The following is a 57,671-nucleotide window of genomic DNA, read 5'->3' as shown; positions in this document are numbered from 1 at the left end:
TTCAATTTCTAAAATTACGATTTCACTGCCTAAAGCGATTTTCTGCTTATCTAAATATTGTAAAAATTCTGCAGAGGAATCTTTGACTCCTACACAAATTACCGTTTGTTGAACTTTTATCTCTGCCAACAATTTTTTCTTCACTTGTTTAATCTCTCCTTTTGCATTGGGAATTGGATCTCCATGAGGATCTTCCGTAGGGTAACCTAAGTAAGCTTCTAGTTTATTAATCAGTTTTTCTGATTTAATGTGCTCCAATTCTTCTGCCACAGCATGTACTTCATCCCAGCTAAATCCTAATTTATCAACTAAAAAAACTTCCCATAAACGGTGTTTTCGCACAATCATCTTTGCCGCCAAAAGTCCTTCAGGAGTTAGTCTAACTCCTTGATATTTTTGATAGGTAACCAGTTTTTTTTCATTCAGTTTTTTGATCATATCCGTTACAGAAGAAGCCTTCGTTTCTATTCTTGCTGCAATAGCATTGGTAGAAATTCCGCTTTCTTCTCCTAAAGACAAGTGAAAAATGGTTTTCAAATAGTTTTCTTCTGAATATGTGAGCATGGAGTGATTTTTTATAAAATACAAATTTACATCTTTTTTTATTCAAATAATATTTTTAGATTTGTCTAAATTTTAATTTCAACAAAAAGTAAATATTTTTTTATGCGTGTACTAATAGGTTTTTTGTGTTTCTTTGTTTTTTGTGACTTTGCAAATGCTCAAACTATCCAAGGAAAAATCACCTCTACAGGTGAAACTTTATCGTATGCTAGTGTTTTTATAGCAAATACATCGAAAGGAACAACCGCCGACGAGAAAGGAAATTATAAAATTGAAGGAATGAAGCCAGGAATCTATTCTGTACAGGCAGAATTTGTTGGATTTAAAAGAATGTCAAAAAAAGTAACAGTAAAAGAAAATCAAACGGTTACGCTAAATTTTGACTTATTAGAAGATTCAAGTTTAGAAGAGATTGTCATTTCAGGTTCTTTAAAACCCGTTTTAAAATCGGATGCTGTAACTGCGGTTGAGATTTATACGCCTGCTTTTTTTGAAAAGAATCCAACGGCGAATCTATTTGATGCGGTTCAGATGATTAATGGTGTACAACCCCAGTTAAACTGTAATGTTTGTAATACTGGGGATATTCATATTAACGGAATGGAAGGACCTTATACGATGATCTTAATTGATGGAATGCCTATTGTATCCTCACTTTCAACGGTGTATGGATTATTTGGTATTCCAACTAGTTTGATTGAACGAGTAGAAGTAGTTAAAGGTCCCGCGTCATCCCTGTATGGAACGGAAGCTATGGGAGGAATTATCAATGTGATTACTAAAGATCCTGAAAACGCAGCTAAACTAAGTATAGATGCCTTTTCAACGACCTGGCTCGAAAACAATTTAGATTTGGGTGCAGGGTATAAATTGGGAAAAAAAGTAAATGGATTATTTGGGGGGAACTATTTTAAATTTGGGGAACGAAAAGACAAAAATGGCGATGGATTTACGGATGTAACTCAACAAGAACGCGTTTCATTATTTAATAAGTTTAGTTTAAAACGCCCAGCTAATAAAGTGGCGAGCTTAGCATTGCGTTATGTATATGAAGATCGTTGGGGAGGTCAGACGAATTGGCAACGCAAAAAACACAGAGGTAGTGAAGACGTATATGCTGAGAGCATTTTTACCAATCGCTTTGAGGCAATCGGAATGTATCAATTGCCAACTTCGGAAAATATTTATACACAATTTTCGTATATCTATCACAATCAAAACTCAATGTACGGGGTCGAATCCTACGATGCCAAGCAACAAGTCACTTTTGCTCAAGCGTATTGGGATAAGAATATCGGAAACCACAGTTTATTAGTGGGAGCTTCATTAAAATATACCTATTATGATGATAATACCCGGGCTACAGGCGTTTATGATGAAAATGGATTAGTCAAAAATCAACCCCAAAAAATACAAATCCCTGGACTTTTTGTGCAAGACGAGTGGACCTTAAACAAACAAAACAAACTGTTGTTGGGGTATCGTTTTGATTATGATAAATCCCATGGAGGTATTCACTCTCCTCGCATAGGATATAAATTTGCGCCAAATTCCAATCATGCTTTGCGCGCAAGTTTTGGTACAGGATTTAGAGTGGTTAATGTGTTTACCGAAGATCACCGCGCTTTAACAGGAGCAAGAGAAGTTGTTTTTGCAGAAGATCTTAATCCTGAGAAATCATATAATGTCAATTTGAATTATACGGTTAAAGTACCAACAAGTTTTGGGGCTTTTAATTTTGATATCAATGGATTCTATACCTATTTCACCAATAAAATTGATGCAGATACAGATACCAATCAACATAAAATTATCTATGCCAATCTAGATGGACATGCCGTATCTAAAGGAATTTCTCTGAATGTTGAGGCCGTTTTTGATTTTCCTTTAAAACTGATGACTGGTGCAACCTATATGGATGTATATCGCAAGGAAGAGGGCATTCGCGAACAAATTTACCATTCGCCAAAATGGTCTGGAAATGTGTTAGCAAGTTATAATTTTGGCCGTGGATTTACCGCAGATTTAACCGCAGATTGGAAAGGACCGATGCGATTACCACGAGTTGAAAATGATTACCGCCCCGAATATTCACCTTGGACGGTAATCGCTAATATTCAAGTCACCAAAAAATTTGGCAATAATTTCCAAGTGTATGGTGGGGTGAAAAATATTTTCAATACGCTACCTAAAGAAGATACCATTGCAAGATGGTGGGATCCATTCGGAGAACCAGGGAATGGGGTAACGCCTCCTCCAGGAAGAACGGATGTAATCTTTGAACCCAATGATTATAGTTATACAGCTCTACAGGGAATTAGAGGTTTTATAGGTGTTCGCTATTCCATTTTTTAATTAGGTAGTCCATGAGAGGAATAAGCATAAAGTTTCGATTTATTTTAGGCGTAGCGATCATTTTTTGGGGCTTAATGAATGAAGTTCAAGCCCAGGAAGTCACCTTTTCTAATTTGGAACAACAGATGGAAGCCAATGCAAAGCCTATTGTTGTTTTCTTGCATACCAATTGGTGTACGTACTGTGCCTTAATGGCAAAGAAAACGTTTGCGAATGAAGCAGTACTAAAAGCAATAGAAGAAAAAGCCTATTTTATCTCTTTTGATGCCGAAACCAAAAAGTCTATTCAATTTAAAGGACAAGAATTCATTTATAAGAAAAAGGGTATTCAGGCTGGCGTGCATCAATTAGCTGAAGTACTAACCTCCCAACAGGCTTATCCCGCTTTAGTTATTTTAAATAAAAACTATGAAATTATATACCAACAGTATGCCTATGTTGGACCAAAAGAAATGCTTCAACTTCTGGAAGCATTGTAGGAGACTACGTGTTATTTTTTTTTTAAGGCCCTGTAAATCAATTGAATTTACAGGGCTTTTTTATAGATTTAAAATAAAAAGACATTGATAACTAATTTTTTAGTTTGATAACTAAAAAATTAGTTATATGTTTGTTTCAATCAAAATAAGAAGCAATGGAAAAGTTGACCAATAAAGAAGAAGAGATAATGCACATCCTTTGGCGATTAGAAAAAGGATTTGTCAATGATATTTTGGCAGAAATACCTGAACCCAAGCCCCATTATAATACATTGTCAACTTTAGTTCGCATTTTAGAAGAAAAAGGGGTCGTTGCATACAAAGCCTATGGGAAATCACATCAATATTACCCATTGGTTACGCTGGAAGAGTATCGAACTCGGTTTATGGAAGAGACGATGACAAAGTATTTTGATAATTCATTTAGTAATTTGGTCAACTTTTTTGTGAAGGATAAACAGGTTTCCCAAAATGAATTGGATGAAATTATTTCAATAATAGAAAATAATAGAAAGTAATAGCAGTAATTAACCTTAAAAAACAACGTGCTTATGACACCTTTTTTTGAGTATATACTTAAAGTAAATGGCTTGCTACTCCTTGTTTTAGGTTTCTATCTTCTGCTTTTGAAGAAAGAAACTTTTTTTACCACCATTCGTTATTTTTTTATAGCTGGAATTGTATGTAGCCTAATTTTTCCATTGTTAACCTTTACTAAAATAGTTTATGTTGAACAATCAATTGATTGGGCTATGCTGATGAATCAAGATACAGTTGGCGGAAGTAAGGGGATACATCAGACTCTGATAGACCAATTGGGAGTTTCAGGTATAGTAACTTTTGCCTTTGTTTTAATCACGGGAGCGATTGGTATATTTTTCATGTTTAAAATAAGGCGATTAATGCGTTATATCAAGCACTTGCAGGGTTTTTCAGATTCTGATGTAACCATAAAAGTGGATCGTAATAGTGAGGAAGCCTACTCCTTTTGGAAATGGATTGTTTTACCAGTCAATTATCGAAAAATTGAAGCATTGGATATGATTATTCAGCATGAAAAGGTACATGTTCAAGAGAAACACACCCTAGACTTAGTATTGATTCATTTTTTGCGATGCATATTTTGGTTTAACCCATTTCTCGTTCTATTAGAAAAATACATTCGCTTAAATTTAGAATATATCGTAGATCAAAAAGTCATTGAATTACAGAATAGTTACGAATATCAAATAACTCTGGTGCAGTTTGAACAATTGAAAGCATCTAATATTTCTTTAGTTAACTCTTTTAAATCATCGGATTTGAAAAAGAGAATCGTTATGTTAAACCAACCTAAATCGAATTATATGAAAAAATCAAAATTTGTTTTATGCTTGCCTATAGCTATAGGTTTCATTTTACTGTTTCAAGTGAAAACGAAAGCAGAAGTTCGCTTTCTTGACCAAGAAACAACAACCCATTCTAATACAGTGCAAGAGCCTAAGAATAATAAGAAAAATTCAGGTTTTTTAAGTAGCAATGAGGGGCAAGAGGATTCAAAGAAAGTTGCAGAGGATTCAAAGAGAGTTATAGAAGATTCAAAGAGAGTTACAGAGGATTCAAAGAAAGTTATAGAAGATTCAAAGAAAATTAGAGAGGATTCAGAGAGAGTTATAGAAGATTCCAATAAAGCTAAGGAGCATTCCAAGAAAGCGATGGAAGATTCCAAGAAAGCGATGGAGGATTCCAAGAAAGCTAAGGAGGATTCCAAGAAAGCGATGGAAGATTCCAAGAAAGCTTTAGATGCCGCTGCTAAAGCACGTAAACAAGCAAAAATCGCTGAGGAAAAAGCTAGGGCTAATCAGACAAGTGATAAAAATTTAAATTATAGATCTTCCTCTGTTTCTCAAATGTCTGCCTCCAATCCGATTTATGTTGTTGATGGAAAAAAAGTCAAAGATCCAGCTACAATTAGCGCTATTATATCTGAGAATATAGAGCGAGTTGATGTTTTAAAAGGAGAGCAAGCCATAAAGGAATATGGCAAAGAAGGAGAAAATGGGGTAATTGAGATTACCAAAAAGAAATAGATTATTACTTTTAAATTGGATACGTTAGTTAGATAAGGCTTTCAACTTTAGTTGAAGGCCTTATCTATTTAGAAGGCAAAGCGAATCGAGACTAAGAGTTGTCTCGGTCTTATTGGCGTTTGCATTACATTTGTCATCATATCATTGACAATGACCTGACTGTATTCTTTATAATTAAAAATATTTGTCCAAGCGAGTTCCAAATCAATTTTGCGTTTGGAAAAAGTATAGCGATAGGTTAAATCTACAAAGGTGTTGCTGAACGATTGTTGTTGGATATGATTTTCTTGATACGCAAGCGTAGTAAGTAAAGTATGTTGTTCAAAAGGAAGTAAACTCAAGGTCGCATCATGGGTTGTTTTAGCGCTACTGGAAGAAGAAAAATCTTCGTTTTTGATTTGTTGATAAGTAAAGGAATAATCAATATTCAACCAAGTAAAAGATGTATTGGACAAACTGAATCGATAGCTGTTTTGATGGGTTCTTACTGTATTATGCGCTTGATTAATGAACATCGGATTTTTATTCCTACTATGTGAGAAACTTCCTTTTAAGGTTGTGCTAATTGGTTCAATTAACTTGTTGATATTTAGTTCTAAGCGTTGTGTTGTTTGGGTGTTGTTTTGTTCAATAGCCTGAATGACTTGTTGCCCATTTTTGCCAATTTCCTGAGAAAATAAAATAGGATTTTGTTGTTCAATATACTCCAGATTAAAATAAGCAAACCACCCAGTAAAAGGATCTTTATAGTTGGTTTCAATTTTGCTCGTAAACCGATGATTAGATAAAATACGATTGGTGTAAGCGCTAAAATTTAATTCGTTGAGTACAGTAGAAGAATACAGTTGATTTAGTGGTGTGAAAACACTGGTGTAGGCTATATTTCCTTTAAATGTCCAGTATAAAGAGGCAATATATTGCACATAAAGAGTGGGAGAAAGAAATAATTTGCGATTGCTATCACGTTTGTTGTTTTTTTTGTCTATCAATGAAGCTGTGGTCCAATCTAAGGGAAGATTAAGGTTAAAGGACCAACGCTTGGCTTTGAAATTGATTTTGGAATGTAATGCATTACTGCTCGTTTGAGAACGCAGTTGATTGTGGTAATCTCCAGGGATAGGAATCCAAAAATCAGTTTCATTTCCATACAAATCCGTGTTGACATGCGTTTGTTGGAAGGTAAAGTTATATTCTTCAGAAAAAGTCCAAGCACGCTTTCTCCAAACATAGGCTACGGCATTTTTTGTATAGAAAGATTGATTATCATAGTGTTGGGATAAGGATGGGTAAGGAGCTAAATCTGGATTATCTAAATTAAAAAGTGCAGTTGGAGAAGCGGAATACGCTTCTTTGCTGTTTGAAAAATCGATGAGAGAACGAAAATTAATCCAATGCTTTTCTGTTAAAGGAATAAGGGTACTCAACGTATTTTGCAATTGAAAAATAGGAGCGTTTACTTTTTGCTGAATCAAATTTTCTGGCGTATTGACCATCAAATTCCCTCTTGTTTTATCTTTTGATACGCGGATTGTCGTTTTGTTTTTGGTATAGTTTTGTTTTTTATTTTGCGTTAAGGTAAATTCAGTATTGAAGATTTCTTTTGCGGTATGACTAGCCGTTGTTCTTTGATATGTTATGGGCTCAGAGTCACCAGGTGTTGGATTTAGATAATGTATGGTCGTGGTTTGTACTCTATCGTCGGCATCATTATTTTCATTTAAATAGTATAGGGTTCCAGTAAGTTCCCAATTGTTTTTGAGTTTTTGCAGTACATTTAGATTCCCTAAATGACTTTTATTAAACCAATAACGGTTTTGATTGAGGGAAGGATCAGCATTCGTTGCTAGTTGTAGAAATGGAGAGCTAGTGGTGGAATATAAAAAAGTATCATACTCTTGAAACGAATACAACTGCTGCATTTTAGTAGTTAAAGTTTGTCCTGTATTATTAGTCGCATAACTAGCTAATGTTTGAAAATTTTGACTAAAAAACATAGGTGAAAGAGCAATATCCCAAAGAAAAGGAGTGAAGTCTCCACCAATTTTAGCTGTACCTGCACGACTTATTTTGTTTTTTAAATGAATATTTAAAGCAGGTTTACTGGTTGCAACCTTGCCATCCAACATTTTGATGGGTTGATGATCTTCATAAACCTCTACCCGACTAATATCGTCTGGCGAAATTGCTTTCGTAACCGCGGTATAACGCCCTTGCATTAAATCTAAACCTTCTACGTAAAATCGATTGATATTTTCTCCTTGATATTTGATTTGACCCGAATCACTAACCTCTATGCCGGGCAGTCGTTTTAAGACATCTTCTAAGACGCGATCGGTTTTGGTAGCAAAAGACTCAACCCTATAGCTTAGTGTGTCATTGCGTTGAGTAATTGGAGAAGGTTTAATGAAGATTTCTTCTAGTACGGTTTCCTGTTCTTTTAAGGTGAGTGTGAGATAAGAAACAGGAAACACTAAAGCATGATGATATAGCGCATAATCAAGATGTTGAATGCGTAGGTTGAGGTTTGGACTAGGTGTAAGTAACGACATTTCAAAAACACCTGCTGTATTGGATTGTGTATATTGAATCACTTCTTCAGTTTCTGCTTTTACAAGGGAAATGATGGCTCCTTCAATTGGAATGTTTGCTTGATCTACCACTTTTCCTTGAATGCGTTCTTGTCCAACAGCAACTAGGTTTGCCAGAAGAAAAGTACATAAAACAAGTGAGTTGTGAATAAAATGGGGCATAAGATACAAGAGGATGAAAAGAAGTGTTTCGATTGAAAAGGAAAGAAACGGTGAATGGAGTACTATTGAACTTTATAAATTGGATTCGAACGAAGGCCTATTTTTTCCGCAAATTCGGCAGGAGCTGTTTCTGCGTTTTTTGGATTCATTTCAATTAAGAGATCTCTATAGGTTTTTCCATGATATATCTTTAATACTTTTTCATATTGTGCGGGAGTAATGGAAGTTACTATCTCTTTCGGATTACTCAAGTCCCAATTGTCGATAGTAACTTTCTCACTGTTGATAAATTCAAATTCATATTGGTTTTCATCATCCCAGGCTTTAACCACAAAACCAGGTAGGTTTTTAAATTTATAAGGCCCTTCGATTAAAGGAATTTCAGAAGTGAAGAGAACATTCCATTGACGACCTTCAAAAAAAGTAGTGGCTCTTTGTACTGTATAACTGTTCCACTGCTGAGAATTTGGTTCAATTTTCCATATTATGGTGTTTTGGGGTTGGGTGTAACTGTAGTTTACTCTTCCTATACTAGTCAGGGTTTCCAAAGTAGTATTTTCTGCAAAGACCATAAAGTCTGTTTTAGGACGATATGTATGAAGCACTTGTATAAGTTCATCTTGGTTTTTTATCGTAGCTGTACCTCGCTTTCTTTCTAATAGCGCTAATTCAAGAAAACGCGAGGATTGGGTAGAATCAATATCTAATACAAATACGCTTTCGTCTATCTTTTGGGGCTGTGTCTTGTCTAATACTAGTTTTCCTACGTAATTATAACGCATAACGATTTGTTCTTGAGCATGCGTTTGTATGGCTAATAGGAGTAATAGAAATATATAGTATATTTTTTTCATGGTCTAATTTTATGATTGATTGAAAAAACAGCGTGTTATATGAACACGCTGTGGATTTTTATCCGCATACAAAGTTGTCGATGTCTACGGCATCTTGTAAAATTTGCTCCATAGTATCGCCTTCTTGAGAACAGTAATAGGTACCACCACCAAAGGAGTGGTTGATTGTAAAACAACCTGCAAAACTTGTTGTAGATAGCGAAAAAAGCGACAAGATTAGTATAAATTTTTTCATTTTTTAGTTGTTCAGTATTTTCTCCCTGTTCCCGGTTTAAGTTGGTTTTAGGGTGAATTTAAATCGAAAAAAGGAGAAGAAAAAAGGACTAATTGAATGTTTAATGCATTAGTTGAGCGTTGTTTGAATTGGATATGTTCTAAAAAATAAAAAGGCTTTCAATGTAGTTTGAAAGCCTTTTTAAGTTGATTGGAGAATGCCCTGGAGAAGCTGTACTTTTCGCGTTCGAATTTCATCTAAGAGATGGGGAATGTGATTGACAAGGAGAATTCCTTTAGTCTTGCCTTTTTGTTGTAAAACAGCAATAAGCTGTTCTTGAAGGATGGGGGATAGTCCCGCAAAAGGTTCATCTAGTAAAATAAAAGGTTGAGGTAGTTCAAGAACAAATAGCGTTTGTATAAGCTGTTGAATGCCCGTTGAAAAATGAGAGATGGGATGGTTCATATGAGCCTCAAATTCAGCCCAATTCCAATATAATTTAGGTAACACATCTTTGAGACGCAATTGTTTTGGGAAAAAATTAAACTGAGGTTTTAACGCAAAATGGCGTTGTAAGTGGTTGGAACTTCGAATGAGCTTTTGATCGATTTTGAGATGCATATGTTGCGGTTTTTTAGTGCCAAATAGCACCTCGAGGAAGGCTGATTTTCCCGCTCCATTGGAACCGGTTAACTCAATGAGCTCTCCCGTTTGCATTTGAAAGTAGATGTTGTTGAGTATCGTTTTGTGATTGATCTGATACACAAGACTATCTATATACAAGGTTGGCATGGTTAGCGTAATTTAAATGTGGAAATCAGAAAAGCGAGTAGTAAGTTGCTCCCCAATAAGGTAAAGACAAGATGGCGCGGTTGCCATCCTTTGTTTTTGAAAAAGTACAGCTCGTATTGGCGAAACGTCCAAAAATAAAGGAGCGCAAGAAAAGTGCCTAGCATGGCTGGAATGCACCACCAAATAACGGTCGTCCATGCAAGGGGTACTGTCACTATAAAGGACAGTAGGTAGTAGGGATAGAGTATTTGAATCGTTTTTACCATAGAGAACAAATTGTAACCTAAGGTATTCGTTTTTATCGGGATAAATTCGTTTTGATTGCAAATTTTAACTAAAGAAAAGGAACGTATATGCGCTTTCTATTTGCATATTTACCTTTAGATTAACGGTTTATGCTGAGGTTTTCACACCGAAAAAAGCAATCGAAAAGGCAGAATGTAAATCCAGAAGCAAAGTGTTTAGTTTCAATTGTTTTATTTATATTTGTGAGTAAACTAATAACAACAATATGTATAAAATGTTACAACCAGCGCACTCAGGCGTTGCATATTTAGCCTTGATTTTCTTGGTAATCGCAATAATTAATGCGTTTGTAGGACTAAGCTCTAAAAAAGAGTTTACAGAAAAAGATCGTAAATTAGGTTTGATGGGGTTAATCTTCTGTCACATTCAATTAGTATTAGGTCTTATCCTATATTTTGTTTCGCCGATGGTTCAGAGTTTCAGTGTAGCAATGAAAGACTCAACCTTGAGATTATATGCTTTAGAGCATCCACTAATCAATATCATCGCAATTGCTTTGATTACAATTGGATGGTCAAAACACAAGAGAACAACGGATAGCAATAAGAAATTCAAGATGTTTGCTATTTTCTACACACTAGGATTAATTTTAATCTTGTCTAGAATTCCTTGGAGCGTTTGGTTTGCATAAACCGAAGATAAAAGATACAGAAGAGAGCTTTACGGCTCTCTTTTTTATTTTGGTACATTTCTTGTTTCGGATAAGTATCTATTTTTGATTTGAATCCCATGAAATATTTTCAATATATCGTTTTTGCCTTAGCTATCTTTACTTTATCAAGTTTTGAAGATGCGGGTAAATTGAAAGAAAAACCAAAGCTTGTAAACCTTGTCCTTGGACAAGCTATTGATACCGTTGCAGTATTAGATTTACCTAGTATAGAGGATGCAGATTCTATTGTTATGGCTGAGGTAGATGAGGAGGCTTTTGAGGTAGTTACTGATGAAACGAAGGCTTCTTATTACCACGATAAATTCTCAGGTAAAAAAACGGCAAGTGGTGAAGTTTTTGATAACTCAAAATACACTGCGGCCCATAAAACACTGCCTTTCGGAACAAAAATTAAGGTTACGAATTTAAAAAATAAACGCTCGGTGGTATTAACTGTAACTGACCGAGGTCCTTTCACAAAAGGACGAACCGTTGATATGTCTAAACGCGCTTTTATGGACTTAACCGATAACTTAGGACGTGGCATTTTGAATGTAAAAATTGAGCGCATGGTTGAGGATATTCAATAAGAAAATGGTTTCCTTTTAACTCGCTATAGATTAGTCTTTTTTCGCAGGTTGAAAAGGATTCTGGTTCTCAGAAAAAAATAGATACAAAAACGGAAGTACTACAGGGTTTACTAACTTGTTATCTTTCAATTGATAAGAAAGTGTGTACTAATGTGGGGAAAAATTACACACTTCGAGGAGGGGAACCTCACAATATATTTTGCTTGGCACACTTAAAAACAGTGAGCCATTTTTTTTTAATTTATTTTACACGCAATTAGCCCCTTGTATTTTGAATACAATACATGCTTTCGTTATTCTCATTTCTTAAGACAAGAATAACTTTTGGAATGGCTAAAGTAGTATTCCATTAAATCTTCTTTTCGAATCATAGATAGTTTTTTTTTACGGATAGCTACAGATTCGTTAGCTAGTATCTACACCCTTTTTCTTTTTTGAATTTCCTGTTCTTGTGAAGGTTGTGCACAGTTTGTGAGTATATAACCCCTCCTTTTATCTTATAAAATCTCTTTTCGCGACTATAAGGCATTTTTCAAGAGTTTGTACGCCTTCAATTCTGTTGTTTTTTAAGATAAAAACTATGATTTTATAGAACTCATGACTTTTTGTTTTGGTTTTACATAAAAGTAAAAAGTTAACATATTTATATTTAATGCGGAAAAAGACAGCATATATACGCAATGTCTAAAGAACTCTCCCTGTTTAGCACACTTTTATTTTTATAATTAAAATATTTGAGCACACTGCTAAGAGTGGTTGCATAAATGACAATTTGTAATGTTTTAATTGCTATTTATATTTGGTCTAAATTAAAGTTTAGAAGATATGAACAGTTTAAAGGTCAAATACGTCTTTTTAATCACGTTACCGTTTCTTGTTTTTTTTCATTGTGCACTAGGTGCAAATGAAAATAAGAATATCTCTTGTTTGACTCAATTAACCGCTAATTTAACCACAACGGGCGAACCTGTGGTTTTACCCTATTTCGAAGACTTTGAATCAAACCCTTTGTTTGGATTTACTTCAGGGTTAACCAATAGCTGGGTTATTGGTAATGCTGCACAGGCCTCTGGAGATAAAGGCTTATACGTTAGTGAGAATGCAGGGGAGCATAATACATATTCGATCTATTATGATCAAGTGGTACATGCATATAAAGATTTTAATATTCCAACTCACGCCCAAGAATTAGCGATTAGTTTTGATTGGCGTTGCATGGGAGAAGGCGAGGATGATTTTTTTAGGGTTTGGTTAGTACCGACGACTTATACGCCGATAGCAGGGACTCGAATATCCACTGACTTGGCAGGAGCGATTCCTATAGGACCGACTGTGATGAATCAAAATACAACGTTTAAAACCGCACAATTTATAGCCCAAGTTGGAGTGGTACAAGGTCAAACCTATCGCATCATTTTCGAATGGATACAAGACAGTAGTGGAGGGTATCAACCCGCCGCGGCTATTGATAATTTAAACATTCAAGTTGTAAGTTGTAGTCCTCCAAGCGATTTTGTTGTGAGTGGCGTTACAAGTAACACTATTTCTACCACTTGGAATGCACAGGATATTCGCTTTTTTGAGTTATACTTAACTACTTCTGGGGAGAGACCGAATCAAGATACAAGAGCGAATCATCGCGCAATGACAACAAATTACGTGTTTTCAGAATTAAATGAAGGGACTCTTTATTACCTGTGGGTTCGTTCTGTTTGCGGAAGAGATAAAAGTTTTTGGATTGGACCAATTCAGATACAAACCCAATTAAGTCCTACGGCATTACCCTATTATGAGGATTTTGAGAACCACCCTAGTTATGGTTATCAAAATGATTCCCATACTAAGTGGATAATAGGCAACGCAATTAATCACGGCGGAACACAGGCTTTATATATTTCCAATGATAATGGACGAAGCAATGCGTATTTACCTACTGTGCCCGGACGAAATCAAGTTTCTCATGTGTATAAAGATTTTCAACTCCCAGCTAGAGCCATTGAATTTTTTTTCAATTTTGATTGGCGAAATGTTGGAGAGGGAAGTTTCGATAATTTTAAAGTTTGGTTGACACCTACTACCTATAATCCACAACCTGGTATTTCTATACAAGAAGCAAACCCTCAAGCTGTACAAATTGGTCAGGAGTACTATGCGGGGAGTAGAACATTTACGGCCGAGAGTATACAAATACCTGCACAAGCCTATTTGGGACGTCAGATGCGTGTTATTTTTGAATGGACGCAAGATGCAAGTGGTGGAGAAAATCCTGCGGCAGCAATTGACAATATTGCCTTTTTTGCAACCAATTGTTTACCTCCAACCCAGCTCGCAGTAAATGCAATTAGAGGGGATGCTTTTGATTTGAATTGGATAGGAGAAAGCACACAAAGTAGCTATGATTTGTTTCTTACAACGGATGCAAATAGTACCTTAGATGAGTCAACAGTACCCACATTGATCACAACTTTAACTCATCATACGTTTGCAAACCTCGAAGAAGGAACGATGTATTATGTGTGGATTAGGTCTACCTGTTCCAATCAAGACAAAAGTCTATGGTCCATACCCATTTCGGTTACGACTCCATTGATTCATGTTGATACACTACCGTACTATGAAGATTTCGAGGATACCCTTAAAATAGGGGTTACTTATTCTTTGCCAAACAAGTGGGTGGTGGGTAATGCGGTTAGTCAGGAAGGAAATAATGCACTTTATATTTCAAATGACAATGGACTTACAAATAAATATACGTTTAATAAAGCTCAGATTGTACAGGCTTATAAGAATTTTGCTATTCCAAGTGAAGTCGATGAATTAGAAATTAGTTTTGATTGGCGTGCTGTAGGAGAATTTATTTACGATAGAACGCTAGAACGCAATGTGGGTGTCGATTACTTGAAGGTGTGGATTGTTCCGATGACTTATTTACCACAAGCCAATACAAGTGTTTCTACAGCCGAGGGAGCCCTCTCTTTACAGCTTGAAGGCTTCTTTAATGCAAGTGAATTTCGAAGATTTCAAACGAGATTTAATATAAGTCAGTTTGCAGGTCAGAATGTAAGAATTGTATTTGAATGGCACCAAGACACTAGAAATGGAAATCAACCCCCAGCAGCTATCGATAATCTATTGATAAAGCCATTTAATTGTCAGGATATACATGAAGTACAAGTGAGTAGAGAGTCCAATTCCTCTCAAGTGGAAATAACATGGACACCTCTTGGGCAAGAACAAAGTTGGGAAGTGTATATTAGCGAAAGCAATCAGCCTCACCCTACGCCTTTAGATGCCGGAATTCTTGTTGAAAATACACCTAAATATACTTTTACAGCGGGCGTGGAGGGAACTTTTTATCAGGTATTTATACGCGCACGCTGTTCAGATACGGATTTGGGAACTTGGAGTCCAACAACTTTATTTAGCTTGTTTAACCCACCGGGATGCGCCAACATAGAAATAGAACCTATTGATGTTCCACAAACAGAAGATGGAAAATACATCCTATGTGGGGATGAAACAATACAAGTAGAACTAAGGGCAAATTATTACGATATCAAAGATACATCGGACTATACCGTAGAAGCAATCGAATATAAGCCACCTTTTCCTTTTACAGGAGGCGATATGATTCCTCTGACAAGAGATGATTATTGGTCAGACGTAATTGATTTAGGTTTTGATTTTTGTTTTTATGGAAATACCTATAGTAAAGTATTAATTGGAACTAATGGAATGATTACTTTCAGCGTGAAAGGACATACGGAAAATGGACATTATACGCCTAATACATCGTCGGGCTATTCCATGAATGCAACAACACAACTTCCTACCAATAGTTCAAATCCTAGTACAATACCCTATATGAATAGTATTTTTGGTGTGATGCAAGATTTATTTCCAGGTAATTCCCCCGCTGATTATTCGGTGAATTATCAAATTTTGGGAACGTACCCTTGTCGAGCCTTAGTATTTAATATGTATCATTTAGGTTTATACGATGCAAGTAGATGTCCTTACGATGTCAATGATATTGATGGAACTACGCAAACGTCACAAATTGTATTGTATGAAGGGACGAATAGTATAGAGGTATATATTAAAAATAGACCCTCTTGCAGCGCATTTAACAATGGATTAGGTGTTGTAGGCATTCAAAATGCAACAGCTACAGCAGCTGTAACTCCTCCAGGTAGAAATGTTGGAACCTGGACGGCAACAAATGAAGCTTGGCGTTTTACTCCAAATGGGACATCGATAGCCGAATTTAGTTGGTTGAAAGATGGAGAGCTGTACTCAAAGGATTTGGATATTTCTGTGGCAATCGATCAATCGGTAACCTATACGGGACGTATTGCGTATACAAAATGTGATGGCACAGAACAGCAGATAACAAAAGATTTTCAGTTTACAAAAAGTAACAACCAAATGGGAACTCTTTTAGATCTTTATACGTGCAGTAGAGAACCCGGATTTATCTATACGTTTGATTTAACCCAAAATACACCCGTTGCTTTAGGAGAATTAACAGACAAAGAGGCTAAAATTAGTTACTATGAAACAGAAGAAGATGTACTAGCGGATCAAAATCAATTGCCCTTGATTTATTCATCCACTTCTATGGCGTCTAAAAGAATTTATGTTAAAGTAGAGGATCGTTATACCCACTGTTTTACTTACAGTAGCTTTAGCTTGCAAGTGAACCAGATGCCACTTGCTACACAGGTAAATAACGTGCTGGCTTGTCAAAGTTACCTACTTCCAGCGTTACCAGAAGGGGAAGCTTACTATACAGAGCCTTATGGACGTGGTCAATGTTATGAAGGCGGGGATGTGTATACTACTGTGGGACAGCATTCAATTTATGTTTATGCAGTCAAAGATGAATGCGCCTATCAAAGTAAATTCTCAATCGAAATACTCGAGTTTATTCCCGCTTATCAAATAGAGGATCAATATGTATACTGTGAAGTTTACCGTTTGCCTAATTTACCACACGGGAATAAGTATTTTACCGAATCTGATGGAGAAGGAAGACAATTACAGGCAGGAGAAAAGATTTTAGAAAATCAAATGATTTACATATACGCCAAGAATAACAAAGGAACTATCGCTTGTATCGATCAATCAAGTTTTGAGGTTGTGTATGAAGAATGCCCTTTACCTAAAGGATTCTCACCAAATGGCGATGGAATTAATGATACACTAGATTTAACTAATTATGGGGTGACTCGTTTGAAAATTTACAACCGAAATGGGGTAGAAATATTTAATTTCAATGGATTTTATACCAATGAATTTACAGGTAAAGATAAAAGAGGGAATCAAGTGCCATCAGGAACCTACTATTATCTGTTAACTTCCAATGGCAAAACGCGTACAGGATGGATTGAAATAAGTAAATAAAGACGATTCGAAGCGCTTGCGCTATTTTTTTAAATTGTTGATTTCTATATTGAAGAAGCCTCTAGCAATGATTCATTACTAGGGGCTTTCTTCTGTATTATTTCCACGTAGAAAACGGGTGTTGGGATAAATAAGAATTGTAATATTCAATTTTACCAGTAACCTCTTCTCCTAACCAATCTGGTTTTTCAAAAGGTTCATTTTCATCTTGGAGTTCTATTTCTGCAAGAATAAGGCCTTCATTTGTACCGTGAAATACATCTACTTCAAATAGATGATTTCCACAAGGAACAAGATATCTCGTTTTTGCAAGCACATGTTCTTCACAAAGTGCGAGTAAAGTTTCTGCTTCTTTCCAATCAATTTCCTTTTCCCACTCAAAACGAGAAGTTCCGGAGGCATTGCTTTTGCCTTTAATCGTAAGGTATCCACAGTCATTTTTTAAGCGTACTCGAACGGTCCGACTCGCATTACTGTTGAGGTAACCTTGAGTAATTGCGTTTTTTGAAAGCGCTAAAGTTTCAAAATTTGTATTTTTGATAAGAAATTTTCTTTCGATTTCAATCATAGGATATAAAATAAAGACGTAAATTTATGCCAAGTTATAGTTATTTCTATTCAAACGTTAAGAAAAAAATATATTTTTAAATGAAATTAAGATATATATTACAATCACCTCAAGGAATTGAGGAGCTTTTTAATAAATATGTAGTTGACGGTAAAATATATACAAGTGAGGATATCTCATTTTTAGTTGATCTTGTACATATTTTTCGACCTCGAAATATAAAAAAAACAAACCGAGTTTCCATCGATTCTTTTACTTCTTATTTAAAAACGCATGAAGTAGAGCGCTTAGCGCTTATCGAATATTTAAATGAAATTCTGTCAAATAGACGCTTTAGTCGAATGATTTCTGATGCGGGAATTTTACAGGATTCTGATTTTTTATATGAAGTTAAAAAGCGTTTATGGGCTAAGGTTTTACCTTATCAACCCGAGAAAAACACTTATGAATATGTTTTAAATCAAGTGTTCTATAAACACACGGATTCAGCATGGGTGGATTTAATTCCGGAAGAGCAGCTAATAGAATTATTTGATCAGCTAAATTTTTACGCTATTTTCACCCCTAGGACGGATGAATCTGTTATGGGGGAATTATTGAATTCAATCGGCTTGATTACCCAACGGATGAGTGGTCGCGCAATGGAAAGTTCAATTATCAGTATGGTTCCAGAATATTCACATTTTGAAAGTCCTTTCTTGGCTTTAGAAAAAGAATTTATGGAAGTCGCCTTAAGTATTCGAAATGGGAATACAAGATATTTGACCCCCGATGATATCAATTGTAAGCAAATCAAAATAATACATAAACAATGTATTGATTTTGTGAACCAGGCTTTTAAGAATAGCTCAAAATACGGTATTTCAATCAAGGTAAATCAAAGTTTACTGCGTTTAAGGCAACAGCTTCAACGAGTAGATGTTTTATTGTCACTCATTATCATTGAAGGCGAAGATAGTGCTGTAGAAGAAAAATCCAAGACGATTCAACTGGCGCGAAAGCTAATTGGGTACAACTGTTATAAATACAATGTTTCGGGCTTAATTAAAGAGAGTACACAACTTATCTCATATGAAATTACCCAGCATACAGCAAAAACCGGTGAACACTATATAACCAAAACTGCAGGAGAGTATTGGCATATGTTTAGAGGCTCAATGGGTGCGGGTATTGTGGTGGGATTTATGTGTATCTTGAAGTTATTAGCACATAAATTGGATGCTAGTATTTTTGGCCACGCGATGTTGTATAGTTTGAATTATGCCTTGGGATTCTGTTTGATTTATCTTTTGGGCTTTACGCTGGCAACCAAGCAACCAGCTATGACTGCTGCAGCCATTATCAAAGCGATTGAAGATGGTAGAAAACAACACGTGGATAGTGCAGATAAGCATATTGGTTTTGCAAAGCTCTTTGCTCGATTGGTACGCTCTCAGTTTATTGCCTTTATTGGAAACGTAATTTTAGCTTTCCCTATTGCACTCTTGTTGATGTGGGGATTCGATTCAGCCTTTGATGTTAACCTCGCTCAAAAGGAATGGAAAGGCATGCTAATTGATGCAGATCCGATTGAATCTAAAGCTTTATTCCATGCGAGTATTGCTGGGGTTTTCTTGTTTCTATCCGGTATCATTTCAGGTAACGTATCCAATAGAAACAAATACAATCGCGTATTTTACCGCATTCAAGAACATCCCTGGTTGAAACATAATTTTGGTATTCAGCGATCAACTAAAATTGCCAATTGGGTAGATACAAAATGGCCCGGTATAGCTTCAAATATTTGTTTTGGTCTATTTATGGGAACCTGTGGTGCTATTGGTACATTTATAGGGCTTGATATTGATATTCGACACATCACCTTTGTAAGTGGAAATATTGCGATTGGATTTTATGGGTCTGGATTTGAAGCGCCTACGTCTCTATTAGTATGGGCTTTTATTGGTATGTGGTTGATTGGATTTATGAACTTTATTGTTAGTTTCGGATTATCGCTTTTATTAGCTTTTCGATCTAGAAATATACCCTTTACAGAAACCAAAGATTTAGCATGGGCTGTTCTAAAATATTTCAAGAGCTTTCCAATGGAATTCTTTATTCCTACAGGAGGTGTAATTGTAGATGCCTCAACGGAAAAAGAAAAAACACAAACAAAAAAATAAGAAAAGGGAGGTCTAAATGATCTCCCTTTTTTATGCTTAATCGGTAAACTCCGTTTTGTCTTGCGTTTCTCTTTTATTGCGTAAGCTGTCTTTTAATAGATTGGATTGCTGTTCAAATTCAAGGCGAGATACGGTAATATAGTCTTCTAAATTGTGAATGTTTTTCGCTAATTTTCTCAACGAAGCCCGATCGCTTCGGATGAATAGCTCACTTTGCGTTCTAGCTTCTTCATGACTTAAGCCCAATTTCTCTAACATTACTGATCCAACGTATACAGCGGTAAAAAAGTTTTCTCTATACACCTCTGTAAAACCATCCTGTAAATATTCATACGCGTTCTTTCTGTTTTTTGCGCGAATAATCACTTCAACATTCGGAAAGTTTTTGTGGAGCATTTCAACTAAATGTTGATTGACATCTGGTGGATCCATTGCAGCAATTACATAATCGGCTTTTTCGACTCCAATGGATTTCAATATATTAATTGAAGTAGCATCGCCATAATAGACATTAAATCCTAATTTTCGCAAGTGATCCACGCGTTCTGCATCATTGTCTAATACTAAAGTAGGAATATCATTGGCTTGAAGTAAGCGCCCAATGGTATTGCCAAAATCACCAAAACCAGCAATGATAATTTTCTTATCCGCACTGATGTGTGATAAATCATCATAAGGTTGCTTGTTTTTTGGGGAGGCCGATAACCCTAAATAAGGGCTAATCCATTTTTCATTTAACAGCATTAAGATAGGAGTAACCACCATGGATAAGGCTGTCGTAGCTAATAAATAGTCATACCACATTTGATCGATGATATTGATGGTTTTACCTAAAGCTAAAATTACAAAGGCAAATTCTCCAATTTGAGATAGTAAAATAGCAAAGAGAAAAGATTGATCTTTAGGAAATTTCTTCCATTTTCCAATTGCAAATAAAACGAGCGCTTTAATGGCCATAGATCCTACTAATAGAGATAGGATAATTAAAGGCTCAGCAGCGATAATGGCAAAGTTGATGGTAGAACCTACTGCAATAAAAAAGATACCCAGTAAGAGTGCTTTGAAGGGCTCTATATCGCTTTCTAATTGATGTTTATACGGATTATTAGCCAAAACAACCCCAGCAATAAAAGCGCCTAAAGCAGGACTTAGCCCCACTTCTTGCATTAACAAGGAAACACCAATGACTAATAACAATGCTGAAGCGGTGTATATTTCTCGTATCTGTAAACGACCTACTGATTTAAAAAGAGGGTTCACAATGTAATTACCCACTAGAAAAATAACCGAAATAGCACCTAAAATGGCCATTGTTTTCATCAATACAGGTTGCCCATCTAGCATACTGCTATTGGTGGTAGAAATCGGTAATTTCTTTGATACTGCTAATAGTGGAATCAAAGCCATAACTGGAATTACCATAATATCTTGGAAGAGTAATACCGCAAAACTCGATTTACCCACATTTGATTTATTAAGTCCCTTTTCAGAGATAGTTTGTAGAATAATCGCCGTAGAGGACATCGTTACAACAAAACCAATCGTGATGGATGTACCAAGACCAAGACCAATAGCAAAATAACAGACAGCGGTTGTTATTAAAGTTGTTCCAAGGGCTTGTGCTGTTCCCAAGCCAATAATTTGCTTTCGAATCTTCCAAAACTCTTTGGGATCAAGTTCCAGTCCTACAAGAAATAACATCATGACCACACCAAATTCGGTAGCGTGCATAATATCAGCACCATCCTTACCTACAAATCCCAATACAAAAGGACCAATTAAGACGCCTGCAAAAAGATAACCTAAAACGGATCCCATTCCTAATTTTTTGGATATGAGAACACAGATAACAGCAGCAAATAAGAAAATAAAGGCTTGTGCTAAGAAATCATTCATTATGTGGTGTTTTTTAGATTTAATATGAGTCAGTTTGAAATAGAGGTAAATAACGGCATATAATCACATGATATACAAGGTATATTTATACCAAAAAAGTATTCAAACAACTACAAATTTAAACAATACGTATTTGAAATTCGTTATGAATATTAAAAAAAATACGATTTTTTTAGTATTGTATAACCCGTTTTTTTTCGGTTATTTTGACTAAAATATCCCGAGATGGATCGAAAGATAATACATATTGATATGGATGCTTTTTACGCTTCTGTAGAGCAATTAGACAATCCTGATTTAAGAGGAAAAGCGATTGTTGTAGGTGGAAGTAGTGAACGTGGAGTAGTTGCAGCGGCGAGTTATGAAGCTCGTCAATATGGGGTAAGGAGTGCCATGAGTGGTGTATTAGCACAAAAAAAATGTCCCCATCTGATTTTTGTATCTCCTCGTTTTGATCGCTACAAAGAAATATCTCGACAAATTAGAGCGGTATTTCATGAATACACCGATTTAGTAGAGCCTTTGGCTTTGGACGAAGCCTTTTTGGACGTAACCCAAAACAAGGTGGGCTGTCCTAGTGCAACGCTGATTGCACAAGAGATTAGACAAAAAATTTTTGAACGCACACAGCTAACTGCATCAGCGGGAATATCCATTAATAAGTTTTTAGCTAAAGTGGCGAGTGATTACAACAAACCCAATGGACAAAAAACAATTAATCCCGATGAGGTAGTGGCTTTTTTGGAAGCTTTGGAAATTAAGAAGTTCTTCGGTATTGGAAAAAAGACAGCAGATAAAATGTATCATTTTGGAATTTTTACAGGAAAAGACCTTAAAACCAAATCAATAGAGTTTTTAGAAGAACATTTTGGCAAAGCAGGTAAAGCCTATTATTTTATTGTGAGAGGAATTCACAATTCTCCCGTTAGTGCAGATCGATTGACTAAATCCGTCGGTACAGAACGCACATTTGATGAGAATTTGAGTTCTGAAATTTACCTCGAAAATAAATTAACGCATATCGTAGAAGAACTTAGTTTACGTCTGAAGAAACAAGGTTTGGCGGGAAAAACCGTTACCTTAAAAATCAAATATGCCGATTTTGTACAACAAACCCGAAGTACAACTTTTCCCTATTTTATTGCGGATTCGAGTATTATTCTCGCCTGCGCCAAAGAGTTGCTTTACCAAGAAAAATTACAAAATTCCGTGCGTTTGATTGGTGTATCTTTGACTAACTTAAACAATAAAAAAGTGACAAAAAAACCAGTAGGTGTACAACTGCGTTTTGAATTTTAATACCAAATAGAAGTAATCCCAATCCTATGAATCCTATACGACCTCCCTATTTAAAAAAAAACGATAAAGTGACTATCCTTTGCACAGCTAGAAAATTTTCAGTCGAAGAAGCTAAACCAGCTATAGAACTCATGGAATCTTGGGGATTGCAAGTTGTTTTAGGACAAACCATCGGTTTGGATAATTTTCAATTAGGGGGAACTGACGCAGAGCGAATAGCAGATTTTAATGCACAACTAAGAGACCCTGAAATAAAGGCTATTTGGTGTGCAAGAGGTGGATATGGAACTGTGCGTATCATTGATGAGATTGATTTTTCGCCTTTGAAAAAACAACCCAAGTGGATTATTGGTTTTAGTGATGTAACCACCTTACACAGCCATTTGCATACTTTGGGAATAGCAACTATTCATGGAATAATGGCTTTTAGTGTTCCTCTTGCCAAAGAAGAAGCTAAGAGTTCACTTCACAGTGCGCTGTTTGGAAAACCGTTGCACTATACAATACCGGCAGTAGTAAAAAATAGACCAGGCAAGGCAAAAGGAGAATTAGTGGGTGGAAATCTCTCGATTTTGTACAGTTTACTAGGATCAGTATCAAGTATAAATACCAAGGGGAAAATATTGTTTATTGAGGATTTAGATGAGTATTTGTATCATGTGGATCGCATGATGTATAACCTGAAGCGAAATGGATTGTTACAAAATTTGGCAGGTTTGATTGTGGGTGGAATGACCGATATGCATGATAACTCTATCCCCTTTGGTTACAACGCACATGAAATTATTCTAGATGCGGTTAAAAACTATGATTATCCGGTTGTATTTCATTTTCCTGCGGGACATGGGATAAGTAATTGGGCACTGAAATTAGGCACTATTGTTGAACTAGATGCGCAAGATGATCAGGTGATTGTCGAGTTTAGTTCAATATAATTGATGAGTGAATCCAAAAAATTAGGAAAAAAGGGAGAAGATTTAGCAGTTGCTTTTTTAGAAAATAAAGGATACCACATAGTAGCTAGGAATTGGCGGTACCTGAAAGCTGAAATTGATATTATTGCCGAGATTGACTCTTTTTTGGTGTTTGTTGAGGTTAAAACAAGAAGTTCAACGGACTTTGGTTTGCCTCAAGAATTTTTTAAAAATGACCAAATGCGAAGGATAGTGACTGCTGCGGATGCTTTTATTGAAAAATTTCAACGAAAAGAAGAAGCTCGTTTTGATATAGTAGCTATTAGTATAAAAAAAGCAGAACCTGATATTCATCACATAGAACGAGCTTTTTATACATTTTAATAAAAAATTGGCTATATTATAGAGGTGATTTGCTGTTTTTTATAAAATAAAATTGGGTTTTGTGGATGTTCTTTAAAGAGACTGCAAAAAAAAAGATAGATTATACTAGGATGTTATTTAGAATCAATTTAAATTTGTGATATTTTTAATAAGTCTAAATAATACAATTTCAAAATGAAAGTATTCAATACCATTTTATTTACCATTTTTGGAATAATGGTAAGTTTCGCTCAAAATAGCGTAATCAAGGGAAGAGTTGTTGATGAAGTCAACAAGCCTTTACCATATGCAACCGTGTTGCTAGGAGAAGGGCAAGTGGCCATTCAAACGAATGAAAATGGCGAATATACGTTGGCGAATATTCAAAAAGGGAAATATACAATGAAAGCTTCTTTTGTTGGGTATTCAACTTCTCAGAGGGAAATTAATGTAATAAAAAATGAAGAAATTGTAAATTTCCTTTTAGTTGCAGATAGCCAATTGGAAAATATTACAGTGTATGGAAGAAGTAATAAAAACGTAAAAAATCTTCAATATCTGACGCGTTTGCCTCTTGGTTTACAAGATCAAGTACAATCAATTAGCATTGTTTCTGAACATATAATTAAAGAACAAGGCGCGCTAACGATTACAGATGCTGCACGTAACGTAGCAGGAGTTACTCAATTTTCAACGTATGGAGGACCCGCAGAGAGTATGTCAATCCGCGGATTTAGAGGTACACCCGTTTTGAGAAACGGTGTGGGCGTGGACTCTGATTTTAGAACAGCTTCTGCCATCGCCGATATGCAAGGAATTGAAAGTGTTGAGGTAATTAAAGGTTCTGCTGCAGTATTACAAGGCATTGGAAATGGTTTGGGCGCTGCTGGAGGAGTTATCAACCTAGTAACTAAAACCCCAAACTTTAAAAATTACACAGAAGTAGGTTTCCGAACTGGAAGCTATGGTCAAGTACGACCAACGGTAGATTTTGAACAAGTTTTGGATAAAAAAGAAACTATTTCTTTTCGTTTTAATGGTGCATACGAACGAAATGACGGATGGAGAACCTACGTAAATAACGAGCATTTCTATATCAATCCTTCCTTAACCTGGAAAATTGATAGCAAAACAAAAGTAACCGTTGAAATGGATTACTTAAATGGGGATTATGTTACTGATAAAGGAACGGTGAATTTAGGCCCCGATTATGTGAATGAATTATATGAAATGCCGCATAATAAATTTTTGGGTTTTAAAGGAGATACCAAAAAAATCACCATGCAAAATTATGTAGCGCGTTTTGAAAGACAATTAACAGAAAAACTAAGCTTCAGAACGTCGTATACAGCTTCTATTTACAACGACTTTGGTCAGGTAGCAAACGTAACAACGGTTACACCTAAAAAAGAAATCAAAGACGATTGGAGTAAATATGGAGATATAAAAAGAACCGTTTCTAAATCTCAATCAGATGATTACAATTCAGTCTTTCAAGCCGATTTAATTGGAAAAGATATCTTTACAGGTAAATTAAAACATACCTTCCAGGTAGGATTCGATTATAGACAAACTAAAACTATTGCTGGATCTGCAGTAGGTAAAGTTTGGGGTAAGGATAAAGCCGGAAAAGATGTTTTAGTTGATTTTAGAAGCGATATCAATGTGCTAGGGCCTATTGACAATACATTACCAGATAACATCATCTATGGAGATATAAATACAACCCGAACCATGTCGCCTACGATAGGATTTATGGCGCAAGATTATATTGCTATTGGAGATAAATTAAGCGCGATGTTAGGAATTCGCTATAGCCGTTTAAATGGTAGTACTACAGACAATGCAACGATTGATCGCTGGAATCCTATGTTGGGATTAATTTTTAAACCCCAAGAAAATATCAGCACTTTTGCTTCCTATACAACTACAACTAGTTTAAGACAATCAAACAAATTATTACACGGTGGAGGGTATGCAGGAGCATCAGATATTAAACAAGTTGAGTTTGGTTTCAAATCAAACTGGTACAATGACCATTTAGGGGTAAACTTTACCTACTTCTTTATCAACCAAAGTAATTTAGTAGCGCCTTATATTGATCCAGAAACGAACGAACAATCTAGAACAGAAAGTATTTTAGCTGGGGATTTAAAACGCAATGGGTTTGAATTGGAAATTAACGGTAAAATAACCAATAATTTAGAGGTAATGCTAGGATATGCTAATTTATATGCAAGATACCAAGATAGTCCTCAATATGTAGATGGATCGGCTCCAATGAATGCGCCAGAACATACGGCAAATGGTTGGGTGAGTTACAAATTTGATCAAGGAACTTTAGATGGTTTGTCTTTGAGTGCAGGGGTTTACTTTGTTGGAAAACGCCCAATTAATGAGTATAGCATAACGACAGATACAGGGCATAATACCAATATAAATGTAAGACCATTTGATATGCCAAGTTATACAACAATCAATGCACAAGCCGCTTATACCTATAAAAATGCTACCTTAAGTGTATTCATGAATAACTTATTTAATGAAAGGGGATATACTTCTTATTTTAGAGGAGGATATATCAATGAAATTTCACCTAGAAATTTTGCTGCTCAATTAACGTATAGATTTTAAATTATTGCTTTAATTTGCATAATTATAATTGAAATACTACTACTTGCAAACACGGTTTTATTTTATAAAACCGTGTTTGTTCGTTTTTGAATCCTCCATATGAAAACAAAAAAGAAATATACTTTTCGAAAAGTATTGAATGACCTCCACTTGTGGTTGGGTATTGCTAGTTCACTGGTGTTATGTGTTGTATGCTTAACGGGTACAATCTATACGTTTAAAACAGAAATTCAAGATTGGTTAGAACCAGCTAGATATCAAATAGTAAACATAGGGGAAGGACAAGTTAAACCGATAACCGAGTTAGTTCAAGTAGTAGAAGCCTCCACAAGAGGAAAAGTTCAACGCGTATCTGTAATTAGAAAACAAGATAAGCCCTATGTTTTTTCAGTAAGTAAAGGCGAAGAGGGCAAGCGCCCAGAAGCGGTGCATGTCAATCCGTATACAGGTGAAATTCTAGGTATGGGAAAAGGTCCTGCGGATGAATTTTTTATGACGGTTTTTAAGTTACACCGTTGGCTGCTGCTTGACTCATCCATTGGAAGACCTATCGTGGGGGGGGCAACGCTTATTTTTTGTTTCCTTTCTATCTCTGGGTTGATCTTATGGTTTCCCAAAAAATTAAAAGGTTGGAAAAGTATCAAACCAGGATTTAAAATTAAATATAAGGCGAATTGGAAACGCATTAATCACGATTTACATAATACACTAGGATTTTATACACTATTGCTTGTGCTAATTATGTCTTTGACTGGTTTATGTTGGTCGTTTGAATGGTATAGAAATGGTTTGAGTAGTGTATTAGGCGCAAAAGTTTTTGGTGGACGCAATGAGGTAAAACCAGAATCAACCCTTCAAGAGAAATCGACGATTAGTCTAGAGGAAGCCTTGGCAATTGCAAATAGAGAAATGCCATATGAATATAGAACACTGTCTATTAGTCTTCCTAAAGACGAGGTTGGGGCGTATGAAATCAATAAGAATGAATTAGCAAGATGGAATGAGACGGTAAATGATCGTGTTTTTATTGATCAGTACTCAGGTGCAATAATCAAAAAAGAAATATTTGCTAGTAAAACAACAGGAGAAAAATGGGCAAGCTCAATTAGAGCCTTGCATTTTGGAGATATTTACGGATTAGTTTCAAAAATAATCTACTTCATTACCTGTTTAATAGCCACTTCCTTACCCGTAACTGGAATTTTTATCTGGCTTAATAAAATGAAAAAGAAGCCCAAAAAGATTGCTTAGTTGATGTTAGGAATACTTTAGCATTGAAATATTCTAAAATAAGAGAAAAAGTGTAACTTTGTTATTAGAATTTAATTAAAGGTAATAATATGTATCCAGAAGAAATAGTAAAACCAATGCGTCAAGAATTAGTTGATGCGGGCTTTTCAGCATTATATACAGCAGAAGAAGTAGAAGCTGCTTTAAGTAAAGAAGGAACTACATTAGTTGTGGTAAATTCAGTTTGTGGTTGTGCAGCGCGTAATGCGCGTCCAGGTGCTGTCATGAGCTTGAATGGAGAGAAAAAACCAACGCAAATCGTAACTGTTTTTGCAGGGGTTGATAAAGATGCTGTTGATGCAGCTCGTGAACGCATGTTCCCTTTTCCTCCTTCTTCACCTTCGATGGCTTTATTTAAAAACGGTGAATTAGTTCACATGTTAGAAAGACACCATATTGAAGGTAATCCCGCAGAATTGATTGCTGAGAATTTGATCGACGCATACAAAGAATATTGCTAAAAAGAGACCACCTTGTATAAGGTGGTTTTTTTTTAAAGTGTATATTTGCTCTAGATATACATGAATCGAATGCAAAAAATAATTTCATATCCTTTATCTGTACTATTTGTTATAGCTTTATTACTCGTACTCCTTGTCTTTCATGGATTACAATGGCTCGCTATGACTATTTTTGGTTACCAAGCCCACAAAAAAGTAGTGGATTCAATGTCTTGGTGGATTATGTTGAGTACAGGTATTTTAGGTACAACGTATCGCGTTTCAAAAGAAGAAGAACTTCCAACGGATAAACCAATCATCTTTGTGTCTAACCATCAAAGTATGTTTGATATCCCTATGATTATCTGGTTTTTCAAAAAAAATCACCCCAAATTTGTTAGTAAAAAAGAACTCGGAAAAGGCATTCCTAGCGTATCCTATAATTTAAAACACGGCGGTTCTGTTTTGATTGATCGCAATGATGCCAAACAAGCGTTGACCGTTATCCGAGGGTTAGGACAGTATATCTCTAAGTACAATAGAGCAGCAGTTATCTTTCCTGAAGGAACACGCAGTCGCGATGGGCACCCAAAGCGTTTTTCTGAAAATGGGGTTAAAATGCTATGTAAGTTTTCACCAGATGCTTACCTTGTTCCCTTGACGCTTAATAATTCATGGAAATTGTTCCGATTTGGAAAATTTCCTTTAGGATTAGGTGCCAGAATTAGTCTTTATGCACACAAACCGATGAAAATTAGCGAATATTCTTTTGAAGAACTCTTTGCTAAAACGGAAGAGTTGATAAAGTCTAAAATAGAATAAACCAATACTAATTCTCGCAGTTACTCCAAAACAAACTAAACCAAACCCAAGAGCTAGTTGCGACATAAAATAAATAGAAATGTCAACAAAAAATGTTCGTTTAGAAGTCATGCACTTCTTAGAAAAAAATATTGATAGCTTCGTGGATGACTATCTAATACCTGTTGAGAAAATTTGGCAACCCTCTGACTTACTTCCTAATTCTGAAAGTGAGAATTTTTTCGAGGAGGTTAGAGAATTAAGAGAATATGCAAAGGAATTACCCTATGATTTTTGGGTAGTTTTAGTTGGAGATACGGTTACTGAAGAAGCCTTACCTACGTATGAGTCTTGGTTAATGGATGTAGAAGGAGTAAACCAAAAAGAAGGCGAAAATGGAAATGGATGGGCCAAATGGATCCGCCATTGGACAGGCGAAGAAAATAGACATGGGGATTTATTAAATAAATACCTCTATTTATCAGGACGTGTGAATATGCGTGAAGTTGAGATTACAACCCAATATTTATTAAATGATGGGTTTGATCCAGGAACGGATAGAGATCCTTATAAAAACTTTGTGTTCACTAGTTTTCAGGAATTGGCAACGTATATTTCTCACAATCGCGTTGGAAAATTAGCCAAACAATATGGCGACCATAAATTAGCGAAAATCTGCCGTTTAATTGCAGGAGATGAAATGCGTCACCATCATGCCTATTCAGAATTTGTTGATCGTATCTTTCAAGTAGATCCTAGTGAAATGTTATTGGCTTTTGTCGATATGATGAAACGCAAAATTACGATGCCTGCCAATTTGATTAGAGAATCAGGAGGTAAAATGGGAGATGCTTTTGAATTGTTTTCCGATTCAGCACAGCGTATCGGTGTATACACTGCGATTGACTATGTTGAAATTATGCAGAAATTAATCGACCGTTGGCAAGTGGCGAATTTAACAGGCTTGACTGACGAAGCGGAAAAAGCAAGAGAATACTTAATGAAATTACCTACGCGTATGTTGCGCATTGCGGAAAGAATGAGTGTAGGAAAAGAACAACATATTTTTAAATGGGTTCAGCCCGCAATAATTAAATAATTCAGTATGAATAAAAACATTGAAGCAACGATTGGCTATGTAAAAGAGGAATTGAGAAATGCCGAGGGCGGACACGATTGGTTTCACATTGAACGTGTATACAATACTGCTATCAATATTTTAAAATACGAAACTGAGGCGGATGCTGAAGTTGTACAATTGATTGCCTTACTGCATGATATCGCAGATAGTAAGTTCCATAATGGAGATGAAGCCGTTGGACCATTAAAAGCAAAAGAATGGTTAGAATACCTCGCGTATGAACCTGAAGTTGTAGAACACGTGGTAAAGGGAATTGAAAATATCTCCTTTAAAGGCGGAAATTGCACTCAAAGATTTACATCCAAAGAGCTTGAAATTGTGCAAGATGCAGATCGATTAGATGCAATTGGAGCAGTTGGCATAACGAGAGTGTTTAATTATGGAGGGTTTAAAAATAATCCCATACACAACCCTGAAATTGCTCCTCGTTTTGGTATGACTAAAGAGGAGTACAAAGCAGATGGAGGAACCTCAATCAATCATTTTTATGAAAAACTCTTGTTGTTGAAAGACCTAATGAATACAGATACAGGAAAAAAAATGGCAGAAGAAAGACACCAGTACATGGAAAGTTTTTTAGCTCGTTTTTATTCGGAATGGCAGGGGGAAATGTAAAGGATGATAGGTAAATGGTGATGGGTTATTCAAAAAAAGATACAAAAGAAGGGAATCATTTTTAAAATGATTCCCTTCTTCCGTTTATGGCTTGAGGGGTAATCTGTTGTCACACCTCCATAGGTTCATGCTGAGTGTATTGCATTGCAGCAACGCATTGGTTTCGATAGTATTGATGTGCTATAAAAGACGTGTGTTAGTTGCGCTCTTTCGTCCTTAGGGAGTTTCCTCAGTTGATTTTTAAAACAAATGGCTTGTAGAACATTTGTTCTACAAGCCATTTGTTAGTATCTTTAAGAAGGAAGGTGCTGTTTAAAAAGGGTCAATTCTACTCAGCGACATGCACCCATAACCCTTCATCATTACCTAAAACTATTTAATCTCTGAAATTCTCAAGGTATTAACCATTCCTTTTTCAACAATTGGCATAGCTGCTAAGTTGATCACCATATCACCTTTTAAAGCGTGTTTTTTCTCAACTACTATATTATTGATATCCTCAATCGTTTCGTCTGTGCTAACGTATTTATCGTAGTAATAAGCCTGTACGCCCCATAATAAATTTAACTGCGTTAAAATGCGTTTATTTGAGGTAAAAACAAGGATGTCACTATTTGGACGCCATGCTGAAATTTGAAAAGCGGTATATCCACTGTTTGTTAACGTACAAATGGCTTTTGCTTCAATATCATTAGCCATTAAAGCAGCGTGATAACAAATATTTTTTGTGATGTAACGACTCGTTTTGATTGTTGGAGGACTTTGAGGTACAGTAATCATTGGAGAGTTTTCAACACTTTGAATAATCTGCGTCATTTTCTCGATTACTTGTACGGGATAGCTACCTACAGATGTTTCTCCCGATAACATTACGGCATCTGCACCATCCATCACTGAATTAGCTACGTCATTTACTTCTGCTCTCGTTGGTGTTAAACTAGAAATCATCGTTTCCATCATCTGGGTAGCAATGATTACTGGTATTCTAGCATTTTTCGCTATTTGCACCAATTGTTTTTGAATTAATGGAACTTCTTGAGCAGGAATTTCTACGCCTAAATCTCCACGAGCTACCATCAATCCATCGCAATAGGCCACTAATTTGTGGATGTTTTTAACGGCTTCTGGTTTTTCTATTTTAGCAACAATCGGAATTTTGTATTCGGAGTGTTGTTTGACAATTTCTTGTAAATCTAATAAATCTTCCGGTGTTCTAACAAAAGATAGTGCCAACCAATCTACTTGTGCTTTGATAGCAAAAATAGCGTCATTAATATCTTTTTCTGTTAAAGCTGGTAAAGATACTTTTGTCATTGGTAGGTTCACTCCTTTTTTAGATTTTAAAGGACCTCCTTGAATAACTTTAGCAACAACTTCATCTAAGTTGTTGGTTGAAACAACTTCAAAGATTAGTTTACCATCATCTAATAAAATCGTTTCACCTGCGTTTACATCGTTTGGAAATTGCTTGTAGTTCATGTAAACTCTTTTCGCATCTCCTTTGAATTCTTCTTTGGTTGAAAAAGTAATCGTATCTCCTGGGTGTACAACTACATCTTCTGCCATAATCCCCACACGTAATTTAGGACCTTGAAGGTCACCTAAAATAGAGGTAGTATAGCCGTATTCTTTATTTAATTCTCTAATGATGTCTATTTTCTCTTGTACATCAGCGTATTCTGCATGAGAAAAATTAATTCTGAATACATTTACACCTGCTTTAATCATGTTGTGCAATATCTCTTTTGTCCCTGATGCAGGGCCTAAGGTTGCGACAATTTTTGTTCTTTTTTTTGCTACCATATTTATTAAAAAATTAGGTTGTTTTTCGATTTAATCATCTCTACTCGAATTTCGTATGCAGTAGAAATTATTTTTATTGATTTTAATTTTTCAATGACTGCTCCTATTTCAAATTGCTCATCTGTGTTTTCAACTTTTAAAAAGTAGTCAATTGTTTTGTGTTCAGGCAATAGATACCCTTGTTTACTAATTGTTGATACAACATGTTGAAAGAGGGGAGAAGCCATTTGTGACTCAGGAAGTATAAATGCTTTATTGGAAACTAATTTCCACATCACATGGTAATCAGGGTCGTCATATTCGAACAAAGAAAAGGAGGCTAAGCCTTGATCTGTTTCAACTTCAACATCATTTGTTGTACGTTCTAAATAAAGGCCCAATATAGTATTTATAAGATAAGTGACTTTAAAGTCCTCCTTACGCGAAGAGTGAATCGCTATCAGACTATAGTTTTCAGCTTCAAAATCTTCTAATCTTAGAACTACTGGTCCCATTTATTTAATCGTTAGATACAAAGATACAACATTTATGATTCAAACAATAAACAGTTATTTACAAGAAAGATTAAGTGAATGTTAATTGATTCCCCAAATTAATGGTTTATTTTTTCTTGCAGTGCAAAATACGCACGTTGCGAAGCTTTTTCTTCTGCTTTTTTCTTGGATGTAGCGCGACCTTTTGATATTAACTTATTGTCAATGAATAGCTTAACTCCAAAATATTTCACTTCTTCATTTGAAGTTTCTTCATACGCATCAAATTTGAAGGTATGTTTGGTTTTTTGACACCATTCGATCAATAAGCTTTTATAACTAGTGATTTTCGTTTCTAGTAAATGAATATCTATAATCGTTGAAATTAGGCGCTGATGGATGAATTTTTCACAGGCTGGATAGCCTTGGTCTAAATAGATAGCTCCTATTAAAGCTTCTAATATATTGCCATGGATGTTTTCTCCAAATTGTTGATTGCCCATTTTACTTTCAACAATATCAATCAATCCTAAGTTTTTTCCAATAGAATTTAAGTTTTCTCTACTTACAATTTTTGAACGCATTTTAGTTAAGTACCCTTCGTCACCACTAGGTACTTCTAAATAAAGATGTGAGGCGATTACCGCATTTAATATGGCATCCCCTAAAAATTCTAATCGCTCATAATTGAGTGGATTTCCTTGTTTATCAAGAATATTCATTGAACGATGAGTGAAAGCCAATTTGTAATACATTACATCAAAAGGCTTCGTTTTTGTAATTTGAGATATTTGGCGACAAAAATTCCCGTCCTTTTGATTTGAACGGGAATTTTTAAATATTTTATTTAGTACGTTGTTCAACATTAAGTTGCGTGCTTAAACATCTAATTTTTTGACTAATACACAAGCATTGTGTCCACCAAAACCAAATGTATTACTCATTCCTACTTTAACGTCTCTTTTTTGAGCTTTATTGAAGGTAAAGTTTAATTTAGCATCGATTTGATCATCATCTGTGAAGTGATTAATCGTTGGAGGTACCATTCCGTGCTCGATGGATAAAATAACAGAGATTGCCTCTATCACACCAGCAGCCCCTAAAAGGTGTCCTGTCATGGATTTGGTAGAGTTTAAGTTCATCGAATAAGCATGCTCACCAAAAACATTTAAAATAGCTTTTGATTCAGCAATATCTCCAAGCGGTGTAGATGTTCCATGTAAGTTTACTACATCGACATCTGTTGGCTCAAGACCTGCATCTCTTAAACAGTTTTTCATTACGTTGGTAGCCCCTAGTCCTTCAGGATGTGGTGCAGTTAGGTGATGCGCATCCGCAGACATACCTCCACCGCCAATTTCACAGTAGATTTTAGCGCCACGAGCAATTGCATGTTCGTATTCTTCCAAAACCATGGCTCCAGCTCCTTCGCCCAATACAAAGCCATCACGGTCTTTGTCCATCGGTCTAGATGCTGTTTCTGCACTGTCATTTCTTGTAGATAAAGCGTGCATAGCATTAAATCCACCCACACCTGCAATGGTAACCGCCGCTTCAGAACCTCCTGTAACCATAATGTCAGCCATACCTAAACGGATATAGTTGAAAGCATCAATAATTGCATTGGTTGAAGAAGCACAAGCCGATACCGTTGTAAAGTTTGGCCCTCTTAAGCCATATTTAATGGAAATATGTCCGCCTGCAATATCTGCAATCATTTTTGGTATAAAGAAAGGATTAAATCTTGGTGTTCCGTTTCCGTTTACAAAATCAGTAACCTCGTTTTGGAAAGTTTCTAACCCTCCAATACCAGAACCCCAGATAACACCAGCTCTATCTTTATCTATCTTTTCTATGTCTAATTTAGAATCTACAACAGCTTCATCAGCACTAACCATGGCTAATTGAGCGTATCGATCCATCTTACGTGCCTCTTTACGATCAATAAAATCTTCTACATTGAAATTCTTTACTTCGCACGCAAATTGGGTCTTGAAATTGGTAGCATCAAAATGGGTAATTGGAGCAGCTCCGCTTACTCCATTAATCAGACTGTTCCAATACTCTTGAATATTATTCCCTATTGGGGTAAGAGCACCTAAACCTGTTACAACAACTCGCCTTAATTTCATAAAGTAAATATTATGGTTTATAAGTTAAAAAAACCCAATTTTTCACTTTTGGAAAAGGAAACATTGGGTAGCTTTATATTTGTTTATCAGATTACTAACTAGTAATTCTGTCCTTTTTCTATTCTAAAATAACGTAGACATGTCTGAAAATAATAACGCCCACGTGTTTGAAAAAACACGTGGGTTATTAGTTATTACTTCTTAGCTTCTTCGATGTAAGAGATAGCTTGACCAACTGTAGCGATGTTTTCAGCTTGATCATCTGGAATTTGAATATCGAATTCTTTTTCGAACTCCATGATAAGCTCAACAGTGTCTAGTGAATCAGCTCCTAAATCATTAGTGAAGCTTGCTTCTGCTACAACTTCGTTCTCGTCAACTCCTAGTTTGTCAACGATAATCGCTTTTACTCTTGATGCAATGTCTGACATAATCTTTAATTTTAAAATTTAATTTCCGAGGGCAAAAATAAAAAATTTATTTTATATCCTGATTATACATGTTAATTGTCAGTGCGAAATTATAAAAATAATTAATACTTAATGCTATTTTTCTGTTTATTGTCAGTAATTATTCTTTTTTTTGTACTTGAATACAGTATTTTACAAACTAAAAAACGGCTTATACCATGAGAAAAATAGCGCTATTCGCTTCTGGTTCAGGGACTAATGTGGAAAATATTATGACTTACTTTGAAGCGAACTCAATCGTTAATCAATACCTCGTTTTCGTCAATAATCCTCATGCTAAAGTAATAGAAAAAGCTGAAAAAAGAAATGTACCCGTTTATATTTTTGATAAAAACGCGCTTAGTAACGGCGACTTAGCAAAAAAATTGACAGACTTTGGGCCTGATTTAATCGTTTTGGCAGGGTTCTTATGGAAGTTTCCTGAAGATTTGGTAAAAATGTACCCCAATCAAATTATTAATATCCACCCTGCTTTATTGCCTAAATATGGCGGTAAAGGGATGTATGGACACTTTGTGCATGAGGCTGTTTTGGCAAATAAAGAGCAAGAATCGGGAATTACCATTCATTATGTGAATGAAAATTACGACGAAGGAGCTATTATTTTACAAGCCAAAACACCAATAGAAAAGCAATATACAGCCGAAGACATTGCCAAGGCAGTACAAGTTTTAGAGTATCAACATTTTCCAAAGGTTATTGAACAGCTGTTGGTTAAAACAAAATAAATGAGTCAATCTTTTCAAGTTATTTTATATACAGATGGATCAGCCCTAGGCAATCCCGGACCAGGAGGTTATGGATTGATTTTAGAATGGGCCGGTCATCAAGTGTTTAAAGAGTTTTCACAAGGCTATCGATTAACAACCAACAATCGAATGGAGTTATTGGCTGTAGTTGTCGGCTTGGAGAAATTAAAAAATCTTGGTACCAAAATCTTGGTAGTATCGGATTCCAAATACGTCATTGATGCAGTAACCAAAGGTTGGTTATTTGGCTGGGAAAAGAAAAACTTTAAAGACAAGAAGAATCCAGATTTATGGATGCGCTTTTTGCGTATTTATAGACAACACCAAGTGTCGTTTCAATGGGTTAAAGGACACAATAACCATCCGATGAACGAACGATGTGATGTTTTAGCCGTTCAGGCAGCTAAACAAAAGAATTTGTTGATTGACGACTATTACGAACAGCATCAAGGATAAAATTGAATACAAAAAACATAGTGTTACTTAGAAAATAGAGGGGTTCAGAAGTTAGTCTGGTCCCTTTTTTATTGGTATACATGGAGATTTTTTTATAAAATCTAATGCGTTGATTTAGCTTGTTTTAGGAGGTAAGGGCGTTTTTATTCCAATTTTTAAGGCTAAGGAATACTAGTGTTTTAGGGAGATTGTTCAACACTAGTTCAACAATTCCCCAAGAATGCTTCGCTGAGGGGGCTTTTTGTTGAAGGATTGTTGAAGGATTGTTGATCTATTGTTGACATATTCTGTTGGGGTTGTTAAAGTAATGCTGACGGAAAATAAAAAGGGAGAAATTAGGACTCTTCATCGCTTAGGGATTAGAATTTGCGAATGCGAATAGATATTGTAACTCGATTGGATTTAAAAAGAGGAATTTATATCTGCTTAAGTATTAGAATAGTACGTTTTTTCTTGTATTGGTAAGTACGTTTAGTTGCGCGTCTTAAGGATATCTATATACGTGTAAGGCATTGACTATAAGTTAATTTTAGAATAAAGGAGATTAATTTTTGTTCTAAAATGAGGAATGCTATATATTTGCATCTTATTTCTTTTCCAAAAATATGAACAAGTTATTGATCGTCGGAACAGTGGCGTTTGACACGATAGAAACACCATTCGGAAAAACGGACAAAGTACTGGGAGGCGCTGCCACCTATATAGGACTTTCTGCCTCTCATTTTGAGGTAGAATCAGCGATTGTTTCTGTAATAGGTGATGATTTTCCTAAAGAATATATAGAATTACTAGAAAGTAAACATATAGATACAACGGGTATTGAAGTGGTTCAAGGAGGTAAAACCTTCTTTTGGAGCGGCAGATACCACAACGACTTAAATGCAAGAGATACCTTAGAGACACAATTGAATGTGTTGGCCGACTTTAAACCGGTGGTTCCAGTAGGTTTTAAGCAAGCAGATGTTGTTATGTTAGGTAATTTACATCCTTCTATTCAACAATCTGTTTTAGCTCAATTAGATAAAAAACCGAAACTAGTGGTTTTAGATACCATGAATTTTTGGATGAATTGTGCGCTAAAAGAACTGAAAGAAGTATTGAAACAGGTCGATGTGATTACGATTAATGATGAGGAAGCTCGTCAATTATCGGGTGAATATTCGCTCGTAAAAGCAGCTGAAGTGATTCATGAAATGGGACCTAAGTACGTGGTGATAAAAAAAGGAGAACACGGAGCTTTGCTGTTTTCTGGAAAAGAGGTTTTCTTTGCTCCAGCCTTGCCTTTAAAAGAAGTATTTGATCCAACAGGAGCAGGGGATACTTTTGCAGGAGGTTTTGCGGGTTATCTAACAGAAAGAGGAAGTGTTTCTTTTCAATGTATGAAGAATGCCATTATTTTTGGGTCTAACTTAGCTTCTTTCTGTGTAGAAGAATTCGGCACACAGCGCATGGAGCAATTAGAAGAAACCGAAATGAAAAAAAGATTAATGCAATTTAAAATGTTAACGCAGTTCGACATTGAACTCACTTAAACATGCAACATACTAAGCCTCGTCGTGGGGCTTTTTTTAATGATAACACACAACACACTAAACTATGAGCGACGCACTGCAACACGAATGTGGAATTGCTTTTTTACGATTAAAAAAGCCTCTATCCTATTATAAAGAAAAATATGGGAGTGCATTTTATCCAATACAAAAAATGTACTTGTTATTAGAAAAACAACATAATAGAGGACAAGATGGAGCAGGTTTAGCAAGCATTAAGCTTGATATGGAACCTGGCGAACGCTATATTAGTCGTGTGCGTTCAAATAAAGCACAGCCGATTCAAGATATTTTTGCCCAAATCAATGGACGTATTAATTCAGAGATGGAAGAGCATCCTGAATATGCAGAAAGCGCTGAATTACAGAAAAAACACATCCCGTATTTGGGAGAAGTGTTTTTAGGTCATGTGCGTTATGGGACTTTTGGTAAAAATAGCATTGAAAGTGTACATCCCTTTTTGCGTCAAAATAATTGGATGCACCGCAATCTGATTGTTGCGGGAAACTTCAATTTAACTAATGTAAGAGAGTTGTTTGACGATTTAGTTCGCCTTGGACAACATCCGAAAGAAATGTCGGATACGATTACTGTAATGGAAAAAATCGGTCATTTCTTAGATGATGAGATTGATGATTTATACTATAAAATTAAACAAGAAGGATTCTCTAAAAAAGCAGCTTCCCCTATTATTGGAGAGCGCTTGGATATTGCTCGTGTTTTGAGAAGAGCTTCAAAAAACTGGGATGGTGGATTTACTATGGCCGGAATGTTGGGTCATGGTGATGCATTTGTATTAAGAGATCCGGCGGGTATTCGTCCAGCTTTTTACTATGAGAATGATGAAATCGTTGTAGTAGCAAGTGAGCGCCCAGTGATTCAAACGGCTTTAAATGTTCCATTTGAAGATATCAAAGAATTAACGCCAGGACAAGCGATTATCGTAAAGAAAGATGCAAGTGTACACTTTGAACAAATCTTAGATCCTCTTCCGCTAAAAGCCTGTTCATTTGAACGCGTGTACTTTTCAAGAGGAAATGATGCAGAGATTTACAGAGAACGCAAGGATTTAGGTCGATTTATCTTCCCTCAAGTCTTGGATTTAATTGATAACGATACGGATAATTCCGTATTCTCCTATATTCCAAATACTTCAGAAACTTCTTTCTTTGGTATGATTGAAGGTGCGCAAGACTTCTTGAATCAACGTAAGATTTCAGATATTTTGCAGCATAAAGATGCATTGTCAGAAGAAAAATTACAGGAAATATTAGCTGTAAAATTGCGTACAGAAAAGATAGCAATTAAAGATGCGAAACTTCGTACGTTTATTACCGATGACAGCAGTCGCGATGATTTAGTAGCTCACGTATATGACGTTACTTATGGGGTAATTCAACCTACGGATAACTTAGTTATTATTGACGATAGTATCGTACGCGGTACAACTTTGAAGAAGAGTATCATCCGCATGTTGGATCGCTTAAACCCAAAAAAGATTGTAGTTGTCTCTGCGGCACCTCAAGTGCGCTACCCTGATTGCTACGGAATTGATATGGCAAAATTAGAAGGGTTAATTGCTTTTCAAGCGGTAATTGAGCTGTTGAAAGAACGCAATATGTACCACCTTGTAGAAGAGGTATACCAAAAATCAAAAGCCCAAGTCGGCCTAAAAGATGAAGAGGTTATCAATTATGTGAAGGATATTTACGCTCCTTTTACCGATGAAGAGGTTTCTGCAAAGATTGCTCAAATGGTAACAGAAGAAGGTATTAAATCTGAAATAAAAATCGTATTCCAATCGATTGAAAACCTGCATAAAGCTTGTCCTAGAAACTTAGGAGATTGGTATTTCACAGGAGATTATCCAACGCATGGAGGAAATCGCGTGGTTAACCGCGCTTTCATCAACTTCTATGAAGGTAGAGATGAAAAACCGTATTAATAGAAATTGAGTATTAGATATAAAAGCACTGATCGAAAGATTGGTGCTTTTTTTGTTTCGTTATTTCAGGACAGGGCAATACTACATAAAAAGGGACGTATCACGGATACTTCCCTTTTGTTATCTAAAGCGATTACGCTTTATTTTTTATTTAGCTACGGCATACCTTTTCGCAATATTTACTCAAGCGGAGTATAGTACGTAAGAAAGTTAATGCTACTTCTGTCTTTGCATCCATCTCTCCATTAAATTGGCTTACTTTTTCTCTTGTACTTGAAATTAATAAGGTTGTCCCTTGTGTAAAGCTTTCAATAAGCGTTCTTACTATTACTTGTAATTCCTCCTGATTTTTTTGACCATTTGCAGCTGCTGTAATTAATCTCATTGGGTCAATTTCTAAAGCTCCCATTTCTCTTTTGTTCTGTCATTATATATTTCCACCTTTTGGTCGAGAATTTTTGAAGTCATTTTGATGCTTTTTGAATTCATTAGGTAGAAAGAATTTTTAATGCTTCTGTCGTGGAGTTAACAAAGTTGATATGTCTGCCTTTGTTGCTTTCAAAAATAAAGGCACTTAAACTTTTGCTTTTGTATTTAGAGAAGTCGCCAACGATAGCCAATCTAACTCGATAAGTAGAAAATTTTTGAAGAATTTCTCCTGCAATTCCATTTTTCAGGTCAAAAAAGGCGGGTGTAATATTTTTTTATTTAGCACAATTCTGTCCAAGCCTTGGTAGTACACGTTTCCTAATAGATCTAATCCGTCTTCGGTTGTACTGATTATAGTTTCCTCCGAAATTATTTCGGCTATTTTTATGTCGTTTATATTGTGAGTTTCTGTTTTCATTTTTTTATTTGTTTGTGCAAAGATACTTTTGATATGAGTTGTCAGACAACCGAAAAATTGACAAGTATTTTATTTTGTAAGGTGTTGCGGTAAAAGGACAGGTAACACATAAAAAACCGAAGGTTTTACTAAAAAAACAAAATATACATTTATTAGTCTGTCAGTAACTTTTCTTGCCTTTTTTGATAAAAAAAGATACAAAGAAAGATATGCAATAGAAAGAAGAATGCTTGGTTAGATAGCTTTCGTTCTTTACTTCATAGATTTGATACTACTGGATCTAGTTGAACAGCTCGTAATTTTATAGTTTTGAAATAATTTTCAGAAAAATAAGAAACCAAGATGGATTTCTGCATCTACTCTAACCAAAAAAAGTAAGCCACTGTGGCTATAATAATCGAGCAGAAAATATTTAAGATGAACCCTGCTTTCATCATTTCCTTTTGTTGAATATCCCCGGTGCCAAAAACAAGGGCGTTAGGTGGGGTTGCAACAGGGAGCATGAACGCACAAGAAGCACCTAATCCAATAATCATAGAAAGCCCTAGGGGATGTATACCTAGTTCTTGTGAAATAGAAAAAAAGAGGGGAACTAAGAGTGCCGCACTAGCTGTATTGGAGGTAAATTCCGTTAAGAACACAATAAAAAAAGCAACGATTAAGCTTATCACAAAAAACGGACTATCGCGAATCACTGAGATCAATAAATCAGCCATCACCTTACTTGCTCCAGACTCTCTGAGCACCATACTCAGGGTTAATCCTCCACCAAATAAAAGTAAAACTCCCCAATCGACGTTGTGTTGTAGTTCTTTCCAACGAGATACCTGACTGATACAAATTAAAATAAACGCAGACAAAGCAATAAAGGTATCAAAGTTTTTAAATGTGCCTTCAAATCCTACCAAGGCAGCGAATAGCGGATTAATTTGAGTGCTTAAAATCCAACAAAGCGCTGTAAAAAAGAAAATACCTAACGTAATCCAACGATCTGTATTCATGGGAATTTTTTCCATTTGATGTTCAAAGGTTAGGTTGAGTTTAGGTTTGAACACAAAATAGATCACGCCAATCATTAAAGGCAAAAGAATAAAGACCATGGGCAATCCCATTTTTAGCCATGCTGCAAAAGATAGATTTAATTGAGAAGCAACAATAGCATTGGGAGGACTTCCAACAATTGTTCCCATACCGCCAATGCTGGCGCTATAGGCAATCCCAAGTAAGACAAATACATAGGTGTTGCGGTGTTCTACTTTATCGAGTTGACTCAAGATACCTATTACGAGGGGGAGCATCATAGCTACCGTAGCCGTATTACTAATCCACATGGATAGAACTGCCGTAGTGATAAATAGATAGAATATCGCATGTGCCAATCGTCCCTTGGCTAAACGCATAAGCTTACTAGCGATGATTAGATCTAATTTTTGTACATGTAAAGCCCCTGCAAGCACAAAACCGCCCAGGAATAGAAAGATATTAGGATCTGCAAATGAAACGAGTGCGGGTTGAACATCCGTTAATCCTAATCCAATAGCGAGGACAGGAACGAAAACAGCTGTTGTAGTTACGTGTAGTGCTTCTGTTAACCATAAAACAGCAACAAAGGCAAGCAGTGCAAGTCCTTTATTTACTTGAGGTTCATAGGGTAGAAAATGAATCAAAGCGAACAGCATCACCAGGTTAAAACCAATGATGATATAGTTTCGTTTGGATTTGTGTCTTAGGCTCTCTGGTTCATGATCTAATTGCATGGGCATACAGGTAAAAGTAATAGATAGGGAAATTACGAAAAAAAAGAGTAGAAGATGCTTAAAAAAGAGTATAACATTAGAAGGAAAACGAGTTAATAAAGATACATATCAAACAAAAAAGGGAAGTATCCGCGATACTTCCCTTTCGTTATTTAAAGAGATTACTCTTTATTTTTTATTTAGCTGCTGCATATCTTTTAGCAACTTCAGCCCAGTTGATTACGCTGAAAAAAGCAGAGATATAGTCAGGGCGTCTGTTTTGGTAGTTTAAGTAGTACGCATGTTCCCAAACATCCATGCCTAAGATTGGCGTTCCACCTGCGATAGTTGGCATAAGTGGATTGTCTTGATTGGGTGTACCTGATACTACTAATTTACCGTCTTTAACGCTCAACCAAGCCCAACCTGAACCAAATTGAGTAGCCCCTGCTTTTGCAAAAGCTTCTTTAAAGTTTGCAAATGAACCGAAATCCTTAGCGATAGCGTCCGCTAATTCTCCTGTTGGTTCTCCACCACCATTCGGGCTCATTACGGTCCAGAATAAGTTATGGTTATAGAAACCTCCACCGTTGTTGCGAACAGCACCATTTGACATATCAAGGTTTGTTAAAATCTCCTCGATTGTTTTGCCTTCTAATTCTGTACCAGCAATTGCTGCATTTAAATTAGTTGTATAGGCATTGTGGTGTTTCGTATGGTGGATTTCCATTGTACGTGCGTCAATATGTGGTTCTAATGCGTCATACGCATAAGGTAATTGTGGTAATTCGAAAGCCATAATTCGTATTATTTAAAGATTAGTGTTATTTTTATTCAAATTTAGGGATTTTCTATTGAAAATAAAAAATCTTGTGAATTAATATGAGTTAAGGAATAATTGGACATTTAACGTGGATAAAGCTTCATTTTCAGTCTATAACGCTTCGGCGGGATCAGGAAAAACACATACTTTAGTAAAAGAATATTTAAAAATCGTTTTAACCGATCGGTCAGACGATGCCTATCGAAAAATTTTAGCCATCACCTTTACCAATAAAGCTGTAGCGGAAATGAAAAGTCGAATTCTCTCCTGTTTATATGCTTTTTCACAGAAGGAAACAGGCAAGAAATTTCAACCCATGTTAGCGCAAATTGAGCAGGAAACAGGGTTGAAAGAAGCGGCAATCAAGCAAAAATCCGAACGTATTATGAAGCATATTATTCACAATTATGCTTCTTTTGATATTTCTACGATTGATAAATTTACCCATAAAGTAATTCGTTCCTTCGCTTTTGACTTGAATTTGCCAATGAGTTTTGAAGTTTCTTTAGATTCAGATGAATTGCTACAAGAAGCGGTAGATTCTGTAATTGCAAAAGCAGGTACAGATGAAGCGTTGACCAAGGTATTAATTGATTTTTCTATTGACAAAGCCGATAATGATAAGAGTTGGGATATTACGAGAGAATTGAAAGAGATGGGGGCTTTGTTGTTGAATGAAAATAACCGAGATGAGATTGCTTTATTCGATACTAAAACACTGGAGGATTTTGTAGAAACCCGCGATTATTTGCGCAAAAAAATAGAAGAACTAACGGTAGAAAGTCAGCAGAAAGGACAAGCCATTTGGGATTTGTTACTTAGCAAAGGAGTGGATATGAAATCTTTTTCGCGAGGAACCTTCCCCAATCACCTTTTAGCTATTATACAAAATACAGGCAAGAGTACCCAACGAAAATATTTGGAATTTGAAGAAGTGACCCTGCTCAAAGCAGCCAAAGATCGAGATACGATTGAAGCCTTGTTGCCTGAAGTACTTAAACAATTGGCGAATATCTACCAATTATTTGCCAAGCGATTATTTTATCAAGCTTTCTTAAAAAACATTACACCTTTATCGCTGTTGAATATTTTGGGTATTGAAATGCAAAATATTCAAAAAGAAAAAAACATGTTGTCGATCAGTCAATTTAACGCCATTATCCACAATGAGATTCAACATCAACCAGCCCCTTTTATTTACGAGCGGTTAGGAGAGCGTTACCGTCATTTTTTTATTGACGAATTTCAAGATACTTCGGTGATGCAATGGGATAATTTGGTGCCCTTGATTGATAATGCTTTGGCTGGTGAAGATCTTGGGGTAAAGGGAACCCTGATGTTAGTGGGGGATCCCAAGCAATCGATTTATCGCTGGCGCGGAGGAAAAGCAGAGCAATTCATTGCTTTAAGTAAAGAAGACAATCCGTTTTCTAATCCCGATAAAGAAGTTGTTGTTTTGGGTAAGAACTACCGCAGTTATTCGGAAGTCATTCACTTTAATAATTCCTTTTTTAAAGGAATCTCTTCCTTTTTTACGCAAGAGGATTATAAAAATATATACGAAAATCAAAGTTTTCAAGAAACCAATGCGAAAGAAGGGGGATATGTCAACCTTCAGTTTTTGGAGGAACAGTTACTCGATAAAGAAAATGAGATTGACAAGGAACAGCTGTATTTACAAGCTACATTAGCGACCATTAAGCAATGTATGGCACAGGGTTTTCAGTATAGCGACATTGTTGTTTTAACACGCAAGCGCGCTCACGGAATCGCCTTAGCCAATTATTTGACAGAACAGGAAATACCGATCCTATCGTCTGATTCCTTATTGATAAGTAATGCAACCGAAGTGCGTTTAATTATGGATGTGTTGCGTTATATTCGAAATAAAGAGGACAAAGAATCTAAAGCTTTGATGCTGTATTATATCGCCAGTAAAAGACAACAAGAAGCGGTACACGATTTTATAGAAGAAGGATTAACTCATTCATCCGATGCCGATTTAGAAGCTTGGTTGTTAACCAAAGACCTTCTAATCTCGTTTGATCAGTGTAGAAAAAAATCCCTGTATGAAGCAGTAGAGATTATTGTTCGCGCTTTTTTCCCAACCAAAGCAACGAGTTCCTATGTGTTGTATTTCTTAGATATCGTGTTAGAGCGAACCATCAAGAACCAATATGGGATTGGTGACTTTATTTTGTATTGGGAAGATAACAACCATAAATTTAGTATTCCAACACCAGAAGGCAAAAATGCCGTTCAATTGATGACCATTCACAAGTCGAAGGGATTAGAATTTCCCGTTGTAATTTTTCCTTTTGCGGAAGAAGATTACGATCGATCAAATCGCGATAAATTATGGGTGGAGTTTGATGAGTTTGATACGGGGATAGAATTGCCTAAAGCCTTAGTAGATGCAAAAAAAGAGGTTGCAGAATACGGTGTATTTGCAGAAGCACTATATGCCCAAAAGGAACAAGAAGAATTGTTAGACAATATCAATGTTTTGTATGTTGCCCTAACGAGAGCAGAAGAGCAACTGCATATCATTACCACTAGAGATGTAAAAAAAGAGGGGGAATACAAGAATAATATGTCGCGTTTCTTTATCCATTATTTGCGTCAACAAGCTCTTTATGACGAGGAGGTAAACGTCTATGAATTTGGAAATCCAATTCGCTTGTCAGCACCTAGTGAGTCTGTCCTAGATCAAAATAAGTTAATTCAAAGTGTGGAGACATTGTTTAACTTTAATGACATTAAAATTGCAGAAAGAGAGGCGCTGATGTGGGACACCCAAGTAGGGGAGGCAATTGCATACGGAAATATTACGCATAAGATTATGTCGTTTATTCAAACCGACCAAGACGTAGACAGGGCTATCCAAAGAGCCTTGGAAGAGGGGTTGATTGTAGAAAGCGAGAAAGCAAATTTTAAAGCAGCGATTCAACAAATTATCACCCATCCCGACTTGCAGGTTTATTTTTCGGAAGGTTTAGTATACAATGAACGCATGATTATTGGCAAAGGCAAAAACAACCTGATTCCCGACCGCGTACTGATTAAAGACAAACAAGCGTATTTACTCGATTATAAAACGGGAAAACCAGAGGAAAAATACATCCAACAACTTGCTAAATATGAAGATTCTTTGAAAGAAATGGGATATGAAGTGGCTAAAAAAGTTATTTTATATATGGGAGAGGATGATTTAAATATAATACATTTGTAAAAGAGTATAGTTAACGCTTAAAAAAAGTAAGTATGTACGGAAAAATTAAAGACCATTTACAACAAGAGTTAAAGTCGATTGAAGACAATGGTTTGTTTAAAAGAGAAAGAATTATTACTTCGCCACAAGGAGCAGAAATTACAGTTTCTACAGGAGAAAAAGTATTAAATTTTTGTGCGAATAACTATTTAGGATTATCCTCACATCCAGCGGTTGTACAAGCAGCTAAAGATGCCTTAGATACCCATGGATTTGGTATGTCATCGGTGCGTTTTATCTGTGGTACACAAGATATTCACAAACAATTAGAAGCAACAATAGCTGATTTTTATGGCACAGAGGATACCATTTTGTATGCCGCTGCTTTTGATGCAAATGGTGGGGTTTTTGAACCTTTGCTAGGTGCGGAAGATGCTATTATTTCAGATAGTTTAAATCACGCGTCAATTATTGATGGAGTTCGTTTGTGTAAAGCGGCTCGTTATCGTTATGACAATAATGATATGGCTGATTTAGAACAACAATTAATTAAGGCCAATGAGGCTGGACATCGTTTCAAAATGATTGTTACGGATGGCGTGTTTTCTATGGATGGACTAGTGGCTCCCTTAGATAAAATCTGTGATTTAGCAGATAAATACGATGCTTTGGTGATGGTAGATGAGTGCCATGCTGCCGGATTTATCGGTGCAACGGGTAAGGGTACACTGGAAGCGAAGAATGTAATGGGCAGAGTAGATATCATTACAGGTACTTTAGGAAAAGCACTAGGAGGTGCTATGGGAGGATATACCACAGGTAAAAAAGAAATTATTGAGCTATTAAGACAGCGTTCACGTCCTTATTTATTTTCTAATTCATTGGCTCCTATGATTGTAGGTGCTTCCTTAAAAGTATTTGAATTATTGCAAAAAGACACCAAATTGCGTGATCAATTAGAGTGGAATACCAATTATTTCAAAGAAGGTATGAAAAAAGCAGGCTTTGACATCATTGATGGGGATGCTGCAATTGTACCCGTAATGTTATACGATGCCAAATTATCTCAAGAGATGGCTGATCGCTTGTTAACAAAAGGCGTATACGTAATCGGATTCTTCTATCCGGTTGTGCCTCAGAATAAAGCGAGAATTCGCGTTCAATTATCTGCAGCACATACCCAAGCGCACCTCGATCATGCCATTAAGGCTTTTATAGAAGTTGGAAAAGAATTAAAAGTCATCTAATTCTTGTTTTTTTTTGGTAAAACATAATAATTGTTAAGAATAAAATTTGTTAACTACACATATAATTGTATTTTTGTTTTAACATTACAATAAATAGAAAAATAAAGTTATGAAACATCTCAACAAATTAATTGCAGCTGCAATACTGTGTGCGGGTCTTTCGACTCAGGCACAAGATGCGGACCATCCATGGGCTGTAACTATTGGTGCAAATGCTGTAAACACTAAAGTTAGTTCGGCAAAAGGGTTTTCGCACAGAATGGGAGGTTATTTCCAAACGTCAGATTGGAACATTTTACCTTCAATTTCTTATTTAAATGTATCTAGATACCTAGGTGATGGATTTTCATTAGGTGTTGTAGGATCAGTAAATAAAATTGAAAAATTTATTTCGAAAGAATCTGAAGGGTATTTAAAATACAACCCTGGTGATTTATCTTACTATGGTATTGACGCTGAAGTTAAATATAGCTTCAAAGAATTATTGCATTCAAAAGTGGTTGATCCATTCCTATTAGTAGGTGGAGGTTATACTTTTATGGGTGATGCAAGTACAGGTACTGTTAATGGTGGTTTAGGATTAAACTTTTGGTTTACTGAAAATATCGCTTTAACACTTCAGTCTACGTACAAACATTCATTTGACGATACAAGAACTCCAGACGTTGATGTAGCATCTCATATGCAACACTTCATGGGGATTCGCTTCCAATTTGGAGGATCTGATAGAGATGGAGACGGAATCTTAGATAAATATGATGAGTGTCCAGATGTTCCAGGTTTGCCAGAATTCAACGGATGTCCTGATACAGACGGAGACGGAATTCCAGATCATTTAGACGAATGTCCAGATGTTCCAGGTTTGCCAGAATTCAACGGATGTCCTGATACAGACGGAGACGGAATTCCTGATCATTTAGACGAATGTCCAGATGTTCCAGGTTTACCAGAATTCAACGGATGTCCTGATACAGATGGAGATGGAGTTCCTGATCATTTAGATGAGTGTCCTGAAGTTCCTGGTCCAAAAGAAAACAAAGGTTGTCCATGGCCAGATAGAGACGGAGATGGAGTTCCTGATCATTTAGATAGATGTCCAGACGTTCCTGGTCCAGCTTCAAACAATGGTTGTCCAGAAATTAAAGAAGAGCAAGTTAAACAACTTAACGACTATGGAAAAACAATTTTATTCCATACAGGTAAGTTTACCTTCCAAGATGCTTCTTACACTGTTTTAGACAACATCGTAAAAATCATGAAAGAATACCCAACTGCTAAATTCCACATTGCTGGATATACAGATAGCACAGGATCTGATAAAGTTAACGTTCCGTTATCTGACAACAGAGCTAATGCTGTTAAAGTATACTTAGTTGAGAAAGGTGTTGATGCAAACAGATTAACTTCTAAAGGTTATGGTTCTGCTGACCCAATCGCTTCTAACAAAACAGTTAAAGGACGTGAGTTAAACAGACGTGTTGAAATTCAAGTACAAAAATAATTTGAATATCCACAAGATATAGAAAAGGGCTTCGAGTATTCGAAGCCCTTTTTTTTAGTACCTTTAATTCCATGAATCAGACCAGTTTTTTAAATCAATTAAGCGTAGAAATAAAGAAGAATTTTCCTTCTTCTATGGATAATTTGGTGGTTGTTTTACCTAATAAAAGAGCCAAAGTTTTTTTATTAGAACAACTTAAATCATTTTATGATCATAGTGTTTTTTCACCCAGTATTATCAGTATTGAAGAATTAGTTCAAGATATTGCAGCATTAAGAGGTATTGATTCGATTGAGCTTTTATTTGAATTTTATCATGTTTATACGGAAATACAAGCAGAAAAAGCTGAAGATTTCGATTATTTTGTCAATTGGGCGCGAATGCTATTGCAAGATTTTAATGAAGTAGACCGCTATTTATTGAATCCAAACCACGTATTTAGTTATTTAAAAAATATTGAAGATATTAATCATTGGGCCGTTGATGTGAGTCAGCAGACCGATTTGGTTAAAAATTACCTGAAATTCTGGGAGCAAATACCCGCGTATTATGAACACTTATATCGCTATTTAAAAAATAAAAAGATTGGCTATAAGGGAATGATATACCGAGAAGCGGTGGCTATGCATCAGGATTTTTTAAAGACGAATTCAAAAGACTATTACTTTGCGGGTTTTAATGCACTAAATGCCGCTGAGGAAGTCATTATTCAATATTTCTTAGAAGAAGATCGAGCCCGAGTTTTTTGGGATATTGATGAAGTGTTTTTGAATGATTCCTATCACGATGCAGGCTTGTTTCTCAGGAGAATAAAACAAAAGTGGGCCTATTATCAAAACCATCCATTTGAGTGGATTACTACGAGTTTTGGAAAAGAAAAGAGGATTGAAATTATTCAAACACCTAAAAGTGTAGGACAAGCTAAAATTGTGGGTTCTGTTATCGATAAAGCACTTGAAGCTGGCGCTGCTTTAGATCAAATAGCCGTTGTTTTAGGGGATGAGAACTTGTTACAGCCTATTTTATACGGTTTACCGAGTGCGGTCAGCAGTTTAAATATTACCATGGGATATAGTGGCAATAGTAGTCCCGTTCAATTGTTTTTAAACAAAGTTTTTAAAATGCACTTGGCCGCTGTTCGTCGCGGAGGTAACCGGTATGTGTTTTACTATAGAGATGTTCTGGAAGTACTGACAAGTCCAGTTATGGAAGGCTTATTTGATGTAGATGAGGTAGTTTCTGAAATACAGAAAAAAAACTTGACCTTCTTTTCTTTTGATCGATTTGATACTTGGATTAACACGGGCGATACGGAAGCGAAAACACTTGTTTTTACTACGTGGAAGGATAAAGACCCTGCAACTATTTTAAAAAGTCTAATTGCTTTAGTTATCGTGGTTAAAAATAAACTAGCCGTTGATAGTCGACAAAATCGATTGATGAAGGCCTTTTTATTTACCGCTTATAATTTGTTGAATCGCTTGCTTTCTTATTGTGAGAAATACCCATTTATTCATTCCATAGATTTATTGCATGTTTTGTATAAGCAAATTATGGATATGAGTGAAGTGTCTTTTGAAGGAGATCCTTTGGAAGGGTTGCAAATTATGGGGATTCTAGAAAGTAGAGTATTGGATTTTGACACGGTGATTGTTACCTCAGTCAATGAAGGTAAATTTCCTTCAGGTAAAACCCAGCAGTCTTTTATTCCTTACGATGTAAAAAGAGAATTGGGCTTGCCAACCTATAAAGAGAAAGATGCCATTTACAGTTTTCACTTTTATCACTTACTCTTGAGAGCCAAGCAGGTATATTTGATTTACAACTCTCAAGCAGAGGGTATTGATGCAGGTGAAAAGAGTCGATTTTTAACACAATTGGAAATGGAAAAGCAAGCAGCACATGAGGTTGTTACTGTAACTTATTCTGCTTATTTACCCGATAAGGCCTATGAGCCGATTGCGATTGCTAAATCGGAGGAGCTCCAGGCGAAATTAAAAAATATCGCGACAGTCAAAGGTTTTTCTCCCTCTGCCTTAACGACCTATTTGCGCAATCCTTTGCAGTTTTATGTGCAGCAAGTGTTGCGTATTCGCGAAGTAGATGAGGTAGAAGAGAGTGTGGCTTTAAATACGCTAGGGACGATTATACACAATGCTTTAGAGAATTTGTATCAGCCTTATGTAGGCGAAACTTTAAATGTGGCGATGATCAAGCAAATTCAACGTGTGGCGGATGAAGAAGTGCAACATCAATTTGAAGAAATCTACAATAGCGACAAAGAAAAAATGGGAAAAAACCTATTGGCTTTCGAAGTAGCTAAGCGCAATGTCTATCATTTTTTGCGCGAAGAAGTAAGAGGATTAGAACAGGGGGATGAAGTTGAATTGTTAGCTTTAGAAACCCGTTTAGAGTATGTATTAACAGATTCTAGGTTGCCTTACCCAATCAAATTATTTGGCTTTGTAGATCGCATTGAACGGCGAAATGGAAAAATTCGCGTAATTGATTATAAAACGGGAAAAGTAGAGTCCACTCAGGTTAAGCTATCCCAATGGGAAGGGTTGACGGAGCACTTGAAAAATGATAAGATTATTCAATTGTTGTGTTACGCTTTGATGTATGCAGAACAAAATAATTTGCAAACCTTAGAAGCCGGGATTTATTCGTTTAAAAATAGAAAAGAAGGATTTTTGTTTTTTGGATTCAGAGAGGGACGAAATGTGGATCATGAGATTACCCCCCTGGTTTTAGCTGCATTTAAAGAAGAATTAATTCAACTGCTATTGGTGATTTTAGATGGGGAAACTCCATTCGTTGAGACCTTATAAAAAAACGCGAGAATTGAAAAATTCTCGCGTTTTTTTAGCTTGTATAATCAAGTTTTTAAAAGCTCAGCAAGGTGATGCTTTAGGGCTTCTTTTTGTTCTAAATGCAGCATATGTCCCCCTTCTAATGGGATTACGCTTACTTGGGTTTCTTTCAATTGTTCTAAGGTTTCTTCGTACGGAACAACGGTATCCTCTTTACCTAGAATAAAGGCGATAGGATAAGGAGCGAAGTGAAGAAGTACTTCTCTATCGATTCTTGTTTTCATGCCTTCAAGAGCTGCAATTACACCTTGTTTAGGTGTTTTTAAAGCTTCCTCTCGGGCGTGATTAATCTCTTTTTCCAATTGAGGTTTGAGGTGGTCTCCAAAAAGGTTATTGATTGCCATGGAGATAAATATAGGGGCATTTTTTTTTATCAATTCAATGGCTCGATCTCTATTTAGAACCCTTTCAGGTGTATCTGCGCGAGCCGTTGAGTTAATTAGAATCAGATTTTTTACGTGATCTGGGTATAATTCAGCAAAAGCCAAGGCAACATAGCCGCCCATGGAATGCCCGATTAAGGTTACTTTTCTGAGTTTTAAATGATGAATAACAGCAAAAACAGCATCAGCCATGTCTTCCATGGAGTGCACATATCCCAAGCATCCTGTTTCGCCATGCCCTAATAAATCAAGGCTAATCACGCGATATTTAGAAGATAAAAAAGTTGCATAATCCGTCCACATTTTGGCGTTTTCTAAAAAACCATGAAGAAAAAGTAGCGTATTCCCTTTGCCTGAATCGTAGTAATTGACGTGAATGTTTTTATATAGCAATGATTTCTGAATCATTAGGTGTGTTTTTATTGTGTTTACAAAAGTAAAAGATGGGTAGCAAAAAAAAAACTTTCTGGGTATAAATCCTTCCTTACATCAGGTATTTCTATTTTTAATTATTCTAAATTATTGAAATAAATATATCTTTGGGGATTATAAAAACATACGTAACATGAAATATATTTATAGTGTATTGTTCGCTTTATTAGTAGGAACTATTTTTGCTAGTAACGGACAACCGTACCAAATTTACAATGCAAAAGGGAAAAAAGTTACCTACAAAGCAATGATTAATCAATTGGCAAAATCTGATGTTGTCTTGTTTGGGGAGTTTCACAACAATTCTTTGGGGCATTGGCTGCAGTTAAAAGTGACCGAAAGTTTAGGCGAAAAACACAACCTTATTTTAGGAGCAGAAATGTTTGAAGCAGATAATCAAGAAGGATTGTCAAACTATGTCACAGGTAAAATCACAGAAGAAGAATTTTCAAAAGAAGTGCGTTTGTGGAATAATTATAAAGGGGATTATCGCCCTTTGGTTGAGTACGCAAAAAAAAGAAACTTTCCCTTTGTAGCAACGAATGTACCACGTCGTTATGCGAGTTTATTGTATAAAGGGGGAATGGAAGCTTTAGATACCTTAAAAGTGGAAGAAAAAGCATGGATTGCACCTTTGCCTTTCCCTTATGATCCTGAATTGCCTGGGTATAAAGAAATGCTATCGATGTTTGATGCGGGTCATGTCAATGAAAACTTGCCTAAAGCACAGGCAATTAAGGATGCAACCATGGCTCATTTTATTCAATCGAATATCGAAACAGGTAAATTGCTTGTTCATTATAACGGTTCGTATCACAGCAATAACTATGAAGGGATTGTTTGGTATTTACAAAAATATGCCTCACAACTAAAAGTTGCAACAATTACGATGGTTGAGAGTGATAAAGTGGGCGATTTCGAAAAACTCAATCTAGGTTTGGCAGACTTTATTCTTGTTATAGATGCGAATATTTTAAAGTCGTTTTAGAATCTTTTAGAAGAAATGATTATTTAATCTTAAATTTAGTTTCGAAACAATTTTTTTAAAAGAAAAAAGTGTGAGAAATATAGTTTATATTGAGTATAAATAGATGCTCGCGCATTGCGGATAACGTTAATTAGGTGTATTTTTGATTGATTTTTTCAAGAAAACATTAAAATTACATTATGGCAAAATCTGCACTTTTAAAGTCATCCATTGCAAAAAAATACTGGATGTCTCTTACTGGGTTATTTTTATGCTTGTTTTTAGTTGGTCACTTGATAGGGAATCTTCAGTTGATTTTTGGGGATGCGTCAAAATTCAATGAGTATGCCTTATTCATGACAACTAATCCAGCTGTAAAAATATTATCTTATGTTACGTATATCTCAATCCTTTTCCACGCGATTGATGGTATAGTTCTAACGGTTCAAAACAAAAAAGCTCGCCCTATTGGCTATGCGAAGAACAACGCTGGTGCAAACAGCAAATGGGCTTCTCGTAACATGGCAATATTGGGAACTTTATTGTTAGTTTTTATTGTTACACACATGGTGAATTTCTGGGCAAAAATGCACTTTTCGGCTATGCCTTTGCAAACGATTGAAGTTACCATTGAAGGACAAGAACCGGTTTTAATTTACAAAACTGTTCAAGAACAACCGATCGATGTAAGAGCGGTTGAAATGGGACAATTAGAAATTAAAGGAACTGCGTTTTATCAAAAAGGTACTGATTTAAAAATAGCAGATGGTTACAAAGATTTACACAAAATCACGATTGAGTTTTTCAAAGATCCTTCAACAGGATTGATTAGCACAATTTTGTATGTAATCGCAATGATCGTTCTTGGATTCCATTTATCTCATGGATTTGCAAGTGCATTCCAATCTTTAGGGATAAACAATCCAAAGTACAACTGTTTGATTAAAGGCATAGGCTATTTATTTGCGTATTTAGTTCCTGCTTTGTTTGCAATCATTCCATTGTACATTCACTTTATTAAATAGTCCTAAAGAAATTGATTATGAAATTAGATTCTAAGATACCTCAAGGACCAATCGATAAGAAATGGTCTGATTATAAAAACCACATTAAACTAGTTAACCCTGCAAACAAACGTAACATTGATGTTATCGTTGTCGGAACGGGATTAGCAGGTGGTGCTGCCGCTGCTACTTTAGCAGAGTTAGGTTATAATGTAAAAGCTTTTTGTTATCAAGATTCTCCTCGTCGTGCACACTCAATTGCTGCACAAGGAGGAATTAATGCTGCTAAAAACTACCAAGGTGATGGTGACTCAATTCACAGATTGTTTTACGATACTGTAAAAGGAGGAGATTACCGTGCACGTGAGGCAAACGTTCACCGTTTGTCTGAAGTTTCAGCAAATATTATTGACCAATGTGTTGCACAAGGTGTGCCATTAGCACGTGAGTATGGAGGTCTATTAGACAACCGTTCTTTTGGGGGAACACAAGTTTCTCGTACGTTCTATGCGAAAGGACAAACGGGTCAACAATTATTATTAGGGGCATATTCTGCGATGAACCGTCAAATCGGACGTGGAAAAATCCAAATGTACAACCGTCATGAAATGCTAGATTTAGTATTAGTAGATGGAAAAGCAAGAGGAATTATCGCTCGTAACTTAATCAATGGTGAGATTGAACGTCATTCAGGTCACGCCGTAGTTATTGCTACAGGTGGTTATGGAAACGTATTCTTCTTATCAACTAATGCAATGGGTTCAAACGTTACAGCTTCTTGGAAAGCACACAAACGTGGCGCATTCTTTGCTAACCCTTGTTTTACACAAATTCACCCAACGTGTATCCCTGTAACAGGTGATCACCAATCCAAACTTACCTTGATGTCTGAATCATTGCGTAATGATGGTCGTATTTGGGTTCCAAAGAATATGGAAGATGCAGTGGCAATTAGAGAAGGAAAATTAAAACCAACTCAGATTGCTGAAGAAGATAGAGATTACTACTTAGAAAGAAGATACCCATCATTCGGTAACTTAGTACCTCGTGACGTTGCGTCTCGTGCTGCTAAAGAAAGATGTGATGCTGGATATGGAGTTAACGCAACAGGAGAAGCGGTTTATTTAGATTTCGCTTCTGCTATTGAACGTTACGGAAAAGAGCAAACGCGTATTCATCACTTGGATGAAAATGATGCAAAACTAGTTTACAAACTAGGTAGAGATGTAGTTGAGAATAAGTATGGTAACTTATTCCAAATGTATGAGAAAATCGTTGATGAGGATCCTTATACAACACCAATGATGATTTATCCAGCTGTTCACTATACCATGGGTGGAGTTTGGGTAGATTACAACTTAATGTCTACAATTGAAGGATGTTATGTAATTGGTGAAGCTAACTTCTCTGACCACGGAGCAAACCGTCTAGGGGCTTCTGCCTTGATGCAAGGTTTAGCTGATGGATATTTTGTATTACCTTATACAATCGGTGATTACTTAGCTGATGATATTCGTACAGGTACGATTCCAACTAATTTGCCAGAATTTGATGAAGCAGAGAAAAATGTGCAGACAATTATTGATCACTTGATGAACAATAAAGGATCACATTCAGTAGACTACTTCCACAAAAAATTAGGTAAAATTATGTGGGATAAAGTAGGTATGGCTCGTAATGCAAATGGATTAAACGAAGCGATGGATGAAATTGCTGCATTAAGAGAGGAATTCTACAAAGACGTGAAAGTATCTGGAACTGCAGATAGCTTTAACCAAGAATTAGAAAAAGCATTAAGAGTTGCTGACTTCCTAGAGTTAGGTGAATTATTTGCGAAAGATGCTTTACACCGTGAAGAATCTTGTGGAGGTCACTTCCGTGAAGAACACCAATCTGATGAAGGAGAAGCAGAACG

At 36.0% G+C, this 57,671-nt stretch carries 44 protein-coding genes and 2 pseudogenes (2 of these 46 cut by a window edge); 29 read left to right on the top strand and 17 right to left on the bottom strand.

Going from position 1 to position 57,671, the window contains the following annotated elements:
- On the bottom strand, positions 1-564 hold the 5' portion of the coding sequence (locus ACMHJ2_RS12045) for a metal-dependent transcriptional regulator (RefSeq protein ID WP_413513107.1). Its footprint begins 93 nt before the window's first position; only the first 564 of its 657 coding nucleotides appear in the window; it begins with the start codon at positions 562-564; its stop codon lies beyond the left edge, outside the window.
- A gap of 102 nt (positions 565-666) precedes the next feature.
- On the opposite strand from ACMHJ2_RS12045, the gene ACMHJ2_RS12040 reads away from it, so the two are divergent.
- The 4 genes from ACMHJ2_RS12040 to ACMHJ2_RS12025 all read left to right on the top strand — a co-directional run bounded on the left by ACMHJ2_RS12040 (position 667) and on the right by ACMHJ2_RS12025 (position 5,467).
- Positions 667-2,919, top strand: coding sequence for a TonB-dependent receptor (locus ACMHJ2_RS12040; protein ID WP_413513106.1), 2,253 nt, complete (start codon positions 667-669; stop codon positions 2,917-2,919).
- Between the two features lie 11 nt (positions 2,920-2,930).
- Positions 2,931-3,398, top strand: coding sequence for a thioredoxin family protein (locus ACMHJ2_RS12035; RefSeq protein ID WP_413513105.1), 468 nt, complete (start codon positions 2,931-2,933; stop codon positions 3,396-3,398).
- Between the two features lie 155 nt (positions 3,399-3,553).
- The gene (locus ACMHJ2_RS12030) at positions 3,554-3,916 is read left to right on the top strand and encodes a BlaI/MecI/CopY family transcriptional regulator (RefSeq protein WP_413513104.1); all 363 of its coding nucleotides are present in this window, start codon (positions 3,554-3,556) and stop codon (positions 3,914-3,916) included.
- A 33-nt stretch (positions 3,917-3,949) separates the two neighbouring features.
- A complete protein-coding gene (locus ACMHJ2_RS12025; protein WP_413513103.1) occupies positions 3,950-5,467 on the top strand; it encodes a M56 family metallopeptidase in 1,518 nt (505 codons plus the stop codon).
- Between the two features lie 68 nt (positions 5,468-5,535).
- On the opposite strand, the gene ACMHJ2_RS12020 is transcribed toward ACMHJ2_RS12025, so the two are convergent.
- From ACMHJ2_RS12020 to ACMHJ2_RS12005, 4 genes are all read right to left on the bottom strand, one after another.
- On the bottom strand, positions 5,536-8,217 hold the full coding sequence (locus ACMHJ2_RS12020) for a carboxypeptidase regulatory-like domain-containing protein (protein WP_413513102.1): 2,682 nt from the start codon (positions 8,215-8,217) through the stop codon (positions 5,536-5,538).
- Positions 8,218-8,279: 62 nt separating this feature from the next.
- Positions 8,280-9,071, bottom strand: a complete 792-nt coding sequence (locus ACMHJ2_RS12015) for a GLPGLI family protein (protein WP_413513101.1) — start codon at positions 9,069-9,071, stop codon at positions 8,280-8,282.
- A gap of 58 nt (positions 9,072-9,129) precedes the next feature.
- Entirely contained in the window at positions 9,130-9,306 is a 177-nt protein-coding gene (locus ACMHJ2_RS12010) for a hypothetical protein (RefSeq protein WP_413513100.1), read from the bottom strand.
- Between the two features lie 180 nt (positions 9,307-9,486).
- Positions 9,487-10,077: an ATP-binding cassette domain-containing protein gene (locus ACMHJ2_RS12005; protein WP_413513099.1), complete on the bottom strand. Its 591-nt coding sequence runs from the start codon at positions 10,075-10,077 to the stop codon at positions 9,487-9,489.
- Between the two features lie 511 nt (positions 10,078-10,588).
- Here ACMHJ2_RS12005 and ACMHJ2_RS12000 point away from each other — a divergent pair.
- The 3 genes from ACMHJ2_RS12000 to ACMHJ2_RS11990 all read left to right on the top strand — a co-directional run bounded on the left by ACMHJ2_RS12000 (position 10,589) and on the right by ACMHJ2_RS11990 (position 17,031).
- On the top strand, positions 10,589-11,014 hold the full coding sequence (locus ACMHJ2_RS12000) for a hypothetical protein (protein WP_413513098.1): 426 nt from the start codon (positions 10,589-10,591) through the stop codon (positions 11,012-11,014).
- A 98-nt stretch (positions 11,015-11,112) separates the two neighbouring features.
- Positions 11,113-11,625: a septal ring lytic transglycosylase RlpA family protein gene (locus ACMHJ2_RS11995; protein WP_413513097.1), complete on the top strand. Its 513-nt coding sequence runs from the start codon at positions 11,113-11,115 to the stop codon at positions 11,623-11,625.
- An 825-nt stretch (positions 11,626-12,450) separates the two neighbouring features.
- Positions 12,451-17,031 (top strand): fibronectin type III domain-containing protein, encoded by a 4,581-nt coding sequence (locus tag ACMHJ2_RS11990; RefSeq protein ID WP_413513096.1) that lies wholly within the window; start codon positions 12,451-12,453, stop codon positions 17,029-17,031.
- A gap of 97 nt (positions 17,032-17,128) precedes the next feature.
- Here the strand turns inward: ACMHJ2_RS11990 and ACMHJ2_RS11985 are convergent, their stop codons facing one another.
- On the bottom strand, positions 17,129-17,599 hold the full coding sequence (locus ACMHJ2_RS11985; protein ID WP_413513095.1) for a CYTH domain-containing protein: 471 nt from the start codon (positions 17,597-17,599) through the stop codon (positions 17,129-17,131).
- An 80-nt stretch (positions 17,600-17,679) separates the two neighbouring features.
- Between ACMHJ2_RS11985 and ACMHJ2_RS11980 the strand changes: the two genes are divergently transcribed.
- The gene (locus ACMHJ2_RS11980; protein ID WP_413513094.1) at positions 17,680-19,761 is read left to right on the top strand and encodes a site-specific recombinase; all 2,082 of its coding nucleotides are present in this window, start codon (positions 17,680-17,682) and stop codon (positions 19,759-19,761) included.
- A 36-nt stretch (positions 19,762-19,797) separates the two neighbouring features.
- Here ACMHJ2_RS11980 and ACMHJ2_RS11975 read toward each other — a convergent pair whose 3' ends face one another.
- Entirely contained in the window at positions 19,798-21,657 is a 1,860-nt protein-coding gene (locus tag ACMHJ2_RS11975) for a monovalent cation:proton antiporter-2 (CPA2) family protein (RefSeq protein ID WP_413513093.1), read from the bottom strand.
- A 225-nt stretch (positions 21,658-21,882) separates the two neighbouring features.
- On the opposite strand from ACMHJ2_RS11975, the gene dinB reads away from it, so the two are divergent.
- The 9 genes from dinB to ACMHJ2_RS11930 all read left to right on the top strand — a co-directional run bounded on the left by dinB (position 21,883) and on the right by ACMHJ2_RS11930 (position 31,154).
- Positions 21,883-22,956, top strand: coding sequence for a DNA polymerase IV (dinB, locus tag ACMHJ2_RS11970; protein ID WP_413513092.1), 1,074 nt, complete (start codon positions 21,883-21,885; stop codon positions 22,954-22,956).
- Positions 22,957-22,982: 26 nt separating this feature from the next.
- Positions 22,983-23,891 (top strand): S66 peptidase family protein, encoded by a 909-nt coding sequence (locus ACMHJ2_RS11965; protein ID WP_413513091.1) that lies wholly within the window; start codon positions 22,983-22,985, stop codon positions 23,889-23,891.
- Positions 23,892-23,894: 3 nt separating this feature from the next.
- Complete coding sequence (locus tag ACMHJ2_RS11960) at positions 23,895-24,254, top strand: YraN family protein (protein WP_413513090.1); 360 nt, start codon at positions 23,895-23,897, stop codon at positions 24,252-24,254.
- A gap of 174 nt (positions 24,255-24,428) precedes the next feature.
- Entirely contained in the window at positions 24,429-26,867 is a 2,439-nt protein-coding gene (locus ACMHJ2_RS11955; protein ID WP_413513089.1) for a TonB-dependent siderophore receptor, read from the top strand.
- A gap of 99 nt (positions 26,868-26,966) precedes the next feature.
- Positions 26,967-28,118, top strand: a complete 1,152-nt coding sequence (locus ACMHJ2_RS11950; protein ID WP_413513088.1) for a PepSY-associated TM helix domain-containing protein — start codon at positions 26,967-26,969, stop codon at positions 28,116-28,118.
- An 89-nt stretch (positions 28,119-28,207) separates the two neighbouring features.
- Entirely contained in the window at positions 28,208-28,618 is a 411-nt protein-coding gene (locus tag ACMHJ2_RS11945) for a BrxA/BrxB family bacilliredoxin (RefSeq protein WP_413513087.1), read from the top strand.
- 69 nt (positions 28,619-28,687) lie between these two features.
- On the top strand, positions 28,688-29,419 hold the full coding sequence (locus ACMHJ2_RS11940; protein WP_413513086.1) for a lysophospholipid acyltransferase family protein: 732 nt from the start codon (positions 28,688-28,690) through the stop codon (positions 29,417-29,419).
- A gap of 79 nt (positions 29,420-29,498) precedes the next feature.
- A complete protein-coding gene (locus tag ACMHJ2_RS11935) occupies positions 29,499-30,497 on the top strand; it encodes an acyl-ACP desaturase (RefSeq protein WP_413513085.1) in 999 nt (332 codons plus the stop codon).
- Between the two features lie 6 nt (positions 30,498-30,503).
- Positions 30,504-31,154: an HD domain-containing protein gene (locus ACMHJ2_RS11930; protein ID WP_413513084.1), complete on the top strand. Its 651-nt coding sequence runs from the start codon at positions 30,504-30,506 to the stop codon at positions 31,152-31,154.
- Positions 31,155-31,526: 372 nt separating this feature from the next.
- Here the strand turns inward: ACMHJ2_RS11930 and pyk are convergent, their stop codons facing one another.
- The 5 genes from pyk to ACMHJ2_RS11905 all read right to left on the bottom strand — a co-directional run bounded on the left by pyk (position 31,527) and on the right by ACMHJ2_RS11905 (position 35,993).
- Positions 31,527-32,957, bottom strand: a complete 1,431-nt coding sequence (pyk, locus tag ACMHJ2_RS11925; protein ID WP_413513083.1) for a pyruvate kinase — start codon at positions 32,955-32,957, stop codon at positions 31,527-31,529.
- Positions 32,958-32,962: 5 nt separating this feature from the next.
- Positions 32,963-33,451, bottom strand: coding sequence for an IPExxxVDY family protein (locus ACMHJ2_RS11920; protein WP_413513082.1), 489 nt, complete (start codon positions 33,449-33,451; stop codon positions 32,963-32,965).
- Positions 33,452-33,549: 98 nt separating this feature from the next.
- Positions 33,550-34,296, bottom strand: a complete 747-nt coding sequence (rnc, locus tag ACMHJ2_RS11915; protein ID WP_413513081.1) for a ribonuclease III — start codon at positions 34,294-34,296, stop codon at positions 33,550-33,552.
- 12 nt (positions 34,297-34,308) lie between these two features.
- The gene (gene fabF, locus ACMHJ2_RS11910; protein WP_413513080.1) at positions 34,309-35,562 is read right to left on the bottom strand and encodes a beta-ketoacyl-ACP synthase II; all 1,254 of its coding nucleotides are present in this window, start codon (positions 35,560-35,562) and stop codon (positions 34,309-34,311) included.
- Between the two features lie 194 nt (positions 35,563-35,756).
- The gene (locus tag ACMHJ2_RS11905) at positions 35,757-35,993 is read right to left on the bottom strand and encodes an acyl carrier protein (protein WP_002988156.1); all 237 of its coding nucleotides are present in this window, start codon (positions 35,991-35,993) and stop codon (positions 35,757-35,759) included.
- A gap of 197 nt (positions 35,994-36,190) precedes the next feature.
- On the opposite strand from ACMHJ2_RS11905, the gene ACMHJ2_RS11900 reads away from it, so the two are divergent.
- From ACMHJ2_RS11900 to ACMHJ2_RS11885, 4 genes are all read left to right on the top strand, one after another.
- Positions 36,191-36,760: a phosphoribosylglycinamide formyltransferase gene (locus tag ACMHJ2_RS11900; RefSeq protein ID WP_413513079.1), complete on the top strand. Its 570-nt coding sequence runs from the start codon at positions 36,191-36,193 to the stop codon at positions 36,758-36,760.
- Positions 36,761-37,237, top strand: a complete 477-nt coding sequence (gene rnhA, locus ACMHJ2_RS11895; protein WP_413513078.1) for a ribonuclease HI — start codon at positions 36,761-36,763, stop codon at positions 37,235-37,237.
- 605 nt (positions 37,238-37,842) lie between these two features.
- Positions 37,843-38,769: a PfkB family carbohydrate kinase gene (locus tag ACMHJ2_RS11890; RefSeq protein ID WP_413513077.1), complete on the top strand. Its 927-nt coding sequence runs from the start codon at positions 37,843-37,845 to the stop codon at positions 38,767-38,769.
- A 64-nt stretch (positions 38,770-38,833) separates the two neighbouring features.
- A complete protein-coding gene (locus ACMHJ2_RS11885) occupies positions 38,834-40,732 on the top strand; it encodes an amidophosphoribosyltransferase (RefSeq protein ID WP_413513076.1) in 1,899 nt (632 codons plus the stop codon).
- A 151-nt stretch (positions 40,733-40,883) separates the two neighbouring features.
- Here the strand turns inward: ACMHJ2_RS11885 and ACMHJ2_RS11880 are convergent, their stop codons facing one another.
- Positions 40,884-41,141 (bottom strand): hypothetical protein, encoded by a 258-nt coding sequence (locus ACMHJ2_RS11880; RefSeq protein WP_413513075.1) that lies wholly within the window; start codon positions 41,139-41,141, stop codon positions 40,884-40,886.
- Positions 41,142-41,220: 79 nt separating this feature from the next.
- Positions 41,221-41,579, bottom strand: a pseudogene (locus tag ACMHJ2_RS11875) (DUF4180 domain-containing protein).
- A gap of 193 nt (positions 41,580-41,772) precedes the next feature.
- Between ACMHJ2_RS11875 and ACMHJ2_RS11870 the strand changes: the two are divergent.
- Positions 41,773-41,864: pseudogene (locus tag ACMHJ2_RS11870) on the top strand (IS5/IS1182 family transposase); the annotation flags it as partial.
- A gap of 71 nt (positions 41,865-41,935) precedes the next feature.
- Here ACMHJ2_RS11870 and ACMHJ2_RS11865 read toward each other — a convergent pair.
- Both ACMHJ2_RS11865 and ACMHJ2_RS11860 read right to left on the bottom strand, forming a co-directional pair.
- Positions 41,936-43,336, bottom strand: coding sequence for an SLC13 family permease (locus ACMHJ2_RS11865; protein ID WP_413513074.1), 1,401 nt, complete (start codon positions 43,334-43,336; stop codon positions 41,936-41,938).
- Positions 43,337-43,511: 175 nt separating this feature from the next.
- Complete coding sequence (locus ACMHJ2_RS11860; RefSeq protein WP_413513073.1) at positions 43,512-44,114, bottom strand: superoxide dismutase; 603 nt, start codon at positions 44,112-44,114, stop codon at positions 43,512-43,514.
- 112 nt (positions 44,115-44,226) lie between these two features.
- Here ACMHJ2_RS11860 and ACMHJ2_RS11855 point away from each other — a divergent pair, with 112 nt between their 5' ends.
- The 4 genes from ACMHJ2_RS11855 to ACMHJ2_RS11840 all read left to right on the top strand — a co-directional run bounded on the left by ACMHJ2_RS11855 (position 44,227) and on the right by ACMHJ2_RS11840 (position 52,928).
- Positions 44,227-47,370 carry a UvrD-helicase domain-containing protein gene (locus ACMHJ2_RS11855; protein WP_413513072.1) on the top strand — a complete coding sequence of 1,048 codons (3,144 nt, stop codon included), beginning with the start codon at positions 44,227-44,229 and terminating at the stop codon, positions 47,368-47,370.
- A 32-nt stretch (positions 47,371-47,402) separates the two neighbouring features.
- The gene (kbl, locus tag ACMHJ2_RS11850) at positions 47,403-48,596 is read left to right on the top strand and encodes a glycine C-acetyltransferase (protein WP_413513071.1); all 1,194 of its coding nucleotides are present in this window, start codon (positions 47,403-47,405) and stop codon (positions 48,594-48,596) included.
- Positions 48,597-48,705: 109 nt separating this feature from the next.
- Positions 48,706-50,097: an OmpA family protein gene (locus tag ACMHJ2_RS11845; RefSeq protein ID WP_413513070.1), complete on the top strand. Its 1,392-nt coding sequence runs from the start codon at positions 48,706-48,708 to the stop codon at positions 50,095-50,097.
- Positions 50,098-50,168: 71 nt separating this feature from the next.
- Positions 50,169-52,928 carry a PD-(D/E)XK nuclease family protein gene (locus ACMHJ2_RS11840; RefSeq protein WP_413513069.1) on the top strand — a complete coding sequence of 920 codons (2,760 nt, stop codon included), beginning with the start codon at positions 50,169-50,171 and terminating at the stop codon, positions 52,926-52,928.
- 47 nt (positions 52,929-52,975) lie between these two features.
- On the opposite strand, the gene ACMHJ2_RS11835 is transcribed toward ACMHJ2_RS11840, so the two are convergent.
- The gene (locus ACMHJ2_RS11835; protein ID WP_413513068.1) at positions 52,976-53,761 is read right to left on the bottom strand and encodes an alpha/beta hydrolase; all 786 of its coding nucleotides are present in this window, start codon (positions 53,759-53,761) and stop codon (positions 52,976-52,978) included.
- A gap of 157 nt (positions 53,762-53,918) precedes the next feature.
- Here ACMHJ2_RS11835 and ACMHJ2_RS11830 point away from each other — a divergent pair, with 157 nt between their 5' ends.
- The 3 genes from ACMHJ2_RS11830 to ACMHJ2_RS11820 form a co-directional block, all read left to right on the top strand.
- A complete protein-coding gene (locus tag ACMHJ2_RS11830; RefSeq protein ID WP_413513067.1) occupies positions 53,919-54,773 on the top strand; it encodes a ChaN family lipoprotein in 855 nt (284 codons plus the stop codon).
- A 179-nt stretch (positions 54,774-54,952) separates the two neighbouring features.
- A complete protein-coding gene (locus ACMHJ2_RS11825; RefSeq protein ID WP_413513066.1) occupies positions 54,953-55,777 on the top strand; it encodes a succinate dehydrogenase cytochrome b subunit in 825 nt (274 codons plus the stop codon).
- A gap of 17 nt (positions 55,778-55,794) precedes the next feature.
- On the top strand, positions 55,795-57,671 hold the 5' portion of the coding sequence (locus tag ACMHJ2_RS11820) for a fumarate reductase/succinate dehydrogenase flavoprotein subunit (protein WP_413513065.1). The gene runs 124 nt beyond the window's last position; 1,877 of the gene's 2,001 nt are visible here — the first part of the coding sequence; the start codon lies at positions 55,795-55,797; the stop codon falls past the right edge of the window.

This window comes from Myroides odoratus, assembly GCF_965118575.1.
Lineage (GTDB): Bacteria > Bacteroidota > Bacteroidia > Flavobacteriales > Flavobacteriaceae > Flavobacterium > Flavobacterium odoratum_B.
The sequence above is the reverse complement of the archived record's forward strand: the minus strand, read 5'-3'. Positions and strand labels throughout refer to the sequence as shown.

What these genes read in the sequence shown, in the direction of transcription:
- ACMHJ2_RS12040 (WP_413513106.1), top strand. Translation starts at nt 667, where the DNA reads ATGCGTGTACTAATAGGTTTTTTGTGTTTCTTTGTTTTTTGTGACTTT.
- ACMHJ2_RS12035 (WP_413513105.1), top strand. Translation starts at nt 2,931, where the DNA reads ATGAGAGGAATAAGCATAAAGTTTCGATTTATTTTAGGCGTAGCGATC.
- ACMHJ2_RS12030 (WP_413513104.1), top strand. Translation starts at nt 3,554, where the DNA reads ATGGAAAAGTTGACCAATAAAGAAGAAGAGATAATGCACATCCTTTGG.
- ACMHJ2_RS12025 (WP_413513103.1), top strand. Translation starts at nt 3,950, where the DNA reads ATGACACCTTTTTTTGAGTATATACTTAAAGTAAATGGCTTGCTACTC.
- ACMHJ2_RS12020 (WP_413513102.1), bottom strand. Translation starts at nt 8,217, where the DNA reads ATGCCCCATTTTATTCACAACTCACTTGTTTTATGTACTTTTCTTCTG.
- ACMHJ2_RS12015 (WP_413513101.1), bottom strand. Translation starts at nt 9,071, where the DNA reads ATGAAAAAAATATACTATATATTTCTATTACTCCTATTAGCCATACAA.
- ACMHJ2_RS12010 (WP_413513100.1), bottom strand. Translation starts at nt 9,306, where the DNA reads ATGAAAAAATTTATACTAATCTTGTCGCTTTTTTCGCTATCTACAACA.
- ACMHJ2_RS12005 (WP_413513099.1), bottom strand. Translation starts at nt 10,077, where the DNA reads ATGCCAACCTTGTATATAGATAGTCTTGTGTATCAGATCAATCACAAA.
- ACMHJ2_RS12000 (WP_413513098.1), top strand. Translation starts at nt 10,589, where the DNA reads ATGTATAAAATGTTACAACCAGCGCACTCAGGCGTTGCATATTTAGCC.
- ACMHJ2_RS11995 (WP_413513097.1), top strand. Translation starts at nt 11,113, where the DNA reads ATGAAATATTTTCAATATATCGTTTTTGCCTTAGCTATCTTTACTTTA.
- ACMHJ2_RS11990 (WP_413513096.1), top strand. Translation starts at nt 12,451, where the DNA reads ATGAACAGTTTAAAGGTCAAATACGTCTTTTTAATCACGTTACCGTTT.
- ACMHJ2_RS11985 (WP_413513095.1), bottom strand. Translation starts at nt 17,599, where the DNA reads ATGATTGAAATCGAAAGAAAATTTCTTATCAAAAATACAAATTTTGAA.
- ACMHJ2_RS11980 (WP_413513094.1), top strand. Translation starts at nt 17,680, where the DNA reads ATGAAATTAAGATATATATTACAATCACCTCAAGGAATTGAGGAGCTT.
- ACMHJ2_RS11975 (WP_413513093.1), bottom strand. Translation starts at nt 21,657, where the DNA reads ATGAATGATTTCTTAGCACAAGCCTTTATTTTCTTATTTGCTGCTGTT.
- dinB (WP_413513092.1), top strand. Translation starts at nt 21,883, where the DNA reads ATGGATCGAAAGATAATACATATTGATATGGATGCTTTTTACGCTTCT.
- ACMHJ2_RS11965 (WP_413513091.1), top strand. Translation starts at nt 22,983, where the DNA reads ATGAATCCTATACGACCTCCCTATTTAAAAAAAAACGATAAAGTGACT.
- ACMHJ2_RS11960 (WP_413513090.1), top strand. Translation starts at nt 23,895, where the DNA reads ATGAGTGAATCCAAAAAATTAGGAAAAAAGGGAGAAGATTTAGCAGTT.
- ACMHJ2_RS11955 (WP_413513089.1), top strand. Translation starts at nt 24,429, where the DNA reads ATGAAAGTATTCAATACCATTTTATTTACCATTTTTGGAATAATGGTA.
- ACMHJ2_RS11950 (WP_413513088.1), top strand. Translation starts at nt 26,967, where the DNA reads ATGAAAACAAAAAAGAAATATACTTTTCGAAAAGTATTGAATGACCTC.
- ACMHJ2_RS11945 (WP_413513087.1), top strand. Translation starts at nt 28,208, where the DNA reads ATGTATCCAGAAGAAATAGTAAAACCAATGCGTCAAGAATTAGTTGAT.
- ACMHJ2_RS11940 (WP_413513086.1), top strand. Translation starts at nt 28,688, where the DNA reads ATGCAAAAAATAATTTCATATCCTTTATCTGTACTATTTGTTATAGCT.
- ACMHJ2_RS11935 (WP_413513085.1), top strand. Translation starts at nt 29,499, where the DNA reads ATGTCAACAAAAAATGTTCGTTTAGAAGTCATGCACTTCTTAGAAAAA.
- ACMHJ2_RS11930 (WP_413513084.1), top strand. Translation starts at nt 30,504, where the DNA reads ATGAATAAAAACATTGAAGCAACGATTGGCTATGTAAAAGAGGAATTG.
- pyk (WP_413513083.1), bottom strand. Translation starts at nt 32,957, where the DNA reads ATGGTAGCAAAAAAAAGAACAAAAATTGTCGCAACCTTAGGCCCTGCA.
- ACMHJ2_RS11920 (WP_413513082.1), bottom strand. Translation starts at nt 33,451, where the DNA reads ATGGGACCAGTAGTTCTAAGATTAGAAGATTTTGAAGCTGAAAACTAT.
- rnc (WP_413513081.1), bottom strand. Translation starts at nt 34,296, where the DNA reads ATGTTGAACAACGTACTAAATAAAATATTTAAAAATTCCCGTTCAAAT.
- fabF (WP_413513080.1), bottom strand. Translation starts at nt 35,562, where the DNA reads ATGAAATTAAGGCGAGTTGTTGTAACAGGTTTAGGTGCTCTTACCCCA.
- ACMHJ2_RS11905 (WP_002988156.1), bottom strand. Translation starts at nt 35,993, where the DNA reads ATGTCAGACATTGCATCAAGAGTAAAAGCGATTATCGTTGACAAACTA.
- ACMHJ2_RS11900 (WP_413513079.1), top strand. Translation starts at nt 36,191, where the DNA reads ATGAGAAAAATAGCGCTATTCGCTTCTGGTTCAGGGACTAATGTGGAA.
- rnhA (WP_413513078.1), top strand. Translation starts at nt 36,761, where the DNA reads ATGAGTCAATCTTTTCAAGTTATTTTATATACAGATGGATCAGCCCTA.
- ACMHJ2_RS11890 (WP_413513077.1), top strand. Translation starts at nt 37,843, where the DNA reads ATGAACAAGTTATTGATCGTCGGAACAGTGGCGTTTGACACGATAGAA.
- ACMHJ2_RS11885 (WP_413513076.1), top strand. Translation starts at nt 38,834, where the DNA reads ATGAGCGACGCACTGCAACACGAATGTGGAATTGCTTTTTTACGATTA.
- ACMHJ2_RS11880 (WP_413513075.1), bottom strand. Translation starts at nt 41,141, where the DNA reads ATGGGAGCTTTAGAAATTGACCCAATGAGATTAATTACAGCAGCTGCA.
- ACMHJ2_RS11865 (WP_413513074.1), bottom strand. Translation starts at nt 43,336, where the DNA reads ATGCAATTAGATCATGAACCAGAGAGCCTAAGACACAAATCCAAACGA.
- ACMHJ2_RS11860 (WP_413513073.1), bottom strand. Translation starts at nt 44,114, where the DNA reads ATGGCTTTCGAATTACCACAATTACCTTATGCGTATGACGCATTAGAA.
- kbl (WP_413513071.1), top strand. Translation starts at nt 47,403, where the DNA reads ATGTACGGAAAAATTAAAGACCATTTACAACAAGAGTTAAAGTCGATT.
- ACMHJ2_RS11845 (WP_413513070.1), top strand. Translation starts at nt 48,706, where the DNA reads ATGAAACATCTCAACAAATTAATTGCAGCTGCAATACTGTGTGCGGGT.
- ACMHJ2_RS11840 (WP_413513069.1), top strand. Translation starts at nt 50,169, where the DNA reads ATGAATCAGACCAGTTTTTTAAATCAATTAAGCGTAGAAATAAAGAAG.
- ACMHJ2_RS11835 (WP_413513068.1), bottom strand. Translation starts at nt 53,761, where the DNA reads ATGATTCAGAAATCATTGCTATATAAAAACATTCACGTCAATTACTAC.
- ACMHJ2_RS11830 (WP_413513067.1), top strand. Translation starts at nt 53,919, where the DNA reads ATGAAATATATTTATAGTGTATTGTTCGCTTTATTAGTAGGAACTATT.
- ACMHJ2_RS11825 (WP_413513066.1), top strand. Translation starts at nt 54,953, where the DNA reads ATGGCAAAATCTGCACTTTTAAAGTCATCCATTGCAAAAAAATACTGG.